The organism is Pedobacter sp. AC402 (assembly GCF_979252805.1).
In genome coordinates, this window is record NZ_CEEDAI010000012.1 from 1 (window position 1) to 48915 (window position 48915).

The following is a 48915-nucleotide window of genomic DNA, read 5'->3' on the forward strand; positions in this document are numbered from 1 at the left end:
ATGTTGGCCTACTGGTTCGGTTGTGCAGCCACCGATATTAACCAGGTCTACCTCGCTAACACCACTGGTTTTCGCATTTATCGTGAAACGCTTTCGCGTTTTTCGTGCGCCGCTTCATGAGGCATAACCAATAAACCCATAACATTTAGTGCTGCACCGATATAATTGCCCCAAAGCATCATTGGTGGGTAATGCCGATCAAGAATCTTCTCTGATCCGGAATAAAAACCAAAGGTAATTAGGCCACATATAATTACGGGTAATAAAATGGCCGCCCAAAATGCTAAAGTTTTACGCGATTTATAAAATTCTGATTGTAGAGATATGAAGAGCGTGTGCATATTAGTTTGTTTTGGTAATATCGAGGAATAAATTTTCGAGATCTTTTCTTTGTTTGTATAAACTGCTTACTGTAAAGCCATTTTTAATGAGCAAAGTGTTTAACTCGCCACTATTTTGCGCTGAAATAAATGGAACCGTAATTTTTTTATCGGTTTTTGTTATCACCTCATAACCCGATTTTAAGATAAGTGCGGTTGCGTTTTCAATCTGATCTACTTCAATTTCAAGCATGGGTTTGCTAAGTAAATGAAGTTCATCGATAGTGCCCTGAAACAAAAGTTCACCTTTATTTATAATGCCAACATGTGTGGCCGTTCTTTCTATTTCTGCCAGTAAATGGCTCGATACCAAGATTGTTTTTTGATGTTTAGTGGCCAGATCGATCATCAGATTACGGATTTCTATAATGCCGTTTGGATCGAGGCCATTGGTTGGCTCATCTGAAAGAAGTAATTCCGGATCTGAAATTAATGCCTGGGCAATGCCTAAGCGCTGTTTCATGCCCAACGAATACTTGCTTGCTTTTTTATTGGCAGCCTCTGTTAAGCCAACAAGGGCCAACATTTCATCTGCCTTTGTTTTTTTTATGCCCAGTAAAATGCACCGGTTAATCAGGTTTTCTTTTCCCGAAAGGTGACCGTAAATAGCAGGCTGTTCTACCAAGGCACCAATACGCTTAAGTGTAGCTATCCGGTTGCTGTTTATTTCTTTGCCGAATATGAAAACCTGATCTGAAGGCGACTTCAGCAGGTTTAGCAAAATTTTTATGGTTGTGGTTTTACCTGCTCCATTCGGACCAAGAAAACCGTAAATACTGCCTTTTGGTACTTGTAGAGAGAGATCTTTTACAATAACCTGGTTGCCAAAGTTAAAGTTTAAGCCTACCGTTTCGATAGCGTAATTATTCATGGCTATTATTTAAAAATAGCGGTGGCTTTTGTTACGATCGTATTTGATGTTTTTGCAGGTTTTATCACAATTTCGGCATCGTTTTGATTGGTGCTTACAGTAAGTGTTAAAATGATCATCATAAATACTGGTAATAATAAAAGTAAAAATGGCGATGTGTTTCCTTCAACTTTTTCATGATGTTTTGTTTTAATTGAGCGGCTGTGAATTGATCATCAGCCATTACTGCTTGATTATTGAAGTTGATTGCTGATGATGTTTTCATTTTGTTTTCGTTTTGATGATTCAAAGAAACTCAAGAAAAACGAGAGCTGCTAAAATCTATTATACCAAGTGTTCAAGATTCTAGATCAACGGCCATTTTTGGCGTTTGTCGATAAAATTTGCCTATTGGGCCGTTGGTCAGAAAAAAAATGCCCGTTGGTAGAGTGTGTAAGTAAATCGATAAAACTTTATTTATTTTGTGTGCATGATAGGATATGCGTCTATTGTACGTATATCAATTTCATATTCCATTTAATATATTCTAATGAAACAAAGTAAGGGGCCTTTAATCTTGCATGCTATTTTCTGGACAATTATCGTGATGCTAATTGTTGGGCTAAATATTTTTGATACATCAATACATACAGCAAAAGATTATTTATTAGCTATATCGCATATGGAATAATAAATATTTCTATTTTCTATATTAATTATATTTTCTTGATCCCTGGTTTAATCAAGAAAAGGAAGAAATATTTCATCTACATTGGCATTTTTAATATTGATTGCAGTTGCGGTTGTGGCTAAAACAGCAATCGCTGTTTTGTACCCGGATGATGTATTGACCAATGTTAGTGCTAAGGGAAAACGGATGGAGATTCCAGTACATAGTTTTGTGATTATGGTTACTTTCTTATCAGGTTTTTTCTTAATCTGCAGCTGTATTATCAAATTTACCATTGATTGGTTTGCAAGTGAAAGGATCCAGCGGAACTTAGAAAGTGAGCGTCGCGAAATGGAACTCCAGTTTTTGAAATCGCAGTTAAACCCGCATTTCCTTTTTAACTCGCTTAACAATATCTATTCGCTGGCTTATCAAAAATCGGATAAAACTGCCGATGCCATTATGAAACTCTCGGAAATTATGCGTTACATGATTTACGAAGAGCGATACCCCAACCGTGGCGTTAAGCGAAGAAGTAGATTATTTAACCAGTTATATCGAACTGCAAAAAATACGGTTTAAAGATGGGGCTTATATTGAGACTTACTTTAAATGGTGAAATTGATAATCAGAAAATTGTGCCTTTAATGTTGATTTCTTTTGTAGAAAATGCATTTAAACATGGTGTGGTAACCGATCCGGCACAGCGGTCAGAATCAATATCATTGCCAATCAGAAAATTTTGCATTTTAGCGTGATAAATAAAAAGAACCAGCAAAATAAAGATGCTCAGGGTGGTGTGGGTTTAACCAATGTAGAACGACGGTTACAATTGGTTTATCCTGATAGATATAAATTAAATGTTGTAAATTCGGCTACTCATTATACCTGTGAACTGATGATTGATATTTAATCTGTAAACCAGATATAAATTATCATCTCGAATTAAATAATAACCAAAAATGAACTTAAACTGTATTGTTGTTGATGATGAGCCTTTAGCGCTTGATATTTTGCAGGATTATATTTCTAAAGTACCGTTTTTAACGATGGTTAAAAGGTGCGAAAACCCTATTGAAGCTTTGCAGATTGTTCAGGGTGGGGGAATTGATCTTGTATTTTTAGATATCCAAATGCCTGAGCTAACCGGCATCCAGTTTTTGAAAATTGCAGGTAATAAATGCCATTACATCCTCACAACCGCATACCCGCAATATGCTTTGGAAAGTTATGATCTGAATGTTTCTGATTATCTTTTGAAACCCATTGCATTCGACCGTTTTTATAAAGCGGTAGAAAAAGTTCACAACCAGGTAAAACCTGTTGAAACTCCTGGCGAGTGTAGCGCAACCAATTGTTACACCAGCACCATTTTCAGGATCGCCAAATCCGGTTCAGGATTACATTTTCGTAAAAACAGAACATAAGATCCAAAAAATATACTTGCACGATATTTTGTTTATTGAGGGTTTGAAAGATTACATTTCGATTTTTACCAAAGATGAGCGCGTTATTACCCTGCAAAGTATGAAAAAGATGGAAGAGGCGTTGCCTCAGAGTCAGTTTATCAGGGTGCATAAATCATACATTGTAGCGGTTGATAAGATTGAAAGTATTGAGCGTAGCCGCATCACCATTAATCAGAAAATTATCCCAGTAGGCGATACTTATCGTGATGAATTTTTCAGGGTAATAGGGAATAAAAATATTTAGATCATTTGACGCCAAGCGTTTAGCGCTGAAAAGGATACTAATTTTATTGCCACGGAAGCACAGAAACCACGGAATGATCCTGCCGGATAATTTGTTTTTTAAAAATCAATATAAATGACAGATAAATAAAGCAGGTGAATAGTCTTGAAGTATCGTCATTTCGACCGTAGTTGAGAAATCTTTTAAATTTGATTTCAAATAACTTGGTACAAAGATCTCTCCATTTCGCTGCGCTACCGTCGAGATGACGACCATTCTATTGGAGCCTGTCAATGGTAGCGGAGTCGAAGGATCTTTAAAGAAATTAATAAAAATTATAAAATAGCTGGCTGCGCCACTGGTTGACCTAAAACTTTTCTGATTTCGTTTTCAACTTCCAGCGTGATCTCATTTGGCGTTTTTATGCCTGGTTCAATGGGTTTTAAAACCGTCCATTTTAAGGCGTTGCCTGTGGTTAACGGAAACATGCCGAAGCGAACAATTTTCCATGAATTTTCGATGGCTACCGGTACTACTAGTGCATTAGGAACAACCTTTAAGATGGTTGCGATGCCTCCAAACTGAAATGTTTTCAATTGCCCATCCTTCGCTCTTGTTCCTTCCGGAAAAATAACCGTACTCCAGTTGTTTTCCTTCATTCTACGGCCAAGTTTAATGATTTCTGAAATGGCCTGCTTATTGTCTTTACGGTTAATATTTGCTCCACCGCCCGAAAACGGAGGTTAATGGAGATGGATGGAATACCTTTGGTAAGCTCAATTTTGGAGATAAATTTTGCGCTGTGTTTCCTTAAGAACCAGATCAATGAGGGAATGTCGTACATGGCTCTGGTGATTTGCCGCAAAAATAATCGGTCTGTCGGTTGGCAAATCATATTCATTTTTAAAACTGATCGAATTGAAAAGGAAAACCTGGCAATAGGTGAGAAAAAAATTAAGGATATCTACCGAAACCTTGTGCGCTTTATAGCCAAAAAGCTTAAAACTAAGCCATTGTATGGGGTGGAAGATGCAGAGGGTTAATCCAAAAAAAATATAAAAAATAGGGCTTAAAATATATCCAAAAAGCTTGCTCATCTGGTCGGTTTAATAGATTGCAAAGATAATAATAAATTATTCTGGTTCTTTGAAGATGTATTTTTCTTCGTATTCAATTTTAAAGGTCTCCAAAAGGCTAGTGTATTCCTCTAAAAAATTTTGCTTTTTGTGGTGTTGTTCCTGGTTTTGAATATATTGAATAACCTGTTGAATATGGCTTTTTGAATATGAAAAAGCACCATATCCTTCTTGCCATGCAAATTTAACTTTACAGAATCCCTGTTCATTAATCCATTTGGAACTTTCGGTTTTTACATTCTGGATAAGACTGGAAATAGATTGATGAGGCCGCATTCCAATTAGGATATGTATATGATCAGGCATACAGTTAATTTGAATCATTTTATGGTTGTTTGTCTGGAATATTCCGGTAATGTATTTTAACAGTCTTTCTTTCCATTCTGCCTTGATTAAAGAAGCACGAAATTTAACGGCAAAAACAAATTGGATATGCAACTGCGTGTATGTATTTGGCATAGCGTTATAAAATTAAATCAACAATAATTTTCCTATGGAACCAAAATTTCAAAGCGAAATTTTGCTACCGAGGATTTATCACTAGGGGATAATCGAAAATGGAATGATTTAATATTTAGGGGATACTTAAAAACGCTTTAATATGTGCTTATTAAATAAGCAATCTTGCATTGCAAGCAAGGCGTTAATCAAATTAGCAATTATTTTTTAATTTTTCTATAAAACTTTATCTTTTTGTTGGAGCACGAAACGTTCCTACGGAACGAAAATTACAATTCGTAATGTTCTACCTAGGATTTGTTCCTACGGAACAAGGAACGGATTTTTTAAATAATATCAATCTTAATCTTTTTTTATCGGAAAAATTCAATTACATAACTCTTGTTTATGAAAATTGGTAGAATAATTAGCAGGATAAAAAAAAAATATCTCTAAAAAGCTGTTAGACATTGATATAGTTTAATGTCCTATCGTGACATATGCTAGTTAGTAGTTCTAAGATTTGTCCCTACGGAACAAGAAACAGATTTTATAAATAATAATGTTCCATAGGAAAATACCCTATTTGAAAATATTCAGCATTGTTAAAATGTTTCTTTGAGAAGATTTAGTATGAGTGCTTTACAGGATTATAAAAGAAAATATCTCTAAAAAGCTGTTAGACATTGATATAGTTTAATGTCCCATCGGGAAATATGCTAGTTAGTAGTTCTAGGATTTGTTCCTACGGAACAAGGAACGGATTTTTTAAATAATGTCAATCTTAATCTTTTTTATCGGGACTTAAGCTGGAAAAATTCAATTATATAACTCTTGTTTCGGGAAATTGGTAGAATAATCAGCAGGTTATAAAGAAAAAATATCTCTAAAAAGCTGTTAGACATTGATTTAGTTTAATGTCTCATCGGGACATATGCTATTTGAAAATATTCAGCATTGTTAAAATGTTTCTTTTCGAATATATAGTATGTGCTTTACGGGATTATGAAAGAAAATATCTTAAAAAGCTGTTAGACATTGTTAGTTTAATGTCCCATCGGGACATATGCTGGGTAGAAAAAATATGCAATATTTTGAATGTTCCGTAGGAACATTTGGTGTTTATAATTACAATTTTCCATTAATCATCATCAGCTTTGCTTTTAAAATTGCGGCAACGCTCATTGAATCGGTAATTTTACCATCCAAAACCATTTGATAGGCTTCTTCGAAAGGTAATTTTTTAACAATTAGTTGTTCGGTTTCTTCGGGCATTGCAATGCCATGTATTAAATCGGTAGCTAGGTAAATAATGCTTAGTTCGTCGCTTACAGAATTAGAAAGATGCATTCTTTGAATCTCTTTCCAGTTTCTGGCACTCATGCCCGTTTCTTCCAATAATTCTCTTCGGGCACTTTCAAGCGGTGCTTCATGAAATGGTCCACCACCTTCCGGAATCTCCCAACTGTAGGCATTTAGCGCATATCTGTATTGGCCAACCAGCCAGGTATTGAGGTTTTCATCCAACGGAAGTATGCCGATGGCAAGATTTTTAAAATGAACGGTACCATAAATTCCCTTTCCGCCAGATGGATTGATGACCTGGTGTTCGGTTAAACGGATCCAATTGTTATCGTATTTTACATCGCTATCTAGCGTTTTCCAAGGATTTATCTCTTCCATGCTGCAAGATAATAACTTGTAATAGCTTTTACACAGGAAGGAATTGTATTGAATAAAATTTAGTAAAAAAAAGGTGCTTAAAAATTTCTAAGCACCTTAAGTTATTAAAACGATCCTTCATCAGGGCGGTTGTCCTGCTCTTCTTTTCTTCTTTTTATTTGTACCTGTAAAAGTGGTTTTTCCGAAGCGGTAAGAGAAGGTTAGGTTGCCCATTGTTCCCTGAAACTGGCGTTCGAAATCAACAATTGTTGCTCTATCTTCAGTGGTCATGCTCCATCTTCTGGTGTTGAATACATCACGCACATTGAAACTTAGAGATGCTTTTTTGTTTGGGAAATCATATTTGGCTCCACCATCAATTCCGTACATGGCATTACGTTTACCCTGTGCCATTACTTCTGGTGCACGGTAATCGCCACGCACTTGTAATGATAGATTTTTAACTACGGTTAAATTTCCAGTTAGGTTGGCATTCCAGCTAAAGCCACTGCTCGATGGGATATCAAACCTGGCATCTCCGGCAAACTTCGCCTGGTAAAGGTTAACATTGGTTGTAAAGTTTAAAGCTTTAATCAGGTCGAAACGGCCGATTAATTCTAAACCACTATTAATCTGATTGGTTAAGTTTTGAGGGGTTGAAGTTATAATTCCATTAACGGGTGTACTTCTTATGCGTTGAATCACATCATTGGTTTGGCGGAAATACAAACTCGATGTTAAGGTTACTTTTTTCCAGTATTTGCTATACCCCAGCTCGAAAGAGTGTACATCTTCCGGCAATAAATTCGGGTTACCACCTCTATAATTTAAAGGATCTGAAACATCTAAAAACGGATTGGTATCCCATGGGCGTGGACGGTTTACACGACGGGTATAACTCAATTGCAGCTGATTATCTCCTTTTAATTTCTGTGTTAAGAAAACGCTTGGATAAATTCTTTTGTAGTGGATGTTTCCTTCTGCAGCGGTTAATACATTGCCGGTATAACCTTCTAAATGGGTATCTAAACGTGCATCTTCGCCCCTTAACCCTATTTGGTATCCAAAATCTTTAATCTGGTTCTGGTAGTTGAAATAAAGTGCATGCACCTGATCTTTACTATCGAAACCATTAATTAATTTATTGTTACTGATGTAAATATTTGTGTTTGTAGGGATCGAATCCGCATACTGATCATTTTCTCCTAAACGGATCTGGCTGCGGTAACCCACTTCAATTTTGCCAGCTTTACCAACAGGCAAAGCATAATCTGTTTGTATGTTATAGTTAGTATTGTTGCCGGTATTAAATACGCGTTGTAAACTTAAAGTTTCATCAATGGGCACACCGTTGCGGTTAATGGTATTGGTACTGTAATACTGGTTGCTATTGTTTGTGCCGTATGAATAGCCGAAGTTGAAAGTAAGTTCTTCTTTAGGTTTTTTAAATTTTTGTACGTAATCTAAATTGGCATCATAACTATCTCCGAAACCATCGGTGCTATTGGTTCTGTTGCTTAATAAAACCGGCGACTGGTTTTTATCCAATTGCCTGATGTTGAGCTGCTCATTACGGTCATTTTCTCTTGAGTTAAAACCTCCTGATAAACTGATTACACTTTTAGGCGTAAGGTAATAATCGATACCCGCTTTGGCATTATGGCCTTTATCCAATGATTTGGAAACCGTGTTCTGGTTGGCAAATCTTGTTCTTAAAGAATCCGATTTGTAATAAATATCCTGAAAACCACCACCAACTCGGTTGCCGTAACGGTAGCCATAATTTCCATAAATATTTACTTTACTGTTTTGGAAACTTAAATTGGTATTAGCATTGTAGTTATCGCGGTTACCAGCAGTTAATGCAACTGAACCGTTAAAGCCAAGTTTTGTATTTTTCTTCAATACAATGTTAATGATACCTGATTGACCTTCAGCATCGTACTTGGCTGATGGATTAGTAATTACCTCAACACTTTCAATAGAGCTTGCCGGGATAGATTGAAGAATCTGCGCTACATTACCGCCTGCAATTAACGAGGGTTTCCCATCGATTAATACTTTTACGCCAGTAGAACCACGTAAACTTACGTTACCATCCATATCAGTAGAAACTGAAGGTACGTTCTGCAATAAATCTCCTGCCGAGCCACCCTCACTGATTACGCTTTGATCTACAGCGAAAATCTTTTTATCAATTCCCATCTGCATACCCTGTTTTTGGCCCGTTACAGTAATTTCGCTTAATACATTTCCTTTAGCTGGGTTCATCTTGATCTCACCAAAGTTTAATGTACCTGTTGCCGCAGTAATGGCTATGTTATCTCTCACCATCGTTTGGTAACCCACAAAACTTATCTTAAAAGTAAAATTTCCTGTAGGGATATCGGCCATCACAAATGCACCGTTTACATCTGTTTGTACAATTTTAGCATTTTTAGCAGTAGCCTTATCTATTAAAACTGCCGTAGCAAATGGAATGGTTTCCTGTGTTTTTGCATCTTTAAGTATTCCGGTAATTTTTGCTTTTCCACCTGTTTGGGCAAAAAGGCTAAATGTTAAGCTCAAAAGTAAGAGGGTAATCTGTATTGTTCTTGAATGTATAAGTCTCATTAAAAAATAAAATTTCGTGTGTTTTTATAAAGGGAGACAAAGTAACGGCAACTAAGTTTAATTAAGGAGCCGTAACTATTTTATTACAGCCATTTTATAGTAATATTTTTGTGGTAACCTGCTGTTAATACTTTAACAAATCAATAGGTTTCGTTTTGATAAAACAATGAGGAATATTACAATTGATCAATTTGCAAAATGTTACTTTTGTTTATGATGAAAAGGATATTGATTGTTGATGATCTGCACCCAGCATTTAAAGAGGAGGCCACTGCCATGGGTTACCAGGTAGACGATGAACCACAGATTACACGACAACAAACATTAGATAGAATAAAAGATTATACTGGGATTGCCGTAAGGACAAAATTTAGGATTGATGCTGAAATTTTTGCTGCGGCACCAAATTTAAAGTTTGTGGCAAGGGCAGGTGCGGGCCTTGATAATATTGATGATAAAATTGCTTTTGAAAAAAATATAGCATTAATAAATGCCCCCGAAGGCAATTGTGATGCGGTTGGCGAACATGCCACAGGATTACTATTATCGTTGATGAACAACTTCCGCAGAGCGGATATCGAAATCAGGAATGGCATATGGGACCGGGAAGGAAACCGTGGTTACGAACTGAAAGGCAAAAAAGTTGGCATTATCGGTTATGGTTTTATGGGACAAAGTTTTGCGAAAAAGCTCGCTGGCTTCGAAGTAGATGTAATGGCTTATGATAAATATAAAACTGGTTTTTCTGATGCTTTTGCCCGCGAGGTGAGCATGGAAGAAATTGTGAAACACAGCGATGTGCTGAGTCTGCATATTCCGTTAACAGCCGAAACCAAACAAATGGTTGATGATGAATATTTCTTCCATTTTAAAAAGCCTATTTTTTTTATCAATACCGCAAGGGGCGAAATTGTAAACACAGCAGCAGTATTGAATGCCATAAAAACAGGAAAGATATTAGGGGCAGGACTAGATGTTTTACAGACAGAAAAATTCCCTGCCTTAGGTGAACAGTCCTGGTATGATGAATTAAAGAATAACGAAAAGGTAATTTTAACCCCACATGTGGGTGGTTGGACTTTTGATTCGTACCGTAAGATCTCGGAAGTTTTAGCTGAGAAATTAAAGGGACTTAGTTTTAGCTAATCAAGACCTCGCAGGTTTTTAAATCTTCAAGGTGTATTTAGGGACTTCGGAACCCTTTGTTAACTAAACCTGATAGAGCGGAAAGCCCACAGCGCAGCGAGGACTTGGAGAGATAGCAGGGCTTTCGGAACCGAAGCACCACCAAACCCTGCTTTTCAAATTAATATTTACCACCTAAGCCACCTTAGTGATAAAAAGGTTAATGTTTTGTCTGAAAGTACGCGAAAAAACAAGGAAATCTCAATTTTATTTTCTTAAATTGGCTATACAATCTAACCAATTTTATCATGCCGAAAGATCATTTATATTCTACTACAGTTACCTGGACGGGCAATAAAGGCTCGGGTACAATGGATTACCGTTCGTACGATCGCGATTATGTAATTTCGGTAAAGGGTAAAGCCGATATCTCCGGTTCATCAGATTCTGCATTTTTGGGTGATAAATCTAAATATAACCCCGAAGATTTGTTGCTCGCCTCTATTTCAAGTTGCCATATGCTTTGGTATTTACATTTATGCTCAAAAATCGAGATTGTGGTTATCGACTATAAAGATGAAGCCACAGGTACAATGGAAGAAGGTGCGGATGGTAGTGGTAAGTTTAAAGAAGTTACACTACATCCACAGGTTTTAATTGCAGATAAAGTACATTACGAACTTGCAACATCGCTTCACCATGAAGCAAATAAAATGTGTTTTATTGCTAATTCGCTAAATTTTCCGGTAAAACATGAACCTACTTGTAAAGCAGAAAACGGTTAACAGCTTTCAGTTGATATATCGTCCTCGCTTGTAATGAGGATGTAAGCCATTTTATCGCCATTATTTGTTTATGTCGCATACAAATGCGAATCTCGATAATCCTTGTTAAAACGAGGACTATTAGTTAACAGTTTTCAGTTGGTAGCCGTATCGAACCACCAACTGAAAATTGCCAACTGAAAACTATTTAGCTAACCAAACATTATCTGCTGGTGTGGCATCCATATAAATACCGTTATCCAAACTGATCGATTTTACTTTTTTAGCACTATTCACTGTTACCACAACTTCTTTCTGATTTGCTTTCCAAACTGCCGGGGTTTTATGGATGGTATCTACTTTTCCATCTGTATAAGTAACCACTACATCAAAAGGAATGGCAAACCCACCTGTATTTTTAACTGTTAACGTCGATTTACCTTTTGCAGCGTTAACTTTAGTAATGGCTAAATCGAGATAATTGTTGCTGAAGAACCAGTTTTGAAAAAACCAGTTTAAGTTTTGTCCAGAACCCGCATTCATCGAGTTAAAATAATCCCATGGAATTGGGTGTTTGCCGTTCCAGTTACTCATATAATTATGCAATGCTTTTTTAAATAAATCATCACCAAGCATATCTTTTAGTGCTAAATACGATAGCGAAGCTTTTCCATAAGAGTTATTTCCGTAACCTGCACCCGATACCTGATCAGACATCGAAATTACAGGTTGATCTTCTTCTGCAGATTTATCATTAATGTACTGGTTTACCCTAAAGTTTTTATAAAACTTATCTGCTGCTTCCTTTCCATGTTCTGCAATACCAATTAAATATTCAAATGTGGTGGCCCAACCCTCATCCATGTAAGCGTAACGGGTTTCGTTAATGCCCATATAAAATGGAAAATAAGTATGTGCCACCTCATGGTCTTGAACCAATTGAGCAAAAACCGGATCTCCAAATTGCGAATCATTTACCATCATCGGGTATTCCATATCTGCAAAACCCTGGAAAGCAATTGTTTTTACATAAGGATAAGGGATACCTGGCCAATTGTTAGAAAACCAATCTAAAGCATTCAAGTTATACTTAACCGAGTTTACAAAATCTTTACCTGTGGTTGGGTTATATGCAGCTTGTGCACTTGCTCTGCGACTTGTTTTTTTATCTACAACTACACTTGCGCCATCCCATACGTAATGGTTGCTTAAGGCAAAGGTAACATCGGTAATGTGGTTTACTGCAAATTTCCAGGTGTTCCAGTCTTTTTGCTGGGTTACTTTCCCATCTTTCATTTCTTGTTCGGTAGCAATGTGAATGACCTCATCCCCATTGTACGATTTTTTTAAACGGGCTGAAATTTCAGGTTGTAAAACCTCGTCTGGATTCAGGAAATCGCCTGTCGCATAAACCACATAATTTTTAGGTGCTTTAATGGAGAATTCGTAATCGTTAAAATCGTTATAAAACTCGGCTCTCATCCGTGTGCGGAATGCGGTCCCAGCCATTATAATCATCAAATACCGAAACACGAGGATAACTATATGCCACGAAGAACGAATTTGGATCAATTTGCCCTTCTCTACCACTTTCTTTTGATAATGGATAATCCCAGTCGATTTTTACTGTTATTTTCGATTTAGGCAACAAAGGTTTTTTTAATCTTACATTGCCTACTGTCCCCCAGCTCTTACTATCAACCTGATAAGTTTCGCCATCTACCGAAAAAGCAGTAATATTTAAACCGGTGCTCAAAAAATCTTCGCTCACTGCACCGCCTCTTGGAGAAGTTGGTTTGTGTAAATTGTTTACAAAGCGGATGGCGAGTGTTTTTAAAGTATCTGTACTGTTGTTGCTGTATAAAATTTCTTCGGTACCGCTAACCACCTTCGTGTTGGCATCTACTTTAATAGCCATGTTGTATTTACCATGGTTTTGCCAATAATTGGGGCCAGGTTTTCCGCTCATTGAACGGGTACCCTTGGCATATGCAGCCTTAATGTTGCGCGGCATATAAAGTTCTTGGGCAGAAACAGTATACCCACCCAAACAGATCAGTAGGGCAATAGACAATATCTTTTTCATTTTTTAAGAATAATTTTAGCTAAATTAAAACTAATGATTGAATTTTGAATGCGTGTATGATTGAATGTTACGTTGTCAGTGGCTAAATCTTAAGTTGAGTACTCAGTGGCATATGTTCCTAATCATCCCATTATAAGGCATATAAAACCTTAAATCATAAAAATCATGAGTATTTATTTGCTTTTGTAATTTCCACAATTTATCTTCGTTATAATTGAAGCAAGACTATGTAGCAAACCAACTATATAGTCTTGTTTGTTTTTTATAGCGTTTGAATAAAAATTAATAGAGCAATGACAGAGGTAACATACTACACCCAAGAGGGGTTAGATAAATTAAAAGAGGAAGTTCATTATTTAACAACCACCGGTCGTCAGCTAATATCTAAAGCAATTGCAGAAGCGAGGGATAAAGGTGATTTATCGGAGAATGCAGAATACGATGCAGCCAAAGAGGCGCAGGGTTTGCATGAAGCAAAAATTTCAAAATTAAAAAATACGTTAGCCAATGCCCGTTTAATTGACGAATCGAAACTTGATTTGTCGAAAGTGCTTGCCTTATCTATCGTAAAGATAAAAAATGTTAAAAACGGTGCTACGATGACTTATCAGTTGGTAGCCGAAACAGAAGCTGATTTAAAAACAGGAAAAATTTCTGTTAAATCGCCGATAGCTCAAGGTTTATTGGGTAAAATCAGTAGGCGAATTTGCCGAAATTGAAGTGCCTGCAGGTAAAATGCAGTTCGAAGTACTCGAAATATCGAGATAAGCGGATAACGTTTGGCGATGAGCGTTTTACTAATCGCTTGCCGCCAAACACTTAACGCTAACCGCCCAGCCTTTACACCCTAAACCATAACCCTCAAATGACTATCTTTTCAAAAATCGTTGCAGGCGAAATCCCTGCACATGTTGTAGCTGAAACTGTAGAATATTTAGCTTTTTTGGATGTTCAACCTTTAACAGCGGGCCATGTTCTGGTAATTCCAAAATTAGAAACCGACTACATTTTCGATATGGACGAAGATTTATATGTAGGTCTTTGGATGTTTGCTAAAATTGTAGCTAAAGGAGTTAAGATAGCTTTCCCTTGTAAAAAGGTAGGTGTTTCTGTAATTGGATTGGAAGTGCCCCACGCACATATCCATTTAATACCTATGAATAATGTTAGCGATATGAACTTTAGTAAAGAAAAACTAAAGCCAAGCGACGAAGAATTGGCTGAGGCAGCTGAGAAAATTAAACAAGCCTTATTAGAAGTATAAAAAGGCCGGCTGTGAAAACAACAGCCGACCATTCCAACCCGCCTTACCCAAAGAATTTTATGGTGCCGGAGCAACAGCAGTTGTTAAAAGCAATAATCCTTCCGTGGAAATCTTATAACCCCACTATTTTATAGGTTTTAAGTTCATCAAAACTAACTTCTGTTGTTGCCATGCCATTAACCCAATCTCTAATTCCATACGTGTCTAAAACGAAATCATCATGTATTGCATAGGCTAATTTGCTTTTATGTGTTTTAATTTTGTTCCCATCCATATAATCTACATAAGCAACATCTCCATTAAATAAGAGATAAGTAATATTGTTTTTGGGGTTTTTGTACTTTTTCATTTGTGATTCAGTAACGCCTGTAAAGAGCTGTACCGCTGCTTAAAGGAGTTTCGAAGAAACGATCGCTAGCAATGATGTTGATTTTATAGAAATTCTTTTTTCTGTCTTTATATATGTTAGCTCTTCTTATAAATTCATCATGGTTATCAGCTGGAACAGCCGAATCTATTTCATCATTATCAATAGCTATGTAGTCGCCGAATCTTGTTACTAAGTAAGTACTCATAAAACCGCCTGATTCTGATGCGATTTCTATTTTTGGTTCAACAAAACTTTGACGATTAACATTTCCCAAAAGATGGCCTCTAAAACTATCTTTAAAATTTTCCTCCAAAATAAAATCAGAAATAGGTAGCAATCCCCCTTGGTTAAATTCCACTAATACAGATTTGCTCTTGTCATTTAATGATGCGGCCCATGAATTTAAGTTAATATTAATGTCATCTATTTTTTTTGGAATTGTAAATGTACCAAATCCAAATTCACCTCCATAAGTTTTAACAGATGCCACAAAATCAGAAATTTTATTAGAAGATGCTATAGTACTGCCGTTAACGTTGCCAATACCAAAATTAAGACTTCCTCCATTATCTCCTTCTTTTTTAAAACCATAAGATGCACTAATCGAATTATCCATGGAGCGGCTCTTTGTGGCAGAATCATCATTTGAAGTAGAAATGCCTGTAAATACGGCAGTTGCTCTTCCACCTGAGTTAAAGTTTGTGATAACATGAGAGCCGAAATTTTCTATTAACTTACCCATAGGGTTGTTATACAATTCGTCTAAGAAATCGGGTCTTAAATAATTTTCTGTTATCTTACTTTTAATATTATCTGTTGTTAAAATTTTATACGAAGCATCTCTTATATATGCATTAAGCTCACCAAAAACCCGGTTATCTTCATTTACTTTACTAGATGAGAAAACATTTTCATATTTATGTTTTGCACCGATTTTAAATAGGCCTAAGTTTAAAGAAAATCCGCCAGTTGTAGTGGTGGTTTTGTTACTGAGTTCAGTATATTTATCAAAACTTGTGAAAGAGAAAGAAGTTGCCTCTGCTTCCCGTAAACTTAAAGAAGCATAATAATCCGGATGATCTGCTAATAATTTTTCAATATCTATAATAGGAAATCCTACACCATCAGGGCTCCCAAAGTCATTATTCGTGAAATTATAACTCCGGCCCAAATAATATCTTATATCTAAGACATCAGGAATTCCCGTTACTGCAGATAACCTGATACCTTTAGTTGATATAAGATTTTTTTTAGCATTGAATTCTTTGTTTGACAAATAAAATGGAGCATTTGATGCTCTTTTTTGCAAGATTGTTATACCTGATTGGTCGGAAAGATCACCATTAGACTTTGCATGGTTGTTTTCTTTTTTACATGCAATTGAAAATAGCAAACCAAAAATGGCTATAGGGGTTATAAATTTTTTCATAGGAGATATAATATTTATTTAATTTTTTAAAAATTAAAGGAATTAATAGGATATAGATGTTTACTCTTTTTTATTTTGTCAGAAAAGTTTTAGTCTAGAACTTTAATTCGTCGCTACAGTAGCGTTTAGCTGTAATACAGGCCATAAAGTGCCTATGCCCCCTTGGGTAAAGCCTTTGTTATCACCTCTATTAGTATCTGATGCGAAATAATACAAAGGCCACCCTTTATAGGTTAATTGCTTTTTATTCACTGTAGCTACGGTAATGACCCCGATATCAGTTTTAGTTATTACAGAAGGAACGTTAAGGATTTCAGACTCATAAACTGGCCAGATACCTTCTTGCGTGGTTCCTTTAGTATAAGTATTTACACCATTTTTATCATTAGCAAAAGCATATAAGGTGCGGCCTTTGTTATCCGTTAAGTAAATGGTTTTGCCATCTCCAACAGCATATGTGCTGGTGTAATTAATATTTTTAGATGTTAATTGTGCATTGGCCAGCATCAAAGAATAATCAGGCTTAGCTACAAACCAGATTCCGCCAACACCATCTCCTTTAATTTCGCCTTTTGCGGCATCGCCCGAGTAATAATAAAGTGGATAACCGCGATAAGTACTTTGTTTACGGCCATCGGCACGGGTAACTTCGCCAACTTCGGCTTTGTTTAAGTTTAAATCTGTACTGGCATCTGCAGAATAATAAAGCGGCCATATTGTTTCGCAACCGTTAACGCAGGTTGGTGTACCAGCTGCATCAGATGAGAAAAAGTATAAAGTTTTGCCATCCTTATCTGTTAGTACCGATCCAAACTTCGCATCAGCTGCCAGTTGTATCCCTTTATTATTATTAGCAGCAGGTGGATTTGTTGGATCGTCTGAACTGTTTTTCTTACAGGCAGTAATATCATGGCTATACAAAGCATAACCAATAGATTTTTTTTTAAGTAGATTAGCATAGGATTTTTGTTTTAAATTTTAACTTTATTAAAATGATATGCCGCTATTACGCCGCCAGGTTGTAAATGGTTGCTTGCAGAAAAAAGAATTTTAACCAAAACGAACAAAATAAAATTATTATCAAAAAAAATATATTTTGAGGCAACCATTTGTAGCTTCTTACCGTAATGTGTGTTGAAAGGAGACCTTGTGACGCTGACCGCGATAGAGAAGATATTATACAAAAGTATATTCAGGGATGCATTAGAAATGAAAGGGATAGTCAGAAAGCACTATACAAACATTTCTATAGCTTTGCTATGGGTATTTGTTTACGCTATGCAAATGATAGGTTGGATGCCGCAGGGATACTGAATGATGGTTTTTTTAAAGCCTTTAAAAATATTGCCAAATATGAAACTTCCAAAGCTTTTTTACCATGGCTTGGCCGGATCATTACCAATACGGCAATCGATTATTATCGTACCAATTTAAAATTTGCCGATCATGTAGATATTCAGGATCACGAAAACATTGCCCAAACAAATTCTGTGTACGATAAACTGGCTTACCACGATTTATTGGCACTAGTTCAAAAATTAACTCCCGCCTACCGAACGGTTTTTAATCTTTTTGCTATAGATGGCTATGCGCATGAGGAAATTGCCGAAATGCTCGGAATATCGGTGGGCACATCAAAGTCGAACCTGTTTAAGGCGAGGCAAAAATTACAGGAAATGTTAAAAGCTACAGAAGCGAAAACTTACCAGGTAAGGAGTTCAGGGAGTAGATAGAAACCTTTTAGAGGTTAGGTTAAATACAAACATGCAATGAAAGAGGGAAAAGATATAGATAAATTATTTAAAGACGGATTGGAAAACCCCGATCTACCTTTTAATGATTTAGATTGGGATGATCTGGAGGAAAGATTGCATCCAACACCAAAAAGGCGTATTGTACCGCTAATCTGGCTTACCGCCGTGGCCGGGATAGCTGCTATGTTACTTGTGGTGTTTTTACTGGTTAAGCCAGGGGCTGATAAAGCCGATGTTAAAGCAGTGGTAAAAACCAACAAGACGGATCAAAATAATAATCAATTAAAAAATAACCCGGAAAGTGTAACTAAAGTTCCTAAAAAGATTAATGATGGCGGAGCGACTATAGATTCAGCATCAGCAGTTGCGAAGAATGCAGGTAAAAAAACAGTTGCTACAGGCGTAACCGTCACTTACGAAAGGGAAACCGAGCGGAAAATAAATGAAACTGTGGTTGATCAATCCCGTATGTTGGCTGATGTAACTTATAATCCAAGCTTAAGCACTAAAACTGATCCTGTTGAATTTAGAGATCAAAAATTAAGTTCTAGTGTGGCAATAGGTAGGCCTGAGCGGATTAAACCACCGCTGGTAAAACAAAAATCAAGATTTGTGCTTAGTATTTTAGCCGCTCCAGATTTAACGAGTGTTCAAAAATCGGGGCAAAGTAGTTTAAGTGGCGGTTTTGGTGTAGAAGCTACCTATATTTTAACCAAGAAACTAAGTATAACCACGGGAGCCGCTTATGCCAAGAAAATTTACGATTCTGATTTTAGTTTGTACAGGCCGAATACCAGTTATCTTTTTACTGTGGCACCCTCAAACATCCATGCCAATTGCGATGTGATTGATATTCCTCTAAATGTAAACTATAAGGTTTTTGGGAATAACAGAAATGCAATTTCGGTAAGTACCGGGCTTTCGAGTTATATCATGTTAAAAGAGAAATATAGCTATTCATACACCGGTGGCTATGAGGGCCCACAAGGTTTCGAAGTAAAAGGGCGTAATCAGCATTATTTAGGCATAGCCAATGTTGGTGTAGAATTTCAACGTAAAATAAATAATAACTTAAGCATCAGTGCAAAACCCTTTATGAAAATTCCATTAACCGATATTGGTTATGGTAATTCTAAATTAATGTCGACTGGTGTAGCGGTTTCAGTAAATATGAATTTGTTTAACAGGAATTAATGTTTAAAGTTTCTGATTGGATCGGGTAGGGGTACAAAATCTGTTTCACCAGGTACAGGCTTAAAGCTTTGATTTAGCCATTTTTGCTTTGCGTTTTCAATCAAATCCTTATCTGATGCTACAAAATTCCAATAAATAAAACGTTCTTCAGGGAAGGGTTCACCTCCAAAAATGTAAACTGTGGTGTTTTCGTGCATGGTAAACTCACAAAGTTTGGCGTCGTTTGCGATCAGAATCAGGCGTGGTTCAAAAATATTGCCATCACTTTCAATTGCTCCTTCTAAAATATAAAGTGCGCTTTCGCCAAAGAGGTGATCGCCAATGCTTACCTTTTGTTTTGTGGTGCTTTTTAACTCTAAAAAATATAATGGGCTGTATACCGGAACAGGCGATTTATGACCGAAAGCTTTACCAGCGATCAATTTAATTTCAACACCATCTTGCGTCCAGGTCGGAATATCGGCACCTTCAACATGGCAGAACTCAGGATCCATTTGTTCTAAATCTTTAGGTAAGGCTACCCAAATCTGTAGGCCATGGAGCATTTTATCGGTATGGCGTAAATATTCAGGCGTTCTTTCAGAGTGTACAATGCCACTACCAGAAGTCATCCAGTTTACCTGACCAGGTTTAATCACAATATCCGATCCTAAACTGTCTTTATGGGTAATTTCACCTTCAAATAGAAAAGTTAAAGTAGATAAACCAATGTGCGGATGTGGCGGAACATCAAGATTTTCATGATCACTCATTGCCGCTGGTCCCATATGGTCGATAAATGAAAATGGTCCAACCATCCTTTTTTCTCTGAAAGGAAGCAGTCTGCCAACCATAAAATTGCCAATATTTGCGGGTCTTTCTTCAATAATAAGTTTAATGTTCGACATGTGATGGTTAATTTTAAAGAGGTGAATTTAAGGAAAAAGGCCGGGATTTGGATTGAAGGAAATTGGCATTCCCCTTTGATCGGGTTTAGGTGGTCACGGCATTGCTATTGTTAGAGGTAAAATAAACCCGACCGACAGCGTTATTCCGAATTTTCAGTCGGGATTAAGCAAAGGGCGGGGCTGGAGCAGCCGAAGTATTGCAGCTATTGCTTTTCAAATTATTAAGTAAATTTCCGTTTCCTCTGTGCTTCCATGGTATAAAAATTATTTCTAAACTCAGCATTATGTTACACCTGCCGGCACGGGCAGATATTTCCATTTCGCTGCGCTTTATCAGATAGCTATCGGATCGAAAGGATGATGACTTATCAAAAAAGCATCCCTTTCGGGATGCTTTTCTAAGTTTAAAAAGAAAAAACATGGTTCTAAACCAATTCCATTAAAGCTTCTTTGGTAAAGCCTTTCAATTCTTCTGTACGGTTGTGTTTAATTTTTTCTACCCAGTTTGGATCGGCTAAAAGCGGACGGCCAACGGCTACCAAATCAAAATCACCGCGGTCCATTCTGCGTACCAATTCATCTAAAGAGCTTGGCTGTGAACTTTGGCCTGCGAAAGCACCAAAGAAATCGCCATCCAAACCAACAGAACCTACTGAAATGGTTGCTTTTCCGGTTACTTTTTTAGCCCAACCTGCAAAGTTTAAGTCAGAACCTTCAAACTCAGGCTCCCAGAAACGGCGTTGAGAACAGTGGAAGATATCAATCCCTGCATCAGCTAAAGGAGTTAACCATTGTTCCATTTCTTGCTCATCTTTAGCCAGTTTAAAATCGTAAGCTGCGGGTTTAAATTGAGATAAACGGATAATTAATGCGAAATCTTCGCCAACTCTTTTACGTACTTCTTTAATAACTTCAACGCCAAAGCGGGTACGTTCTGCTAAAGTTTTGCCACCATAAATATCGGTACGGTTGTTTGTTCCATCCCAAAAAAATTGATCAATCAGGTATTGATGCGCACCATGAATTTCTACGGTATCAAAACCTAAAGCTTTGGCGTCTGCAGCGGCTTGCCCAAATGCAGCAATGGTATCTGCAATAGCAGCATCTGTCATCGGTACGCCGTTTTCGAAACCTGGTTTGTTTAAGCCAGACGGACCTTCAAAAGGTGTACTTGGCAACCATCCTGAGGCATGATTTTCCATCACACCCTGATGCCAGATCTGTGGACCCATTTGGCCACCAGCCTGGTGAACGCCTTTAATTACATTTTCCCAACCTGCAAGTGCTTCAGCACCATAAAAATGAGGAATATTAGGGTCTGCAGATGAAGACGGGCGGTTAATTACGGTTCCTTCTGATAAGATTAAACCCACTTCGCCAGCTGCCCTTTTTGCATAATACGCTGCAACTTCAGGTGTTGGTACTCCATTAGGAGAAAACGACCGCGTCATCGGAGCCATTACGATTCTATTTTTAATATTTAATGTTTTAAGGCTAAACGGCCTGAATAAACTATCTGTGTTCATATTTTTTTAAATTTATAATGCGGTATTGATGATTTCACTTAATTTTTCTAAACCTTCCTTGTTGCGTTTGTAGTATGTCCATTGACCTACCCGGGTAGAACTAATAAGATCTGCACGTTGCAGGATAGAAAGGTATTCGGAGATGGTACTTTGAGACAAGCCACTTTTCAGCTGAATCTGACCAACACATACACCAACGTTTTCAAAATCGGCATTTTGCTGATCAGGAAAATTTAGCTCTGGTTCTTTTAGCCAGCTTAAAATTTGTAAACGGGTTTTGTTTGAAAGGGCTTTAAATATTTCTACCTGATCCATGATACAAATGTATATCGACTTTTCCCGATATACCAATTAAAAAGGTCAAAGTTGACAATGCTGTGTAAAACGAAAGGATTTCACCTGTTTTAGCAGCGTATTAGAAAACGTGATATCAGAAAGAAATAGAAAAAATTGCAAAAAAAGAACGGGGATAAATCATACCGACCTATCCCCGTCATCTAAATTAACGCTCTCGAATATATAAACCGCCAAAAAGAAGATTTATTATCTCGAAGTGAAAATATTTTTATTTTTTTAGGTTGAACAAATGAAAATTTTTCAAGGTTTTGTTTCTGGTTTATTGGACAAAAAAGAACGGGGATAAATCATACCGACCTATCCCCGTCATCTAAATTAACGCTCTCGTATATATAAACAACCAAAAAGGCGATTTATTATCTTGAATTTATTTTTTTTTCTAAAAATTTTGTAAGCTTTTTGTAAGCAGTAAATTCTGGAAATTTATTTCGAAAAATTGCTCAAAAAAGAACGGGGATAAATCATACCGACCTATCCCCGTCATCTAAATTAACGCTCTCATATACATAAACAACCAAACAGGCGATTTATTATATACGATGTGAAATATTTTATTTTTTTGCTGCTGTTTTTTCGGTGCTGCTTTTGCTTTCTTTTCAACTGTTGGAGTTTCTTCTGCCACCTCAGCTTTTTTCTTGGCTGGTGCTTTCACTTTTTTCACTTCAGCAACAGGTTCTGCTGCGGTTTCAGTTTTCTTTTTTGCAGGTGCTTTTGCTTTTTTAACTTCAACAGGGGCTTCTTCAGCTACAGTTTCTTTTTTCTTAGCAGGTGCTTTTGCTTTCTTAACTTCGGCAACTGGAGTTTCAACAACGGGCGGTTCAATAATTTCCTCTTTTTTAACCTCAACAGCTTTTGGGGCATGCTCTTGTTGCAGGTAATTGGCTAAAACCTGGCGTAAATACACCTCGGGTTTAGGCATATTGATGATTGATCCACGTTCTTTATCCTGAGATTGCTTAATGTAAGCTGATTTAATTTTGCCCCAATCTTTAGAATAAAGTTTAATAAACATCTCTACAAATTGTTCGTCTGTATATTTTTTAGGCAACCTACCCAGCACTGCCTGAATTTTTTCTTCTTTTTTATGTAATACCGCCATTGATTTTAATTTGTACAAAGATAGCCGAATTTTATCATTATCCGTTTTTTGCTTTTTTAAGGCAATATTGCAGTCTTTCAGGTTGATATAGAGTAGTAATTAAGCACTCATTGCTGCTGCATCAGGCTCAGTTTTTCTATTTTTAACCAACCTTTCACGGTGCTTTAATCCCCATTCCCGTAACTCGTCAATTACTTTGTCCAATGATTCGCTATACGGCGTAAGCTCATAGGTTACGGTTACAGGTGTTGTAGAAAATACTTTGCGCACCACAAATTCATTCAATTCGAGGTCTTTTAGTTCTTTCGATAATATTTTTGGTGTGATTTCACCAAGCGATTTCTGAATTTCGTTGAAGCGCCTAGGGCCTTCCTGTAAGGAAATAATTAATGGAAGTTTCCATTTGCCATTTAATACGTAAAGTGCGTCTTTAACTGCATTTAAGCTTGCCATACAGGTTTCTTTATTGCGATGTTCTTTTCTTGGTCCCATGGTACAAAGTTAAACGCTTTCATAAAGGATAGCACTATCCTTTGGGATACTAGTATCTTTTGGATAGCAAAACTACATAAGTTTGCATAAAAAAAATACTATGAAAATAAAAACAATCAAAATTATCTATTGGATATCAACAGCCTTAGTTGCATTAATGATGATTTTCTACTGCATATTCTTACCTTACAAACCAGGCCATTAAACAAGCTTTTCATCACCTCGGCTTTCCCGATTACTTTAAGGTTGAACTGGCCATTGCTAAAATTTTCAGGAGCCATTGTATTGTTGATTCCCATTAAGGGGCAATGGAAAGGATGGGCGTATGCGGGTTTTGCATTTACGTTTATATCTGCCTTTATAGCACACAGTGCTTCTGGCGATCCCGTCAGTAACCGCATTGGTCCGGTTGTGTTTATGATTGTATTGTTGCTATCTTACTTCACCTACCACAAATCCAAAACGGAGTAACCATAAGCGACAGGTTGCACAAGGAAAACTTAAGCTTTAAATCGTTTTAGCTGAGTTTGCAACAAAATAACTGATGAAATAAGAACTTCCGTTCTTTTATTTTAATTTGGATTATTATGCACAAACCGACCAAATATTCAACACTTTTTTTTATTGCTGCAATAACCGTTTTAACTGCTTTTATTGATAAGCCAAAGCCTAAAAAAGCTGTTGATAAACGTCCTAATATCATTGTTATTCTTGCTGATGATTTGGGTTTTTCTGATATTGGCTGTTATGGAGGAGAAATTAAAACGCCTAATATAGATTACCTGGCAAGCCAGGGTGTGCGGTTTAAAAATTTTTATAATACTTCACGCTGTTGCCCTACACGGGCGGCATTGCTTACCGGCCTTTACAACCACAATGCAGGAATTGGTGAAATGACTACTGATAGGGGTATTGAAGGTTATCGTGGTGCCATAACCAAAAATAGCGTAACATTAGCAGAGGTTTTAAAAGATGCAGGTTACAGAACGGCAATGTCGGGCAAATGGCATGTATCAAATACAATTGAGCAGCCAACACCTCAGGCACAATTGGATTGGTTGAACCATAAAACCTCTTTCCCTTTATTTTCTCCGATTGATCAATACCCAACAAGCCGGGGTTTCGAAAAATTCTTCGGCACACTTTGGGGAGTGGTCGATTTTTTTGATCCTTTTAGCCTGGTAAGTGGAACCACACCCATAAAAAATGTGCCTAATGATTATTACCATACAGATGCCATAAACGATACTGCTGTTGCTTACATCCGTGATTTTGGCAAAGGCGATAAACCATTTTTCTTATATATAGCCGAAAATGCACCACATTGGCCATTGCAGGCGAGGCCAGAGGATATTGCAAAATATAAAGATACTTACAAAGTAGGTTGGGATGCTATCCGCGAGGCAAGGTATAAACGTATGGTGGCCATGGGTTTGATCGATCCTAAAACAGCCCCGATGTCTCCGCGTCAATCTACCGTACGTTGGGAAGACAATCCAACCAAGGGCTTTGATGAGATGGCCATGGCCGTACATGCCGCCATGATTGATCGGATGGACCAGGGCATTGGCAGGATTATTAAAACCTTAAAAGAAACCAACCAACTGGATAATACATTGATTATATTTTTGAGTGATAATGGTGCAAGTCCTGAGGATGCAATGCGTTATGGGCCGGGTTTTGACAGGCCAAGTGAAACCAGGGCAGGTGAAAAAATTGCCTATCCAATTTATAAAAAGGTAATGCCGGGTGCACAAACAAGTTATACTTCAATTGGGCCAATCTGGGCAAATGTAGCAAACACACCGTATCAACTGGCAAAAGCGCAATCATATGAGGGTGGGGTACATACACCCATGGTTGCTTTTTGGCCGAAAGGCTTAACAGCAAAAAAAGGCAGTTATACCAACCAGGTAGGGCATGTAATGGATTTTATGACCACTTTTGTGGAACTTGCAAATGCAAAATACCCACACAGCTATCATGGTAATTTAATTAAACCGATGCAGGGTTTGAGTTTAGTGCCTGCCTTAAAAGGAAAAGCTACCAGCGGGCATGAAATGCTATTTAACGAGCATTTTAATGCCAGTTTTGTACGTTCAGGTGACTGGAAAATGGTCAATCTTTCTGGTGATTCTACCTGGCATCTTTACAACATAAAAAATGATCAGACGGAGTTGAATGATGTAGCTGCTCAACACCCTGATAAGGTAAAAGAGCTAAGTGCCAAATGGCAGGCCTGGGCTAAAGAAAATCATGTTTTGCCAAAAACTAAGTAAAACTGTAAGATTGTTTTAAGCTTAAATGAATAGTGGGCGGAATCTTTATTTCTTCCACCCCTTCTTCATTTTTTTATAAGCTTTTTTACTGATTTTAGATTTCTTTTTCGACCTTGACTTCCCTTTTTCTTACGGGCATTGATGTTGTTAACAAGGGAGTTTTTAACACCTAACTTGTTCTTTTTCTTGCCTTTCTTTTTGTCTTTCTTCTTTTTACCCTTTTTCTTTTCTTTCGCCATAACAGATATATTTATTGAGTAGTAACATATAACGCTAACTAAAAGTTCTGATAAACTAAGATGAGCTTTTTAACAAAGTAAATTGAGCCGCTTAGCAAAGCTCACACTCATCATTCACGCTACCTTTGATTCATTAAATAAATAGAAAAATGAAAAAAGTTTGGTTTATCACAGGTAGCTCCCGCGGGTTGGGACGCGACCTAACAGCACAAGTATTGGCAAAAGGCGATTTAGTTGCTGCAACCGCCAGAAATACAGCTGCTTTAAATGATTTTGTAAAGGAATATCCTGATCAGATTTTTCCAATTACTTTGGAGGTGACCGATTATGATCAAGTACATTTGGCAGTAGAATCTGCTGTGGCCCGTTTTGGTAAAATAGATGTTTTGGTTAACAATGCGGGTTTTGGTATTGTGGGTGCCGCCGAAGCTTTTACCGAAGAGCAGGTGCGCAGTCAGTTAGAAACCAATTTATATGCACCGATTGAAATTACAAGGGCTGTATTGCCATTTATGCGCAAACAACATTCGGGTAGAATTCTTCAGGTTAGCTCTATTGGAGGGCGGGTTGGTAATGCCGGCGTTAGTGTTTACCAGGCGGCAAAGTTTGGATTGAGTGGCTTTAGCGAAGCCCTGGCTAAAGAAGTAGTTGATTTGGGGATATATGTAACCAGTGTAGAGCCTGGCGGTTTCCGCACAGATTGGGCCGGTGCTTCGATGACCTATGCAGCCCATGTTGAGGGATATGAATCTACGGTTGAAAAACGTGCTGATTTTTTCCAAAGTGGTAATTTTGTGCCCATGGGCGATCCGGAGAAAGCTGCCAATGCAATGATTAGTTTGGTTGAAAACCCTGAACCACCAATACATTTGGTATTAGGAAGCGAAGCCATTGGAATGCTTAAGCATGCAGATGCTGCAAGAACGGCTGAAATGGATAAATGGATGGAAGTTAGTTTATCTACAGACCACGATGAAGCCGAGAATTTTTTGGATACTGATTTAGGTAAATCTTTTACCAAAAAATAATTACGTATTGAGATTCCTTTTAAATGGGAATGGTAAATTTCGCCATAAAACTATAAATTTGATTAAGATGCCAAACCCAGAAAAACGCCCGGATATTTTATACTCCTGTTATGCGCAGAAGAGCAGCGAAGGCGAACAGTTTATCCCCACTCATTCTGTGGGTTTGGTTATTGCGGGTACTTCTGAGATTTTTATCGGGGGAGAAAAATTTGTGTTTTCAGATGGAGACTTCCGCTTTTTTCGTCGCAATCAATTGGCGAGGTATACCAAATACCCACCTCCAGGTGAAGAGTTTAAGTCGATCAGTATCAATATAGATCAGGAAATTTTGCATAGCATTAGCAATGAATACGATTTGCACATGCAAAAACCCAATCACAACCTAAAAGGATTGGCACTGGAAGCCCATAGTTTGCTGAAAAATTATATCGATTCTTTATGGCCATACCTCGATGGTAAAAATGGATTTAATCAGGCTTTAATCAACCTAAAGGTTAAAGAAGTGGTGATGATTTTATTGCAGACGAATCCTGTATTAAAGGATGTGCTTTTTGATTTTTCTGAGCCGGGAAAAATCGATCTGGAAGCCTATATGAATGCCAATTACAAGTTTAATGTGGATATTAACCGTTTTGCCTATTTAACAGGCAGAAGTTTGGCTACTTTTAAAGAGATTTTGAAAAGATTTTTAATCTTTCGCCCAATCGGTGGTTGCAGAAAAAAAGATTAAATGATGCCTATTACCTTATTACACAAAAGGGCTGGAAATCTTCAGATGTGTATCTCGAGGTTGGTTTTAAAGATTTGTCGCACTTTTCATTCGCCTTTAAGAAAGCTTACGGCATAGCCCCTTCCAGGATAGGTATTTAATTTATTATGCTTTTAAAAAATAAAAAAGGTTGTATCATTATTAGGGATAGGTCATCAAAATGATGGAATCAAGGTGAAATCGCCTTTATGATACAACCTTTTTAAAAAGAATATCTTTATTTATACTTTTTTTGGAGGAAGATCGAATGCAATCGCTTCATGCTCGAAATGGCCATTGTGTGCGCCATCGCAAAAAGGTTTGTTTTTAGATAAACCACAACGGCAGATTGATACTATTTCTCTACCTTGTAAGCCATAAGTATTTCCGTTTCTATCTACAATCTCGAAATCGCCCTCTATTTTAACAGAGCCGTTATTGTTAATGGTAAGTTTTGTTTTAGACATGTATATGTTTGTTTACCGCAAAACTAACGCATATTAACCGCAATTTCTGATCAGTTTTCTATTTAGAAACATTCTCTTGTTTGCTTATAATTCTTTCTTTATCACATAAGCAATCATATCAGTTCTGATTTCGAAACCGAGTTTCTGATAAAGGTTTATGGCACCTTGATTGTCATTTCTAACATGTAGAAAAGGTATTTCAGAACGCTGCACTATTCTTTTAATCTGTTCTTGCAAAACCTTAAAAGCATAACCTTTGCCCAAATGATTGGGGTGGGTGCAAACCGCACTTATTTCACGATACGGACTGGGATGGAACCGATGTCCGGCCATGGCAGCCAATTTCCCATCAACAAATATACCTGTGTAATTGCTGAGTTCGATGGTTTTCGACAGAAACGGCCCGGGTTTGGTCAGTTCTACCAGGTCGATCATTTCAGTAACATGTTCTGCATTGAGGTCTGTAATTCCTGTTGCTTTTGTTGTAGAGATATCTTTCCCATTAAAAACAAATTGCAGCATATTGATGCGCGTTAATCAATTTCCATTGCGTAGGTATTTCGACTGGCGTTTTCGAAAAAAATACAAACAGGCTTTCTGCAGGACTGATTTGATAAAGGGTGTTTAGATTCTCTTGCGAATTATCTTTTAAGCCAGCAAATGACGTAATGTCTTCATAATAATATTTTACCTCATCAATTCCTTTTGCAAGGTGGCCATGGCCGGATGTTAAGGCATAATAAATTGGATTATCCAATAGGTGTTCCATCTGGCAAAGATATTCAATGCTAAATCAAGCGAAGGTAATTTTTAAATAAGGGTTTTAAACTTCCTGCTGGTTCAAAAACGTTTCTACTAAGTGTGCTGTAATCTCAATTGTTTTATCGCTTACCTCGGGGTTAAGGTTTTCGCCAATCATGGTGCCATGTACCCCAGGTAAAATAACCAGTTGGGCATTTGCAATCAACCTCGACATTTTAACCACATGTTCGGGTTTAATTACATCCTTATCCGCCACCATTAAAAGTGTATCGGCTGTAATTCCCTTTAAGTCATCATCGCTCAGGTCAACAAAATCCAGCATACGCTGTTTGTCTTTTTCAAACATGGTTTGCAATGCGTTTTGATCTGGGTTTACTGCTAAAAAAGCAGTTTTAAGTGGCTGAGGCATATGGTTGATTGTGGCATCTCCAAAACCATTGTAAAAGCCATCTATTAACCCTTCTCGGTGGTAATTGGCCGAAATCACAACAATTTTATTTACTAAAGCAGGATGATTAGTTGCAATATACAGGGTTGTGGTTCCGCCATTGCTAAAACCCAAAAAATTGGCCTTGGTTATATTTAACTGATTTAATAAAGTGGTTACATCCTTGGCATCCTGTTCAAAAGATTCTTCCTGATCGCGGTCGCTTCCGTACGCCCGTGCGCCTGGAGTTCAACGGCAATAACTTTTTCTGTTTTTGCCAAAAAAGGAATCAGTCTGCCAAATGAAGATTGAATGGTAGAACCGCCACCATGAATCAAAACCAGCGGAATATCACCTTCGCCATAAACTTCATAATACATATTAATGCCATTAACCTTTTCGAAGGCTGCTTTTGTAGGGGTTTCCATTATTGTTATGTGTTTGCTTTACAAATCTAAATAAGCTAAAAGAAAATTAGGTATCAATAACAGACAAGTTTAGGGTAGTTTGAGCCAATTAAGCACTTGCCTTCTTCAGCTTTTTTGTGTTTTTTATAAAGCATCCAAAAACTGATCAATTCCACTTGCTGCATAGCCCAATAATCTGGAGTCTTCGCCGAGTTCGGATGATACGATTGTTGTTTTTTCTCTAATCTGCGTCATGCAATACGTATTAATAGCCTGTTGCATAGGGAGCGTAATGTATTGCTTTGCACCGGCTATTTTGCCGCTCAAAACAATTAGTTCAGGGTTAAACAGCTGAATCAGTACTGCAATTCCCTTACCCATGTGTGTACCAACATTGGAGAGTAATTTGTATGGCGTATTGATCGCCTTTATTTGCCGCTTTAATAATCAGTGCAGGTTCAATCCTTTCCAGTTCTTCGGTAGAGAGGTTACTCAGCATCGAATTTTTACCCGATAAAATGCCTTCTCTGGCCATTTCAGATAATGCGTTTCCGGAGGCAACGGTTTCCAGGCAACCATGTTTGCCGCAGTAACACAAGGCACCATTTTCAACAAAAGGCATGTGGCCTAATTCTCCCGAAAAGCCGCAGTTACCCTGCCTAAGCTTGCCATCTAAAATAATACCGAGGCCTACGCCCCAATCCATTAGCAATACCAGCACATTTCTCCGGCCTTTGGCCATTCCATGTGTAAATTCAGCCATCGATGATCCATTTACATCATTCTGTATTACTACAGGTATGTTTAATATTTTTTCAAAGGCTGCTGTTAATGAAATATTTTCGCCATCACTTAGGAAATAGCTATAGTTTTCACCTTTTTCTGCATCAATTAAACCAGGCATGCCCACGCTGCATCCAATCAATTGTTTAGGATCTATCGCTGCCGACAATAAGATATCCTCAATATGATCATGCAAAAGGCCAAAAAAATCTGTCCTGCTTTTAGAGATGGGTAACGGGATGGTTTTAACATCAAGAATAAAATTATAATTATTGTCTATAACAGTAATCTTGGTATTAAATAACTCAATATCAATACAAAGGATCAATATTTTTTTATCCTTTAAACGGTAAAGATCAGGTTTTCGCCCACCAATTGATAACCCATATCCTTTCTTTTCAACCAAACCCTCATCCATCAAAGCAAGTAAAAGCTTTAATAAACTAGGCGTGTCCATATCCATCACTTCACACAAGGCAGAAACTGATGATGCCCCTAAATTAAAAAGATGTTTAATGAGTTTAAGTTTATAAACCGATTGCCTATACGTTCCGGTCTGATATTAAATGATTTAATAGATTAAGATTCATGAGGTTAATGATACTATTTTGATAAATATAGATAACTTCTATTAAAAATTTATTAAAGTTTTTTTAATGCGTAAAGAAATTAGTGATGTTTTGTCTTTACAATAATTTCTTACTAACATTAAAGTATAGATAAGCCTAAATATGCCGACTAACCACGGCATACCCTGTTTCTACTACACAGATAACCAAGATGAAAACTAAAGAAGAACCACAAAAAAATCAAAATTCCAGGCGCGATTTTATCAAGAAATCGGCAATCGGACTGGCTACTTTTACCATTGTACCGCGTTATGTTATGGGCGGACAGGGCTACTGCTGGCCCCAAGCGATAAATTAACCAAAGCCGTAATTGGTGTTGGGGGCATGGGGCGCGGACATTTCGAATACGAAGGTACACAGGTAGTGGCCATTTGCGATGTTGATCAAAATCACCTTAAACAGGCCGCAGGAATGCTGGATAAAGGTGTAAAAACATTTAGTGATTATAGAGAACTGATACAGTTACCAGAAGTAGATATTGTACACATTGCTACCCCGCCGCATTGGCACGGGATAATGGCAGTAGATGCTGCAAATGCAGGGAAAGATATCTGGTGCGAAAAACCAATGACACATACCATTGGTGAAGGAAAAAGGGTGGTAGAAGCAGTGAAACAAAACGGCAGGATGTTTAGGTTAAACACCTGGTTTAGGTTTAAAGATACTTTTTATGGGATGGGTACAACTGTTAAACCCATTAAAAAGCTGGTGGATAGCGGAATGCTCGGCTGGCCTTTAAAGGTAACCGTTAGCAAGCATACCGGCTACGACTGGAAATTTTACTGGGTAGGGAAAGATCATTTGGAACCTCAGGCTGTACCACCAGAACTGGATTATAATGCATGGCTGGGGCCTGCGCCATATAAGCCTTACAATGCCCACCGTGTACACCAAACTTTTAGGGGTTATTGGGATTATGATGGTGGTGGGCTGAGCGATATGGGGCAACACTACATCGATCCGATTCAATATTTTTTAGGGAAAGACGATACCAACCCCATTTCAGTAGAGGTTGATGCACCACAGCAACATACCGATGCTGTAGGCATTTGGCGGCGGATAACTTATACCTACGCCGATGGCTGTCAGATTATTTTGGATGGTGAAGGTAAAGATACCAATGTACCTTATATAGAAGGCCCAAAAGGTAAATTGTATCCCGGCTTTAAATCTGATATTCCTGATCTTGAGCGTAAACTGGCACAATTTCCTGATCCCGACCCGGAGATCGTAGAATTTTCCGAATCGGTTAGAACCAGAAAGAAATTTGCGCTGAATGAAGAGAACGGACACCGCTCATGTAACATTGTAAATATTGGTTTGGCCGCTCTGCGCTTGGGGAGATCATTAAAATTCGACCCTGTAAAACAAGAGTTCATCGATGATGAGGCAGCAAACAGATTAATTAATCCTGTAATGCGGGCACCGTTTTCCATTTAAAACCTTCCAAATACAAATCATCATGAATAAAAAGATACTATTGGTGCTTTTGGCTCTTGTAATGCTTTCGAACATGCTAGCTAGCTCAAGAGCACTTGCTCAGGATAAAAAAGACGAAAGAACCACCACCACCCGTATTGCCGATTTATTGGCACAATTACCTGCCAGAAACTCGGTACAGTTAGCAGGCAACATGAAAGAAGTTGCAGCGCTGGGTGAAGAGGGTTATGTAACATTAATCAGCGGCCTAACCCCTCCTGATAAGGGAAATAATGCGGCAATTGAGTACGCTGTTGGTGGCTTTACCGCTTATGCCACAAAAAGTGATCAGCAAAGTTTAAAAAGCATGGCCATTGCTGCCTATTGCAAATCGCTGGCTAAACTAACCGATAAACAGAACAAGGCATTTATCATCAGTCAGTTTGATTTAATTGGGAATGATGCTGCAGTACCTTGTTTAACTGCTTACCTTACAGATGATCAGCTGGCAGACGAAGCCTCGCGGGCATTGGCCAAAATCGGAACAGCTGCTGCAACAAATGCATTGGTTGATGGCTTAAGTAAAGCTAATGGTAAAGCTAAAATTGCCATTGTAGAAGCCCTTGGGCATACCAATGATAAAGCAGCAGCAACAGCTATTGCCCCGCTGGCTGCAAGTAACGATAAAGCATTAAGCAAAGTAAGCCTATATGCCCTGGCCAATATTGGCGATGCAGCATCAAAAGAGGTTTTGATAAAAGCAGCGGAAAAGGCGGGGTATAAATATGATCAAACCAATGCCGTTGCTGCCTTGTTACAGTATGCACAAAAAAGTATAGCAACAGATAAAGCCGGTGTAGAAAGTATTGCCAAAACAATTTTAGCTAAGGCAACAGCCGATGATCAGGTAAACGAACGCGTAGCTGCGTTAAAATTGCTTTCAGCTACACAAAGCGATCAGCAGGCATTATTGGCCGCAATGGGCGATAAACAATTTGAGTATCGCGCAGCTGCTGTTAAGTTAGCTGCGGCTGGCATAAATGATGCCAATAGCGCAGCCTGGGTAAATCAACTTAAAAAGGTAGATGCCCCTACCCAGGTTTCCATTTTGGATATGCTTGCCAACAGCAAGGCAAAATCTGCAGTGCCTGATGTGCTAAAACTGATTAAAAGTGATGATCAGCAAGTTAAACTGGCAGCCATTAATGCAGCTGTAAAACTTGGCCAGGAAGAAGTATTGGATGATCTTTTAAAACTGATGACCAAGGCCAATGCAGCAGATATTACAGGTATCTCCAATGGTATTTTAAGAATAAAAGGTGATGGTGTAGCCACTAAAGTTGCTGCATTTATCCCTCAAGCCAAACCAGAAGTTCAGGTTGCATTAATTAATATTTTAGCTGCCCGCGCAGCCACAAACCAAACTGCTGTAATATATACCTCCCTGAACAGTAAAAATGCTGAAGTGCGCAAAGCAGCTTTCCTTTCACTTAAACATGTTGTTGAAGCCGAAAATAAAGCACAATTGTTTGAGCTTTTAAACAAAACTACTGATGCTGGCGAACTTACTGCCCTGCAGGATGCCATTATAGCCTCGGTAAAGGGAACAACAGATAAGGATGCGCAAACGGATGCAATTCTTCAGCAAATGGGAAATACACCAGCTGATAAAAAACTGTTATTGTATAAAGTATTGGGCAGCCTGGGCGGGCAAAAATCATTAAAAGCTGTTTTCGAAGCTTATGCCACAGGTGATGATGCCACAAAAAAGGCCGCAATTGAAGCACTTTCTTCATGGTCGGATGCTGCCTCAACAGATGAATTGATCAGTATTGCACGCAACATCAGCAATGCTGAATTTTTAAATCAGGCAATTACCGGTTACCTTAATTTAATCAGAAAAACGAATTATCCTGCTGAACAGCGTTTGTTGTTATTACGCAATGCAATGGCAGTAGCAAAAAGCCCTGTGCAGCAGCAACAGATACTTAAAGATACCGAACAGGCCAAATGTTTTAATGCCATTGTTTTTGCAGGTATGTACTTGGATAATCCCACTTTACAACAGGCGGCGGCAAATGCAGTGATGAATATTACCATGGCTGGAACTTACAATGGTGATATAGTAAAAAACCTATTAACCAAAACCATTGCCGTAATTACCGGTGGCGATGCCGGGTACCAGAAAGAAGGCATGCGGAAGTATATTTCAGAAATGAAAGCCGGCGAAGGTTTTGTTCAGGTTTTTAATGGCAAAGATTTATCTGGTTGGAAAGGCCTTGTAGCCGATCCGATTAAAAGATCAAAAATGGATGCCAAAACTTTAGCGGAGGCACAAAGCAAAGCCGATGCTGAAGCAAAAAGAAAGCTGGAAAGTAGTAAACGGCGAATTGCAATTTCAAAGCCACGGCAATAACCTCGCTACAGTTAAAAAATATGGTGATTTTGAAATGCTTGTAGACTGGAAAATCATCGACGATAAAAAAGGGGAAGGCGATGCCGGTATTTACTTACGCGGAACGCCTCAGGTGCAAATCTGGGATCTTGCACGTACCAAAGTTGGTGCCCAGGTAGGCTCTGGTGGTTTGTACAACAACCAAACGAACGAAAGCAAACCGCTCAAAGTAGCCGATAATAAGTTAGATGAATGGAATACCTTCAGGATTATAATGAAAGGCGATCGTGTTACAGTTTACCTTAACGGCCAGCTGGTTACCGATAACGTAATTTTGGAAAATTACTGGGATAGAAGTTTGCCTATTTTTGCCGAAGAGCAGATTGAGTTACAGGCGCATGGATCGCCTGTGGCCTATCGAGATATTTACATCAAAGAAATTCCCCGCCCTAAACCTTTCGAATTAAGTGCACAAGAAAAAAAAGAAGGTTATAAAGTATTGTTCGATGGTACCAATATGCACAGCTGGACAGGCAATACAACTGATTATGTGATCGAAGATGGAAACATTGCCATCCGTCCGAAACCAGGCAAAGGATCTGGCGGCAATTTATTTACCAAAGAAGAGTTCAGCGATTTTGTATACCGGTTCGAGTTTCAGTTAACCCCGGGCGCAAACAATGGGTTGGGCATAAAAGCACCTTTAGAAGGCGATGCCGCCTATGCAGGTATGGAATTGCAAATTTTAGACAATGATGCCCCGATTTATAAAGACCTTAAAGTATACCAGTACCATGGCTCCGTTTACGGTACCATTCCTGCTAAAAGAGGGTTTTTGAAACCAACAGGCGAATGGAATGATGAAGAAGTAATTGCAAAAGGATCTAAAATTAAAGTCATATTAAATGGTACCATTATTTTAGATGGCGATATAGAACCTTTTAAGAAAAACGGTACTCCCGATCATCAGGAGCACCCCGGCCTATTGCGCCAAAGCGGGCATATCGGCTTCCTTGGTCATGGTTCGCCCGTGCAGTTCCGCAACATCAGAATTAAAGATTTGAGCAAAAAAGAAACTGCCCCTAAAGCCTCAACTAAAAAGAAATAATTTAAATTTAGCATTATAATATCCCTGAATAATGACAGAAGATAAGGCAAATTCGAAAACCGAAAATTCGAGAAGAAACTTTATTAAAACAACGGCACTTGCAGCAGCCGGGTTTATGATTGTACCCCGCCATGTATTGGGTGGGCCGGGTTTTTTGGCCCCCAGCGATCGCCTGCAATTGGCTGGTATTGGTGCAGGGGGAAAAGGAGAGGGCGATATTGCCAGTATTGTAAGGGGTGGTAAAACAGATGTCGCTTTTTTATGCGATGTAGACAATAGAAGGGCTGCAAACTCCCTTAAAAATTTCCCAAAGGCAAAATATTATAAAGATTACCGTGAGTTACTGGATAAAGAGGGCAAAAATATTGATGCCGTTACCGTATCTACTCCCGATCATACCCATGCACAAATAGCCATGGCGGCCATGCAGCTGGGCAAACATGCATATGTACAAAAGCCACTTACACACGATATTTATGAGGCCCGGATGCTCACTGAAGCAGCAAAACGCTACAAGGTAGTTACACAGATGGGTAACCAGGGTGCATCGGGCGATGGAGTAAGAAGACTCCAGGAATGGTATGATGCAGGTAGAATAGGGAAAGTACATACGGTTTACTGCTGGACGAACAGGCCGGTATGGCCCCAGGGCATTTCGTGGCCAACAGCAAAAGAAGAGGTGCCGAAAGAACTGGATTGGGACCTTTGGCTCGGCAGTGCACCATATAAAGATTATATCAATAAACTTGTTCCGTTTAACTGGAGGGGTTGGTGGGATTACGGCACCGGAGCCATCGGCGATATGGGCTGCCACCTGGTAGAACCACCTTTCAGAGTGTTGGAGTTGGATACACCGATCAGTGTAGAATGCAGTGTGGGCAGTGTTTATGTAGATGAATTTAAAAGGGCCTATCTGCCAGAAAGCTGCCCGCCATCGAGCCATGTTATTTTAACTTTCGCCAAAACACCAAAAACCAAACACGAAGTGCAGGTGCATTGGATGGATGGAGGCATTAAACCCGAACGTCCGGAAGAACTGGGTGCAAATGAAAGTTTCGGCGATAATGGTGTGCTTTTTATCGGTACGAAAGGAAAAATGATTTGCGAAACCTATGGCAAAAACCCAAGGTTATTGCCGCTGTCGCGCAACGAATCAGATAAAACCAAAATTACCATTCCACGTATCGTAAACCAGGAAGAAGGCCATTATACACAGTTTGCCGAAGCAGCAATTGCCGGATACGGCAAAATGCAGCTCAGTTCGCCATTTGAAACTGCCGGTCCGCTTACCGAAACCTTGCTTATTGCTAACCTCGCCATCAGAGGAACCGATGTGCAGCGAAGGGATACAGCAGGCAAAATCAGTTACCCTGGTAGGGATATTAAAATGCTTTGGGATAAGGTAAATATGAAAGTTACCAATTTTGATGAAGTAAACCAGTTTGTGAAACGCGAATACCGTAAAGGTTGGTCATTAGGTGTTTAGGATTGATTATGTTAAAAGAAAAAAAAAACTTAAAAGTTTTAGTAGTGGGCTGCGGTAACATGGGTGCATCACATGCAACTGCCTACCATACATTGCCAGGTTTTGAAATATGCGGCCTTGTATCAACCGGAAAAAGTAAAGAAATTCTCAACCAAAAATTGGGCGGTCAATATGAGCTTTATACTGATTTTTATGAAGCACTCGCCACTACCAGGCCAGATGCCGTTTGCATTTCTACCTACCCCGATACCCACGAAGCCTATGCAATCAAATCTTTTGAGAGTGGTTGCCATGTATTTATCGAAAAACCCTTAGCCGATAGCGTTGAAGGCGCAATTAAAGTGGCAGAGGCCGCGAAAAAGGCCGGTAAAAAATTATTGGTCGGGTATATTCTGCGCTATCACCCATCATGGGAAAAATTTACACAGTTGGCCCAGGAAATGGGAAAACCGCTAGTAATGCGCATGAACCTCAACCAACAAAGCCATGGACCAAAATGGACGGTGCACCGCAACCTGATGAAAAGCTTAAGCCCGATTGTAGATTGTGCCGTTCATTATATCGATATTATGTGCCAGATGACGCGGTCTAAACCCGTACAGGTAAGTGCCATTGGGGCAAGGCTAACGGACGATATTCCCGAATGGAATTACAATTACGGGCAGTTGCAGATCCGTTTCGAGGATGGATCTATCGGCTGGTATGAAGCAGGCTGGGGGCCGATGGTAAGCGACAATGCTTTTTTTATTAAAGATGTTTTCGGCCCCAGGGGATCAGTATCCATAATGGCGAAAATAGCAGGAGCAGCTGGAAACTCTGATAACATAGATGCACATACCAAAACCGAATCTATTAAAGTACACCACGCTGATTTAAATACCGAGGATGAGTTTAGCAAAGCTGATGAATGGATTGACCTTACCGATGAGCCCGATCACCAGGAACTTTGTAACCGCGAACAACGTTATTTTTTAAAGGCCATAACCGAAGATCTTGATTTAACTGATGCAACTGACGATGCCGTGAACAGTTTAAGGATTGCCTTTGCCTGCGATGAATCGGTAAAAACAGGTGAAATGATCCGGTTATCGTAATTTTTCTCGTCATTTCTATTTTATTGATCGTCCTGCTAAATTTGTTTCAACATCTATCATGAGGTGCTTGATTCAAAAAAGCCTGGTTTTTTGTATCATTGACTTACGAAGTCAGAAATGGGATTACGTTATGGAAGAACTTCGTTAGTCTAAATGAAAATCAGGAACATGAACGATAACGATACCACCAGGCTATCACGGCTTACCGCAATTTTAACGCAATTGCAAACGAAGCGACTTTTGACCGCACCAGAGCTGGCCAAACGCTTTTCGGTTAGCGTTAGAACAATATATCGCGACATTAAAGCACTGGAAGGCTGGTGTTCCTGTTTACACCGAAGAGGGGAAAGGCTACCGGTTGATGGAAGGTTATAAAATACCCCCGGTAATGTTTACCGAAAGCCAGGCAAATGCCTTGATTTTGGCCGAGCAATTGGTGCTTAAAAATAAGGACGCTTCATTTATTAAAGATTACCTAGAAGCCATTGATAAAATTAAAGCTGTTTTGGGGCATCAGGTGAAGGATAATGTGAATCTTTTGGCTGAACGCACCCGCTTTACCCAAAATTTTAATAACGAACGCAACAGTAATAACCTGTCTGATTTACAATTTGCACTCACCAATTTCTACCTTACCCGGATAGATTATACCAATGAAGCCAACCAAACCAGCAGCCGCTTGATCGAACCTTTTGCACTCTTGAGTACGCAAGAAAATTGGTTGCTGGTAGCTTGGTGCCGTTTAAGGCTTGAATTTAGGTTCTTCCGGTTAGATCGAATCAAGAAACTGGAGATGCTTGCTGACAAATTCAGCCCCCATAAAATGACTTTGCAGGAATATTTCGATAAAAATCATTAACAGGCGTATACCCCTGACATAGGGCTGTCAATCGCCCGCATTAGTTTTGCAGTATAAACAAAATTAATGAACATGAACAACCTTTTCAACCCATCTGATACCATAGCCATTTTAGCGCGGATCGAAAAACTTACACCTGCTGCACAAAAACAATGGGGCAAAATGAACGTAAATCAAATGCTTGCACACTGCAATGCATCGCTTGAAACGGCCATGGGCCTGCATAACCCCGCAAGATTAGGTTTTATTGGCCGCTTGTTCGGTAAACTATTGAAGACAAAATTTTTTAGTGAAGTGCCTTTCCCTAAAAATAGTGCAACTGATAAAAGTTATATCATAAAAGGCAATCCCGATTTTGAAACTGAAAAAGCAAAGGTGATTGAACAGATCAAGACATTTTCTGCAGGAGGTCCGGCCAAATGTACCACACATCCTCAGGCATTTTTCGGTCCGCTAACCCCCGAAGAATGGGCACTGATGCAGTGGAAACATTTTGATCATCATTTGCGTCAATTCGGAAATTAATTAGCCATGGATATGGAAAAAGAAATTGAAACTTTTTGTCCGGCCAGTCAGGCAGATTGGAGGAAATGGTTAATAGAAAACCATACCGCAAAACAATCTGTTTGGCTTGTTTACCACAAAATAAAATCCAATGTGCCATCTATTTCCTGGAGCCAGGCAGTAGATGAAGCACTTTGCTTTGGTTGGATTGATAGTGCCGCAATGCCAATAGATGACCTCACCTTTATGCAGTTCTTTTGTAAACGTAAAGCAAATAGTGCATGGTCGAAAATAAACAAAGCGAAAGTTGAACGATTGATTAATGAGGGATTAATGACTCAGGCAGGGTTTAACAGTATCGAAAAAGCAAAAACAGAACGGCTCCTGGATAATTTTGGATGGAGTTGAAGAGCTGAAAATCCCGAAAGATTTATCGGCAGCCTTTAAGGTGCAACGCGGATCGAAACCTTTTTTCTTAAGTTTGAGTAAATCTGTTCAAAAAAGCATCCTGCACTGGCTCGTACTTGCTAAAAAACCTGAAACCAGGCAAAAAAGAATTAATGAAATTGCAATACTGGCAGGCCAAAAGCTCAAACCAAAACAGTTTTGATTGGGATAGTAAATTGGTGATTTTATTTGTGTAGTAGTTTTTTGGCAGCTAATTTACAGGTTGTTTTATGGGCGTTTTCGCTATGACCCAAAGCAAATCTCCTTAAAATGATATTTAATGGCATTTTTTGCTTGTATAAAATTTATAGAAAACCATCCTTAATTAAACAATGCTAAAGCTTGTCATGTAAAACAAGATCTAAGCATGTTAAAGCAAACAACAACATTAAATATTTCGTAAAACGCTGGAAGAACAATAATAAGAAAGACCGACTATTGCTGTTAGAGAAGGAAATTTTAAGCCTTTACATCAACAAAGATTTAGTTGAGTTTCTTAATCAGTTTACAAAGGAAGTTTTTACCAGAAGTGAAAAACTGCACTATTTAGAGTTTTGTAAGAAAACTATAAATCAGAATGTTAGAAAGCCAAACGAAGACCACTATTTGGCTTTTAAAGAGCAATATGATAGCTTTTTTAGAAGTATCAAAAAGGAACAGCTTATTTACGATCCAATTAAATGGCTTGATGCTGAAATAAACTATGCCAATGCTTTGAGATTGAATGAGAATAAAGAATATGATGAAGTCTCTGATACCTCTGCACAGCCTAAAAAGTACTGGCTAACATTTGCAGAAATGCTCTGCCGTTTTGAAACAAGTAAAATGGCCTTAAGGAGAAGAATGGCGGAAGGTATGCCTTTCGTTAAACTTGGCAATAAGCTTAGGTTTTTTCCGAAAAGCGTCGATGAATGGTTGATCGCTCAGAATTAATTCGTTTTTGACAATTTTAGTGTCTCGAGCGAAACGATCTAGGGGAGAGATGGGTAAATACCTGTTTCTCCTTTTTTATTTAGCTCCCGAAAGATTTTAGCCTTAAAATTAATCAACCATTAAGATTATAAGGTTATGCCTTAAGATGTCCGATCTAGAAAATGTATGTTAAAGCCTCGACGAGATATTTTGATAGCTATGAATTAACTTTATGTATAAAGTTAATGTATTAAAAAGCTGTTACTTAATTCTTCACACCAGCATTAATTTTTGTTTTTACAAAAGCCGTTTTTGATTTACTAATCTTATGAACTCGGTGGTAGTAATTTATCGAACCCCTTGCCACTGCGCTCTCTTTATCCTCCAACGAATCGATTTTATCTTTAAAAGCTTGTGATAAATATATGCCGTTGTTTTTAACGATGACATTTGTTACTTTAGGCATTTTTGTTTGGTAAAATGTTTTGTTATGACTGATTTTAAAGCCCTTGTCGGTTATAATTTTTATAAATGAATTTATTAAAGGCTTGAAGTCAGACTTTCCTGAAATGGTTATGTCATCAACAAAAGTTGTGATTGTTAAACTATGTTCTTTCGCAAGCATTGCAAGAGAATTTCCTGCCTCTGTAAATACTAAATTTGCTAAATAGGGGCGATGTTGGCGTGCCTTGAGGAAGCATACCTTTGTAAGTAGTTAGTTTCGTTAGGATTTGTGAGATTGTTGGTGAGAAACCCTTTTTTATGAAAATGGCAAAAATCTGTTTATGGGTTATGCCAGGGTAAAAGTTCCTCAGGTCTGTATTAAAAAAAAACTTATTTTCCTGGTGCATTTTTGCATTCAAAACGTTATCCCTTTTTGCAATTCCACCGAATGCGTAGTTAGGGAGCTTTATTGTTTTTAAAAGCTGATTATAAATTCTTTTCTGAACGGTTTTTAGTAGGGTAACGCTAGGGTAGAGATCTCTCGTTATGGGTTTACCGTTTTTGTCAAATAATTGCTCTCCTTGTTTACCGAGCTTTGGATTACTAATCAGATAATAATACTTATCTATGTTATCCAAAAGATGGTTAAGGTCTTTTGCGTTAATATTTAGAATACCTAAAAGCTTTGGAAGGTCAAGCATGTTTTTAAAAAAAGATTCAATCATCCCTTTGATTGATGGAAGGATTATGTGAAAGGCATCACGCTTTTTAGGATCTATGTCTTCCTCAGTCATCGAGTGAAAAAATAATACTGGTAGAGGTGTACTTAATTCTGCAGCAATGGTTTTAAGTACGCTTAAAGCTGGCTCTTTCTGGTTACTTTCAATTTTTGATAAATAAGCCTGTGTAAGGTTACATTTAATAGCAAAGTCATTTTGCTTATACCCTTTTTTAATTCGAATTTGTTTAATACTACTACCTATGTTCATAATGTAAGGTTTGATAAAAGTAGGAGTGCCAGTTTAAAATAAGTCCTTAAAGTGATCGATAAGGAAAATACTCTCAGTATTGTTTCCAGTACTTTAACAAATACTTGTGCTTGATTTTCTAAGTCAGGCTCAGCTTTCGATTTCTCTAATTTGTTAATACAATCATTTAAAAGAACTTGTTCTTCAACTGAGAACGAATAACGGTCTTTTGAAAGGATGATTCTTATTCCATTAATAAGATCATCGTTGTTTTTAATGCTATTGTTTTGCATAATATTGAATTTAATTTGAAGGCATTATTGCCTGCTTCTTCCAATTATGCTGTAATTAAATTCACAAACGTTATTCGTTACTCACCCCTACAGAATCCTGCTTCAATTATCAAAAACAGATTTTGGTTTAATACAGATTACCGAGTTAAAACTTCGATAGTCCAGTCAAGTCACGTACTCATCAGCCTCGTCAGCGTTACGGGGTTTAGTCGTTACGGAAAGGTAGCGTAGAATTCATGATCGCCCAAAAGACCTAAATAGGCTGTATATTTCTATACTTTACGATTTGAATTAATTACATTAATTAAAAACATTTCAAAGAACTATGATACAAATGTAAATTATATTCCTGACAGTACAAAATAATTTATTAAAAATATTTCTATGGAGCATAAAATCTCCTTTATTATTTTGATCTTCACAACATTCAATTGATTCATTAATAGGTTTCATTGTGAAAAAAGCCTAAATAAATTGGTAAACATATGGATAGGATATCTCATGTGAGCGATAATTATGTTCTTTAATTACACCTTGAAATTAAAATTTTTATTTGTAATCATTTCAAATGATCTTGTGATAATTGCGGAAGCGTGGTCAGCGCCAATTTTATTTTCTTTGTAAATTAAATAGGATTAAATAATACATTTTATATGCTCTACATATTTTCCACTCTGTTTTTTTGGGAATATTCTTTATACCTGTAAACTTTTAAATTTTTCAGAATTGTTTCGGTATTTTTTTATCTTTAAAATCTATTTATAAAATCAATAATTAATGTCTCAAGCTTTAAGGGTAATAGCACCCAATGAAACAAACCGTGGTTGAAAAAAAACCAACACTTACAAAATCAAAAATACATAACACTCTTACTGAGGAACTTGTCATAGGAATCTGTGCTCCGATTGGGTCGACACGCGAACCAGTTATTGAAGAATTAAAAAATCAATTAACAAATGAATATGGCTATGATGTTAGAATTCTTAAGCTTAGTGACTATATAGCCCAACATCAGCCTACAGCCGATATTAATGTTGTTGGGCAAACGCAGGAATTTACTAAATTAATGGCAAAAATATCTTCTGGAGATGACCTACGTAAAAGAACAAATGCGGCTTGCCTAGTTGAACTTGCTATTTTAGAAATTCTCACAGAAAGATTTGGTTCAGTACCACAAGACGAAGACCTTGGTTCTGTAATAGAGCAATTAGAGGGACGTAGAATTTGCTACATCATTGACTCTTTAAAACATAAAGAAGAGTTAGAGTTGTTGAGGTCAACCTACAATGATATATTCTATCTGTTTAGTGTGTTTTCTCCATTTGAAGAACGAACAAAAAATCTTCAAGATAAAAGTTTAAGTAAAAATGAGATAGAGCGTCTTATCAACACAGATGAATTTGAAAATAGTAAGCATGGTCAGAATGTTAGAGATACTTTTGTAGATGGAGATTTTTTTCTACGTGTTTCAAATCAAAACCTGGATACAATACCTAGAAAAGTAAAAAGATATTTGGATGTTGTTTTTGAAAGCGCAATCGTAACACCCACTTCAGACGAGATAGCTATGTATGAAGCTAAATCCGCAGCAGGAGATTACAGACACGCCTTCTCTAGGCAGGTTGGAGCTGCTATTACTAATCAGCATTGGAGAGATAATCTCTAGAGGTTGGAATGATGTCCCTAAGTTCGGAGGCGATTTGTATAAGGATGGGGAACAGAATGACGACAGGGGCTCTTGTAAGTGGCTTCTGTAGTAATGACATTACAAAAGACACTGTTACAGAAGATATTTTAAATAGCATTATCAATAACGAAGAATTAAAAAATAAGATACCTTCATTAAATGATATGGTGAAAGGAGACGACCTTTATACAGCTTTTGAGGCTACCATTCGTAGAAATTCTAAAATTAAAGATTTGATTGAGTTTTCAAGGTCAGTGCATGCAGAAATGCACGCGATTATTATAGGAAGTCAATTAGCAGGCAGTAAGATGATTGGCGGAAAACTATTTTGTACTACATATCCATGTCACAATTGTGCAAGGCATATTATTGTTGCAGGTATTAAGGAAATTTTTTATATTGAGCCATACAAGAAAAGTTTGGGACTGACCTTACATAATGATGCGATAACAGAGGATGAAGAATCTGAAACAAAAACTAAGATTTTGATGTTTGATGGTGTAGCACCTAGGAGGTTTTTACAGTTTTTTACCTTAAGCAGTCCTAGAAAAGATGAATACGGCAAAACTTTTTTCGTGAATAAAAAGATGCAAAAACCAAAAACTAGATTAACTTTGCAGGCCTTGCCAACTTTGGAGATGCAGTCTGTGCATTCTTTGAAAAGTTTTGGTCTATTAAATGAACAAATAATTAACTCATAATGAAGAAGCAACAACAGTCTAAATCACAAGAACAAATGCAGTTATCATTCAGTTTTAATTCTTTTAATAATTGCACTAATACAAAAATAACCAAAATAGTTCAACTTAAAGATTTTCAGAAAAAAAGTCTGTAATTGGCTATGTTCTTAGAAATTCAAAGTCTTTCTAATATCCCAAGTAAAGGATTTCCAAATCATACCCGAATACCAATACTAATCAAGGTATTGTTGTATTTGGGTATGTAATTTTTTTATAAAAAAAATTGAATTGATATTCTTTCTATAATAGTTTATAGAAATTATAGAGCTAACCTATATATTCTTTATTTACTAGAAATTTTTGAGTTGACCTCAAAAGATATTCATAAAAAAAATTGAGGTGTTAAAATGGCTGTTAATTAGGTCTAATCTAATAAAAAAAGCGCTGATTCAGTTGTATTAAACTGCTTTTCAGCGCTTTCAAGTAGCCCGTCGGGGAATCGAACCCCTGTTTCCAGAATGAAAATCTGGCGTCCTCACCCCTAGACGAACGGGCCATTTTCAGTTTTATAATTTAAGTCTTCAATTTGCAATTAACTGCCAATTGAGAACCACCAACTGAATTGGTAGCGGGGACACGACTCGAACGTGCGACCTTAACGGGTTATCGAGCCCCGACGAGCTGCCAAGCTGCTGCCCCCACCCCGCACTCTCATGTATTTTTTAAAGGTAATACCAACCTCCAATTTTGCAGTATTGAAACTGATAAAAAAAACCGCCTTGAGCCGGCATCTGCTGCGGTTTTCGTAGCCCGTAGGGGAATCGAACCCCTGTTTCCCAGAATGAAAATCTGGCGTCCTCACCCCTAGACGAACGGGCCATTTTCAGTTTTAGATCTTTAGTTTTTCAATTTGCAATTAAAACTGCCGAATTGAGCACTACCAACTGAATTGGTAGCGGGGACACGACTCGAACGTGCGACCTTTCAGGGTTATGAGCCCGACGAGCTACCAACTGCTCCACCCCGCACTCTATACAACTCGTTTTTTTGTTTGAATTAAATCCTTAACTCTGTTTCCGAATTGGAATGCCGAAAGATATAATTCGTTTCTTTGTGCTGCAAATTTTTTTTAAAAAATATTTTAATGGCGCATAAAGCAGGTTTTGTTAGTATAATAGGTAAACCAAATGCAGGTAAATCTACCCTCATGAATGTGCTTGTAGGCGAGCGACTTAGCACTATAACTCCTAAGGCACAAACCACAAGGCACCGCATTTTAGGGATCGTAAATGAAGAAGATATATCAGATTGTTTTCTCTGATACACCAGGTATGATCAAGCCAAAATACAGTTTACAAGAAGAGAGTATGATGAGCTTTGTGAACAGAATCTCTGACCGATGCCGACGTACTTTTGTTCGTAACCGACATTAATGAAGAGTATGATGAAGAAGATGTTCTGGAGAAAATTCTGAACCGCAATATCCCAACAATTGTACTCATTAATAAGATTGGATAAAGCAGAGCAGGAAAAGGTAGAAGAGAAAATTGCTTACTGGCAGGAAAAGCTAAATCGACGGTTGCGATTTATGCAATTTCTGCTTCACATAAACACAATGTCGACGGATTATTGGATCGTATGCTGGAAATGTTGCCAGAACATCCACCATATTACGACAAAGAAGATTTGACAGATCGTTCAGAACGTTTCTTTGTTTCAGAAATCGTTCCGCGAAAAAATCTTCCTTAATTATCAGAAAGAAATTCCCTACAGTACCGAAGTAATTGTGAAGAGCTTTAAGGAAGAGGAAATGAAAAATGGTAAAGGTGCAATGGTCGAGGATTGCTGCAGAAATTGTGGTAGAACGCGATTCGCAGAAAAACATTTTGATAGGCACAGAAGGAGTAGATATGTCTAAAGAAAGTAGGTACCGAAGCGCGTTTAGAAATTGAAAAGTTTTTGGATACCAAGGTTTTCCTGGAAATGTTTGTCAAAGTGATTCCGGATTTGGAGAAGTAAAAAGAATTACTTAAAAAGCTTTGGTTACGACAATTAATTTCGATTTTTATTGTATGAAAAAAAGTTTAACGTTTCTCTTACTACTGATCTGTACAACAGTTTTCGCCCAGGAATCGAATAATGGGAAAAAATTGTGGGCAAAATCCATCCTGAATGAAAAAGCACCAGAACTTGTTGGTGGAGAAATGGATCTCAAAAAAGCCAGATACCAAAGGCAAATTCGTACTGATTGATTTTTGGGCAACCTGGTGTGGCCCGTGTAGGGCGTACATTCCTACTTTGAACGATATTCAGAAAAAATATGCTGATAAATTGGTGATTATTGGTGTTTCTGATGAAACTGTAGAAAAAGTAGAAGCTTTTAACAACCCAAAGATCAATTATTTTGAAGCCATTGATACCAAAGGAACAGTGAAAAATTTAATTGAAGTAAAAGGTATTCCGCATACCATTCTAATCGATCCGAAAGGAATTGTAAGGTGGGAGGGCTTTCCATTGTTGCAAGGAAACCAATTGACCGAAGAAGTAATAAAAGGACTTTTAGATAAGTATAAAAATTAATATTAATGAAGGTTACGAAAATTAAGCGTACCTTTGCAGCCCGAAATAAATCGGTTAGTAGTTGATAGTCAATGGCTGATAGCCAAATAGTTTTGAGCAGCTTGCTCAAACACCACGACCGTTAACTATAAGCCATTAACTATCAATAGAACACCCATGAGTAATATTATAGCCATCGTAGGCAGGCCAAACGTAGGCAAGAGTACCCTTTTTAACAGACTAACTGAAAGCCGTAAGGCCATTGTTGATGACATGAGCGGCGTAACCCGCGACAGGCATTATGGAGTGGGCGAATGGACGAACAGACAATTTACCGTAATTGATACCGGTGGTTATGTTGCCAACTCGGAAGATGTTTATGAAGCAGCCATCCGAGAGCAGGTAATGATTGCCATTGAAGAAGCCAGTGTGCTGGTTTTTATGGTTGATGTAACTACAGGTATAACCGATCTTGATGATGACATTGCCCAGGTCTTTGGCCA

At 37.9% G+C, this 48915-nt stretch carries 56 protein-coding genes, 3 tRNA genes and 5 pseudogenes; 33 read left to right on the forward strand and 31 right to left on the reverse strand.

Features of this window, described 5'->3' with window-relative positions; translation table 11 throughout:
- Positions 1 to 77: 77 nt before the first annotated feature.
- The 3 genes from AC0IWE_RS22450 to AC0IWE_RS22460 all read right to left on the reverse strand — a co-directional run bounded on the left by AC0IWE_RS22450 (position 78) and on the right by AC0IWE_RS22460 (position 1516).
- A complete protein-coding gene (locus AC0IWE_RS22450) occupies positions 78 to 341 on the reverse strand; it encodes a hypothetical protein (protein ID WP_471794814.1) in 264 nt (87 codons plus the stop codon).
- Between the two features lies 1 nt (position 342).
- Positions 343 to 1251 carry an ABC transporter ATP-binding protein gene (locus AC0IWE_RS22455; protein ID WP_471794815.1) on the reverse strand — a complete coding sequence of 303 codons (909 nt, stop codon included), beginning with the start codon at positions 1249 to 1251 and terminating at the stop codon, positions 343 to 345.
- A 118-nt stretch (positions 1252 to 1369) separates the two neighbouring features.
- Positions 1370 to 1516, reverse strand: a complete 147-nt coding sequence (locus tag AC0IWE_RS22460; RefSeq protein ID WP_471794816.1) for a hypothetical protein — start codon at positions 1514 to 1516, stop codon at positions 1370 to 1372.
- A 735-nt stretch (positions 1517 to 2251) separates the two neighbouring features.
- On the opposite strand from AC0IWE_RS22460, the pseudogene AC0IWE_RS22465 reads away from it, so the two are divergent.
- From AC0IWE_RS22465 to AC0IWE_RS22485, 5 genes and pseudogenes are all read left to right on the forward strand, one after another.
- Positions 2252 to 2341, forward strand: a pseudogene (locus AC0IWE_RS22465) (histidine kinase); the annotation flags it as partial.
- A gap of 76 nt (positions 2342 to 2417) precedes the next feature.
- Entirely contained in the window at positions 2418 to 2519 is a 102-nt protein-coding gene (locus AC0IWE_RS22470; RefSeq protein ID WP_471794817.1) for a hypothetical protein, read from the forward strand.
- Positions 2485 to 2658 carry a hypothetical protein gene (locus tag AC0IWE_RS22475; RefSeq protein WP_471794866.1) on the forward strand — a complete coding sequence of 58 codons (174 nt, stop codon included), beginning with the start codon at positions 2485 to 2487 and terminating at the stop codon, positions 2656 to 2658. Before AC0IWE_RS22470 ends, AC0IWE_RS22475 begins: the two co-directional genes overlap by 35 nt.
- Positions 2655 to 2813: a hypothetical protein gene (locus tag AC0IWE_RS22480; protein ID WP_471794818.1), complete on the forward strand. Its 159-nt coding sequence runs from the start codon at positions 2655 to 2657 to the stop codon at positions 2811 to 2813. Before AC0IWE_RS22475 ends, AC0IWE_RS22480 begins: the two co-directional genes overlap by 4 nt.
- 49 nt (positions 2814 to 2862) lie before the next feature.
- A pseudogene (locus tag AC0IWE_RS22485) lies at positions 2863 to 3613 on the forward strand (LytR/AlgR family response regulator transcription factor).
- Between the two features lie 314 nt (positions 3614 to 3927).
- Here AC0IWE_RS22485 and AC0IWE_RS22490 read toward each other — a convergent pair.
- The 4 genes and pseudogenes from AC0IWE_RS22490 to AC0IWE_RS22505 all read right to left on the reverse strand — a co-directional run bounded on the left by AC0IWE_RS22490 (position 3928) and on the right by AC0IWE_RS22505 (position 9441).
- Positions 3928 to 4689: pseudogene (locus AC0IWE_RS22490) on the reverse strand (lysophospholipid acyltransferase family protein).
- 36 nt (positions 4690 to 4725) lie between these two features.
- Positions 4726 to 5187, reverse strand: coding sequence for an IS200/IS605 family transposase (gene tnpA, locus AC0IWE_RS22495; RefSeq protein ID WP_471794819.1), 462 nt, complete (start codon positions 5185 to 5187; stop codon positions 4726 to 4728).
- A 1107-nt stretch (positions 5188 to 6294) separates the two neighbouring features.
- Positions 6295 to 6849, reverse strand: coding sequence for an NUDIX domain-containing protein (locus AC0IWE_RS22500; protein WP_471794820.1), 555 nt, complete (start codon positions 6847 to 6849; stop codon positions 6295 to 6297).
- Between the two features lie 120 nt (positions 6850 to 6969).
- Positions 6970 to 9441, reverse strand: a complete 2472-nt coding sequence (locus AC0IWE_RS22505) for a TonB-dependent receptor (RefSeq protein ID WP_471794821.1) — start codon at positions 9439 to 9441, stop codon at positions 6970 to 6972.
- A 216-nt stretch (positions 9442 to 9657) separates the two neighbouring features.
- Between AC0IWE_RS22505 and AC0IWE_RS22510 the strand changes: the two genes are divergently transcribed.
- Both AC0IWE_RS22510 and AC0IWE_RS22515 read left to right on the forward strand, forming a co-directional pair.
- Entirely contained in the window at positions 9658 to 10587 is a 930-nt protein-coding gene (locus AC0IWE_RS22510; RefSeq protein WP_471794864.1) for an NAD(P)-dependent oxidoreductase, read from the forward strand.
- Between the two features lie 287 nt (positions 10588 to 10874).
- Positions 10875 to 11351 (forward strand): OsmC family protein, encoded by a 477-nt coding sequence (locus tag AC0IWE_RS22515; RefSeq protein WP_471794822.1) that lies wholly within the window; start codon positions 10875 to 10877, stop codon positions 11349 to 11351.
- Positions 11352 to 11534: 183 nt separating this feature from the next.
- On the opposite strand, the gene AC0IWE_RS22520 is transcribed toward AC0IWE_RS22515, so the two are convergent.
- Both AC0IWE_RS22520 and AC0IWE_RS22525 read right to left on the reverse strand, forming a co-directional pair.
- Positions 11535 to 12812: a M1 family aminopeptidase gene (locus AC0IWE_RS22520; RefSeq protein WP_471794823.1), complete on the reverse strand. Its 1278-nt coding sequence runs from the start codon at positions 12810 to 12812 to the stop codon at positions 11535 to 11537.
- Positions 12793 to 13416: a hypothetical protein gene (locus tag AC0IWE_RS22525; RefSeq protein ID WP_471794824.1), complete on the reverse strand. Its 624-nt coding sequence runs from the start codon at positions 13414 to 13416 to the stop codon at positions 12793 to 12795. Before AC0IWE_RS22525 ends, AC0IWE_RS22520 begins: the two co-directional genes overlap by 20 nt.
- Positions 13417 to 13709: 293 nt before the next feature.
- On the opposite strand from AC0IWE_RS22525, the pseudogene greA reads away from it, so the two are divergent.
- Positions 13710 to 14184, forward strand: a pseudogene (gene greA, locus AC0IWE_RS22530) (transcription elongation factor GreA).
- 97 nt (positions 14185 to 14281) lie between these two features.
- Positions 14282 to 14680: an HIT family protein gene (locus AC0IWE_RS22535; protein ID WP_471794825.1), complete on the forward strand. Its 399-nt coding sequence runs from the start codon at positions 14282 to 14284 to the stop codon at positions 14678 to 14680.
- A gap of 112 nt (positions 14681 to 14792) precedes the next feature.
- Here the strand turns inward: AC0IWE_RS22535 and AC0IWE_RS22540 are convergent, their stop codons facing one another.
- From AC0IWE_RS22540 to AC0IWE_RS22550, 3 genes are all read right to left on the reverse strand, one after another.
- Positions 14793 to 15029, reverse strand: coding sequence for a hypothetical protein (locus AC0IWE_RS22540; protein WP_471794826.1), 237 nt, complete (start codon positions 15027 to 15029; stop codon positions 14793 to 14795).
- Between the two features lie 7 nt (positions 15030 to 15036).
- On the reverse strand, positions 15037 to 16479 hold the full coding sequence (locus AC0IWE_RS22545) for an MAC/perforin domain-containing protein (protein ID WP_471794827.1): 1443 nt from the start codon (positions 16477 to 16479) through the stop codon (positions 15037 to 15039).
- Between the two features lie 102 nt (positions 16480 to 16581).
- A complete protein-coding gene (locus AC0IWE_RS22550; RefSeq protein ID WP_471794828.1) occupies positions 16582 to 17400 on the reverse strand; it encodes a hypothetical protein in 819 nt (272 codons plus the stop codon).
- Positions 17401 to 17606: 206 nt separating this feature from the next.
- On the opposite strand from AC0IWE_RS22550, the gene AC0IWE_RS22555 reads away from it, so the two are divergent.
- Together AC0IWE_RS22555 and AC0IWE_RS22560 are read left to right on the forward strand one after the other, a co-directional pair.
- Positions 17607 to 18212, forward strand: coding sequence for an RNA polymerase sigma factor (locus AC0IWE_RS22555; protein ID WP_471794829.1), 606 nt, complete (start codon positions 17607 to 17609; stop codon positions 18210 to 18212).
- A gap of 36 nt (positions 18213 to 18248) precedes the next feature.
- On the forward strand, positions 18249 to 19427 hold the full coding sequence (locus AC0IWE_RS22560) for a hypothetical protein (protein ID WP_471794830.1): 1179 nt from the start codon (positions 18249 to 18251) through the stop codon (positions 19425 to 19427).
- Here AC0IWE_RS22560 and AC0IWE_RS22565 read toward each other — a convergent pair.
- The 5 genes from AC0IWE_RS22565 to AC0IWE_RS22585 form a co-directional block, all read right to left on the reverse strand.
- The gene (locus tag AC0IWE_RS22565) at positions 19424 to 20314 is read right to left on the reverse strand and encodes a pirin family protein (protein ID WP_471794831.1); all 891 of its coding nucleotides are present in this window, start codon (positions 20312 to 20314) and stop codon (positions 19424 to 19426) included. The genes AC0IWE_RS22560 and AC0IWE_RS22565 overlap by 4 nt on opposite strands.
- Before the next feature lie 425 nt (positions 20315 to 20739).
- Positions 20740 to 21840: an NADH:flavin oxidoreductase gene (locus AC0IWE_RS22570; protein WP_055908950.1), complete on the reverse strand. Its 1101-nt coding sequence runs from the start codon at positions 21838 to 21840 to the stop codon at positions 20740 to 20742.
- Positions 21841 to 21852: 12 nt separating this feature from the next.
- A complete protein-coding gene (locus AC0IWE_RS22575) occupies positions 21853 to 22155 on the reverse strand; it encodes an ArsR/SmtB family transcription factor (protein WP_471794832.1) in 303 nt (100 codons plus the stop codon).
- Positions 22156 to 22681: 526 nt separating this feature from the next.
- Positions 22682 to 23296: a hypothetical protein gene (locus AC0IWE_RS22580; protein WP_471794833.1), complete on the reverse strand. Its 615-nt coding sequence runs from the start codon at positions 23294 to 23296 to the stop codon at positions 22682 to 22684.
- A gap of 99 nt (positions 23297 to 23395) precedes the next feature.
- Positions 23396 to 23788, reverse strand: coding sequence for a winged helix-turn-helix transcriptional regulator (locus AC0IWE_RS22585; RefSeq protein WP_463492320.1), 393 nt, complete (start codon positions 23786 to 23788; stop codon positions 23396 to 23398).
- A gap of 129 nt (positions 23789 to 23917) precedes the next feature.
- On the opposite strand from AC0IWE_RS22585, the gene AC0IWE_RS22590 reads away from it, so the two are divergent.
- Both AC0IWE_RS22590 and AC0IWE_RS22595 read left to right on the forward strand, forming a co-directional pair.
- Positions 23918 to 24259, forward strand: coding sequence for a DoxX family protein (locus tag AC0IWE_RS22590; protein ID WP_471794834.1), 342 nt, complete (start codon positions 23918 to 23920; stop codon positions 24257 to 24259).
- 116 nt (positions 24260 to 24375) lie between these two features.
- The gene (locus tag AC0IWE_RS22595; protein ID WP_471794835.1) at positions 24376 to 26067 is read left to right on the forward strand and encodes an arylsulfatase; all 1692 of its coding nucleotides are present in this window, start codon (positions 24376 to 24378) and stop codon (positions 26065 to 26067) included.
- Between the two features lie 65 nt (positions 26068 to 26132).
- On the opposite strand, the gene AC0IWE_RS22600 is transcribed toward AC0IWE_RS22595, so the two are convergent.
- A complete protein-coding gene (locus tag AC0IWE_RS22600) occupies positions 26133 to 26306 on the reverse strand; it encodes a hypothetical protein (protein WP_471794836.1) in 174 nt (57 codons plus the stop codon).
- Positions 26307 to 26455: 149 nt separating this feature from the next.
- Between AC0IWE_RS22600 and AC0IWE_RS22605 the strand changes: the two genes are divergently transcribed.
- The 3 genes from AC0IWE_RS22605 (at position 26456) to AC0IWE_RS22615 (ending at position 28204) form a co-directional block, all read left to right on the forward strand.
- Positions 26456 to 27334: an oxidoreductase gene (locus AC0IWE_RS22605; protein ID WP_471794837.1), complete on the forward strand. Its 879-nt coding sequence runs from the start codon at positions 26456 to 26458 to the stop codon at positions 27332 to 27334.
- Positions 27335 to 27401: 67 nt separating this feature from the next.
- Entirely contained in the window at positions 27402 to 28064 is a 663-nt protein-coding gene (locus tag AC0IWE_RS22610) for an AraC family transcriptional regulator (RefSeq protein WP_471794838.1), read from the forward strand.
- A complete protein-coding gene (locus AC0IWE_RS22615; RefSeq protein WP_471794839.1) occupies positions 28046 to 28204 on the forward strand; it encodes a helix-turn-helix domain-containing protein in 159 nt (52 codons plus the stop codon). The genes AC0IWE_RS22610 and AC0IWE_RS22615 overlap by 19 nt, the downstream gene beginning before the upstream one ends.
- A 120-nt stretch (positions 28205 to 28324) precedes the next feature.
- Here the strand turns inward: AC0IWE_RS22615 and AC0IWE_RS22620 are convergent, their stop codons facing one another.
- The 7 genes from AC0IWE_RS22620 to AC0IWE_RS22650 all read right to left on the reverse strand — a co-directional run bounded on the left by AC0IWE_RS22620 (position 28325) and on the right by AC0IWE_RS22650 (position 31385).
- Complete coding sequence (locus tag AC0IWE_RS22620) at positions 28325 to 28549, reverse strand: CDGSH iron-sulfur domain-containing protein (RefSeq protein WP_055908930.1); 225 nt, start codon at positions 28547 to 28549, stop codon at positions 28325 to 28327.
- Between the two features lie 84 nt (positions 28550 to 28633).
- Positions 28634 to 29071 carry a GNAT family N-acetyltransferase gene (locus AC0IWE_RS22625; protein ID WP_471794840.1) on the reverse strand — a complete coding sequence of 146 codons (438 nt, stop codon included), beginning with the start codon at positions 29069 to 29071 and terminating at the stop codon, positions 28634 to 28636.
- The gene (locus AC0IWE_RS22630) at positions 29052 to 29318 is read right to left on the reverse strand and encodes a hypothetical protein (protein WP_471794841.1); all 267 of its coding nucleotides are present in this window, start codon (positions 29316 to 29318) and stop codon (positions 29052 to 29054) included. The genes AC0IWE_RS22625 and AC0IWE_RS22630 overlap by 20 nt, the downstream gene beginning before the upstream one ends.
- 54 nt (positions 29319 to 29372) lie before the next feature.
- Complete coding sequence (locus AC0IWE_RS22635; RefSeq protein ID WP_471794865.1) at positions 29373 to 29891, reverse strand: alpha/beta fold hydrolase; 519 nt, start codon at positions 29889 to 29891, stop codon at positions 29373 to 29375.
- Between the two features lie 23 nt (positions 29892 to 29914).
- Entirely contained in the window at positions 29915 to 30166 is a 252-nt protein-coding gene (locus AC0IWE_RS22640; RefSeq protein ID WP_471794842.1) for an alpha/beta fold hydrolase, read from the reverse strand.
- Between the two features lie 123 nt (positions 30167 to 30289).
- On the reverse strand, positions 30290 to 30526 hold the full coding sequence (locus AC0IWE_RS22645) for an ROK family protein (RefSeq protein WP_471794843.1): 237 nt from the start codon (positions 30524 to 30526) through the stop codon (positions 30290 to 30292).
- On the reverse strand, positions 30519 to 31385 hold the full coding sequence (locus tag AC0IWE_RS22650; protein WP_471794844.1) for an ROK family protein: 867 nt from the start codon (positions 31383 to 31385) through the stop codon (positions 30519 to 30521). Before AC0IWE_RS22650 ends, AC0IWE_RS22645 begins: the two co-directional genes overlap by 8 nt.
- A gap of 323 nt (positions 31386 to 31708) precedes the next feature.
- Between AC0IWE_RS22650 and AC0IWE_RS22655 the strand changes: the two genes are divergently transcribed.
- The 12 genes from AC0IWE_RS22655 to AC0IWE_RS22710 all read left to right on the forward strand — a co-directional run bounded on the left by AC0IWE_RS22655 (position 31709) and on the right by AC0IWE_RS22710 (position 41802).
- A complete protein-coding gene (locus tag AC0IWE_RS22655) occupies positions 31709 to 31855 on the forward strand; it encodes a twin-arginine translocation signal domain-containing protein (protein ID WP_471794845.1) in 147 nt (48 codons plus the stop codon).
- Positions 31856 to 31881: 26 nt separating this feature from the next.
- Positions 31882 to 32997: a Gfo/Idh/MocA family oxidoreductase gene (locus AC0IWE_RS22660; protein WP_471794846.1), complete on the forward strand. Its 1116-nt coding sequence runs from the start codon at positions 31882 to 31884 to the stop codon at positions 32995 to 32997.
- Positions 32998 to 33019: 22 nt separating this feature from the next.
- Complete coding sequence (locus tag AC0IWE_RS22665) at positions 33020 to 35392, forward strand: HEAT repeat domain-containing protein (RefSeq protein WP_471794847.1); 2373 nt, start codon at positions 33020 to 33022, stop codon at positions 35390 to 35392.
- Positions 35325 to 36479 carry a 3-keto-disaccharide hydrolase gene (locus tag AC0IWE_RS22670; RefSeq protein WP_471794848.1) on the forward strand — a complete coding sequence of 385 codons (1155 nt, stop codon included), beginning with the start codon at positions 35325 to 35327 and terminating at the stop codon, positions 36477 to 36479. Before AC0IWE_RS22665 ends, AC0IWE_RS22670 begins: the two co-directional genes overlap by 68 nt.
- A 31-nt stretch (positions 36480 to 36510) precedes the next feature.
- Entirely contained in the window at positions 36511 to 37965 is a 1455-nt protein-coding gene (locus AC0IWE_RS22675; RefSeq protein ID WP_471794849.1) for a Gfo/Idh/MocA family protein, read from the forward strand.
- Positions 37966 to 37973: 8 nt separating this feature from the next.
- A complete protein-coding gene (locus AC0IWE_RS22680) occupies positions 37974 to 39059 on the forward strand; it encodes a Gfo/Idh/MocA family protein (RefSeq protein ID WP_471794850.1) in 1086 nt (361 codons plus the stop codon).
- 153 nt (positions 39060 to 39212) lie between these two features.
- The gene (locus AC0IWE_RS22685; RefSeq protein WP_471794851.1) at positions 39213 to 39434 is read left to right on the forward strand and encodes a helix-turn-helix transcriptional regulator; all 222 of its coding nucleotides are present in this window, start codon (positions 39213 to 39215) and stop codon (positions 39432 to 39434) included.
- A gap of 13 nt (positions 39435 to 39447) precedes the next feature.
- On the forward strand, positions 39448 to 39918 hold the full coding sequence (locus AC0IWE_RS22690; RefSeq protein ID WP_471794852.1) for a helix-turn-helix transcriptional regulator: 471 nt from the start codon (positions 39448 to 39450) through the stop codon (positions 39916 to 39918).
- 72 nt (positions 39919 to 39990) lie between these two features.
- Positions 39991 to 40443 carry a DUF1569 domain-containing protein gene (locus tag AC0IWE_RS22695; protein ID WP_471794853.1) on the forward strand — a complete coding sequence of 151 codons (453 nt, stop codon included), beginning with the start codon at positions 39991 to 39993 and terminating at the stop codon, positions 40441 to 40443.
- 12 nt (positions 40444 to 40455) lie between these two features.
- Positions 40456 to 40830, forward strand: a complete 375-nt coding sequence (locus tag AC0IWE_RS22700; RefSeq protein ID WP_471794854.1) for a YdeI/OmpD-associated family protein — start codon at positions 40456 to 40458, stop codon at positions 40828 to 40830.
- Positions 40817 to 41032 (forward strand): YdeI/OmpD-associated family protein, encoded by a 216-nt coding sequence (locus AC0IWE_RS22705; protein WP_471794855.1) that lies wholly within the window; start codon positions 40817 to 40819, stop codon positions 41030 to 41032. The genes AC0IWE_RS22700 and AC0IWE_RS22705 overlap by 14 nt, the downstream gene beginning before the upstream one ends.
- 179 nt (positions 41033 to 41211) lie before the next feature.
- Entirely contained in the window at positions 41212 to 41802 is a 591-nt protein-coding gene (locus tag AC0IWE_RS22710; RefSeq protein ID WP_471794856.1) for a hypothetical protein, read from the forward strand.
- A 244-nt stretch (positions 41803 to 42046) separates the two neighbouring features.
- Here AC0IWE_RS22710 and AC0IWE_RS22715 read toward each other — a convergent pair whose 3' ends face one another.
- The 3 genes from AC0IWE_RS22715 to AC0IWE_RS22725 are packed head-to-tail and all read right to left on the reverse strand — an operon-like array spanning position 42047 to position 43486.
- Positions 42047 to 42406, reverse strand: coding sequence for an RNA-dependent RNA polymerase family protein (locus AC0IWE_RS22715; protein WP_471794857.1), 360 nt, complete (start codon positions 42404 to 42406; stop codon positions 42047 to 42049).
- A complete protein-coding gene (locus tag AC0IWE_RS22720; RefSeq protein WP_471794858.1) occupies positions 42387 to 43214 on the reverse strand; it encodes a helix-turn-helix domain-containing protein in 828 nt (275 codons plus the stop codon). Before AC0IWE_RS22720 ends, AC0IWE_RS22715 begins: the two co-directional genes overlap by 20 nt.
- Complete coding sequence (locus AC0IWE_RS22725) at positions 43211 to 43486, reverse strand: hypothetical protein (RefSeq protein WP_471794859.1); 276 nt, start codon at positions 43484 to 43486, stop codon at positions 43211 to 43213. Before AC0IWE_RS22725 ends, AC0IWE_RS22720 begins: the two co-directional genes overlap by 4 nt.
- A gap of 808 nt (positions 43487 to 44294) precedes the next feature.
- On the opposite strand from AC0IWE_RS22725, the gene AC0IWE_RS22730 reads away from it, so the two are divergent.
- The gene (locus AC0IWE_RS22730; protein WP_471794860.1) at positions 44295 to 45152 is read left to right on the forward strand and encodes a hypothetical protein; all 858 of its coding nucleotides are present in this window, start codon (positions 44295 to 44297) and stop codon (positions 45150 to 45152) included.
- A gap of 44 nt (positions 45153 to 45196) precedes the next feature.
- On the forward strand, positions 45197 to 45874 hold the full coding sequence (locus AC0IWE_RS22735) for a deaminase (RefSeq protein WP_471794861.1): 678 nt from the start codon (positions 45197 to 45199) through the stop codon (positions 45872 to 45874).
- Between the two features lie 463 nt (positions 45875 to 46337).
- Here AC0IWE_RS22735 and AC0IWE_RS22740 read toward each other — a convergent pair.
- The 3 genes from AC0IWE_RS22740 to AC0IWE_RS22750 form a co-directional block, all read right to left on the reverse strand.
- Positions 46338 to 46409 (reverse strand) — tRNA-Glu (locus AC0IWE_RS22740).
- 250 nt (positions 46410 to 46659) lie between these two features.
- Positions 46660 to 46732: transfer RNA gene (locus AC0IWE_RS22745), tRNA-Glu, on the reverse strand.
- Positions 46733 to 46803: 71 nt separating this feature from the next.
- Positions 46804 to 46881 (reverse strand) — tRNA-Met (locus tag AC0IWE_RS22750).
- A 116-nt stretch (positions 46882 to 46997) separates the two neighbouring features.
- Between AC0IWE_RS22750 and era the strand changes: the two are divergent.
- From era to AC0IWE_RS22765, 3 genes and pseudogenes are all read left to right on the forward strand, one after another.
- Positions 46998 to 47909, forward strand: a pseudogene (gene era / locus AC0IWE_RS22755) (GTPase Era).
- Positions 47910 to 48025: 116 nt separating this feature from the next.
- A complete protein-coding gene (locus tag AC0IWE_RS22760; RefSeq protein ID WP_471794862.1) occupies positions 48026 to 48433 on the forward strand; it encodes a TlpA family protein disulfide reductase in 408 nt (135 codons plus the stop codon).
- Between the two features lie 156 nt (positions 48434 to 48589).
- The coding region (locus tag AC0IWE_RS22765; RefSeq protein ID WP_471794863.1) for a GTPase at positions 48590 to 48915 on the forward strand (326 nt) is incomplete at its 3' end.

Bases quoted from the DNA above. Each gene is read 5' to 3' on its own strand.
- AC0IWE_RS22450 (WP_471794814.1), bottom strand. From the start codon at position 341: ATGCACACGCTCTTCATATCTCTACAATCAGAATTTTATAAATCGCGT.
- AC0IWE_RS22645 (WP_471794843.1), bottom strand. From the start codon at position 30,526: ATGGGTAAGGGAATTGCAGTACTGATTCAGCTGTTTAACCCTGAACTA.
- AC0IWE_RS22565 (WP_471794831.1), bottom strand. From the start codon at position 20,314: ATGTCGAACATTAAACTTATTATTGAAGAAAGACCCGCAAATATTGGC.
- AC0IWE_RS22640 (WP_471794842.1), bottom strand. From the start codon at position 30,166: ATGGAAACCCCTACAAAAGCAGCCTTCGAAAAGGTTAATGGCATTAAT.
- AC0IWE_RS22570 (WP_055908950.1), bottom strand. From the start codon at position 21,840: ATGAACACAGATAGTTTATTCAGGCCGTTTAGCCTTAAAACATTAAAT.
- AC0IWE_RS22725 (WP_471794859.1), bottom strand. From the start codon at position 43,486: ATGCAAAACAATAGCATTAAAAACAACGATGATCTTATTAATGGAATA.
- AC0IWE_RS22665 (WP_471794847.1), top strand. From the start codon at position 33,020: ATGAATAAAAAGATACTATTGGTGCTTTTGGCTCTTGTAATGCTTTCG.
- AC0IWE_RS22505 (WP_471794821.1), bottom strand. From the start codon at position 9,441: ATGAGACTTATACATTCAAGAACAATACAGATTACCCTCTTACTTTTG.
- AC0IWE_RS22600 (WP_471794836.1), bottom strand. From the start codon at position 26,306: ATGGCGAAAGAAAAGAAAAAGGGTAAAAAGAAGAAAGACAAAAAGAAA.
- tnpA (WP_471794819.1), bottom strand. From the start codon at position 5,187: ATGCCAAATACATACACGCAGTTGCATATCCAATTTGTTTTTGCCGTT.
- AC0IWE_RS22695 (WP_471794853.1), top strand. From the start codon at position 39,991: ATGAACAACCTTTTCAACCCATCTGATACCATAGCCATTTTAGCGCGG.
- AC0IWE_RS22455 (WP_471794815.1), bottom strand. From the start codon at position 1,251: ATGAATAATTACGCTATCGAAACGGTAGGCTTAAACTTTAACTTTGGC.
- AC0IWE_RS22760 (WP_471794862.1), top strand. From the start codon at position 48,026: ATGAAAAAGCACCAGAACTTGTTGGTGGAGAAATGGATCTCAAAAAAG.
- AC0IWE_RS22680 (WP_471794850.1), top strand. From the start codon at position 37,974: ATGTTAAAAGAAAAAAAAAACTTAAAAGTTTTAGTAGTGGGCTGCGGT.
- AC0IWE_RS22560 (WP_471794830.1), top strand. From the start codon at position 18,249: ATGAAAGAGGGAAAAGATATAGATAAATTATTTAAAGACGGATTGGAA.
- AC0IWE_RS22585 (WP_463492320.1), bottom strand. From the start codon at position 23,788: ATGGGACCAAGAAAAGAACATCGCAATAAAGAAACCTGTATGGCAAGC.
- AC0IWE_RS22620 (WP_055908930.1), bottom strand. From the start codon at position 28,549: ATGTCTAAAACAAAACTTACCATTAACAATAACGGCTCTGTTAAAATA.
- AC0IWE_RS22475 (WP_471794866.1), top strand. From the start codon at position 2,485: ATGGGGCTTATATTGAGACTTACTTTAAATGGTGAAATTGATAATCAG.
- AC0IWE_RS22605 (WP_471794837.1), top strand. From the start codon at position 26,456: ATGAAAAAAGTTTGGTTTATCACAGGTAGCTCCCGCGGGTTGGGACGC.
- AC0IWE_RS22625 (WP_471794840.1), bottom strand. From the start codon at position 29,071: ATGCTGCAATTTGTTTTTAATGGGAAAGATATCTCTACAACAAAAGCA.
- AC0IWE_RS22510 (WP_471794864.1), top strand. From the start codon at position 9,658: ATGAAAAGGATATTGATTGTTGATGATCTGCACCCAGCATTTAAAGAG.
- AC0IWE_RS22685 (WP_471794851.1), top strand. From the start codon at position 39,213: ATGAAAATCAGGAACATGAACGATAACGATACCACCAGGCTATCACGG.
- AC0IWE_RS22720 (WP_471794858.1), bottom strand. From the start codon at position 43,214: ATGAACATAGGTAGTAGTATTAAACAAATTCGAATTAAAAAAGGGTAT.
- AC0IWE_RS22595 (WP_471794835.1), top strand. From the start codon at position 24,376: ATGCACAAACCGACCAAATATTCAACACTTTTTTTTATTGCTGCAATA.
- AC0IWE_RS22460 (WP_471794816.1), bottom strand. From the start codon at position 1,516: ATGAAAACATCATCAGCAATCAACTTCAATAATCAAGCAGTAATGGCT.
- AC0IWE_RS22735 (WP_471794861.1), top strand. From the start codon at position 45,197: ATGGGGAACAGAATGACGACAGGGGCTCTTGTAAGTGGCTTCTGTAGT.
- AC0IWE_RS22610 (WP_471794838.1), top strand. From the start codon at position 27,402: ATGCCAAACCCAGAAAAACGCCCGGATATTTTATACTCCTGTTATGCG.
- AC0IWE_RS22580 (WP_471794833.1), bottom strand. From the start codon at position 23,296: ATGGCGGTATTACATAAAAAAGAAGAAAAAATTCAGGCAGTGCTGGGT.
- AC0IWE_RS22670 (WP_471794848.1), top strand. From the start codon at position 35,325: ATGCTGAAGCAAAAAGAAAGCTGGAAAGTAGTAAACGGCGAATTGCAA.
- AC0IWE_RS22700 (WP_471794854.1), top strand. From the start codon at position 40,456: ATGGAAAAAGAAATTGAAACTTTTTGTCCGGCCAGTCAGGCAGATTGG.
- AC0IWE_RS22630 (WP_471794841.1), bottom strand. From the start codon at position 29,318: ATGGAACACCTATTGGATAATCCAATTTATTATGCCTTAACATCCGGC.
- AC0IWE_RS22575 (WP_471794832.1), bottom strand. From the start codon at position 22,155: ATGGATCAGGTAGAAATATTTAAAGCCCTTTCAAACAAAACCCGTTTA.
- AC0IWE_RS22500 (WP_471794820.1), bottom strand. From the start codon at position 6,849: ATGGAAGAGATAAATCCTTGGAAAACGCTAGATAGCGATGTAAAATAC.
- AC0IWE_RS22715 (WP_471794857.1), bottom strand. From the start codon at position 42,406: ATGCTTGCGAAAGAACATAGTTTAACAATCACAACTTTTGTTGATGAC.
- AC0IWE_RS22730 (WP_471794860.1), top strand. From the start codon at position 44,295: ATGAAACAAACCGTGGTTGAAAAAAAACCAACACTTACAAAATCAAAA.
- AC0IWE_RS22520 (WP_471794823.1), bottom strand. From the start codon at position 12,812: ATGAGAGCCGAGTTTTATAACGATTTTAACGATTACGAATTCTCCATT.
- AC0IWE_RS22650 (WP_471794844.1), bottom strand. From the start codon at position 31,385: ATGGACACGCCTAGTTTATTAAAGCTTTTACTTGCTTTGATGGATGAG.
- AC0IWE_RS22690 (WP_471794852.1), top strand. From the start codon at position 39,448: ATGTTTACCGAAAGCCAGGCAAATGCCTTGATTTTGGCCGAGCAATTG.
- AC0IWE_RS22675 (WP_471794849.1), top strand. From the start codon at position 36,511: ATGACAGAAGATAAGGCAAATTCGAAAACCGAAAATTCGAGAAGAAAC.
- AC0IWE_RS22535 (WP_471794825.1), top strand. From the start codon at position 14,282: ATGACTATCTTTTCAAAAATCGTTGCAGGCGAAATCCCTGCACATGTT.
- AC0IWE_RS22660 (WP_471794846.1), top strand. From the start codon at position 31,882: ATGGGGCGCGGACATTTCGAATACGAAGGTACACAGGTAGTGGCCATT.
- AC0IWE_RS22525 (WP_471794824.1), bottom strand. From the start codon at position 13,416: ATGAAAAAGATATTGTCTATTGCCCTACTGATCTGTTTGGGTGGGTAT.
- AC0IWE_RS22555 (WP_471794829.1), top strand. From the start codon at position 17,607: ATGTGTGTTGAAAGGAGACCTTGTGACGCTGACCGCGATAGAGAAGAT.
- AC0IWE_RS22655 (WP_471794845.1), top strand. From the start codon at position 31,709: ATGAAAACTAAAGAAGAACCACAAAAAAATCAAAATTCCAGGCGCGAT.
- AC0IWE_RS22545 (WP_471794827.1), bottom strand. From the start codon at position 16,479: ATGAAAAAATTTATAACCCCTATAGCCATTTTTGGTTTGCTATTTTCA.
- AC0IWE_RS22515 (WP_471794822.1), top strand. From the start codon at position 10,875: ATGCCGAAAGATCATTTATATTCTACTACAGTTACCTGGACGGGCAAT.
- AC0IWE_RS22540 (WP_471794826.1), bottom strand. From the start codon at position 15,029: ATGAAAAAGTACAAAAACCCCAAAAACAATATTACTTATCTCTTATTT.